This window comes from Escherichia sp. MOD1-EC4550, assembly GCF_963876935.1.
In the GTDB taxonomy this organism is placed as follows: Bacteria; Pseudomonadota; Gammaproteobacteria; order Enterobacterales; family Enterobacteriaceae; genus Escherichia; species Escherichia coli_F.
Genome location: NZ_CAWNSE010000015.1, coordinates 173,014 through 228,438 on the forward strand (window position 1 = coordinate 173,014; position 55,425 = coordinate 228,438).

Here is a 55,425-nt window from a genome sequence, read left to right on the forward strand (position 1 = left end):
GCGATGAGCGTGTCTGCAGCTACCTTGCATTCAGTGGCGTTTGTGGACGGACCTGTGGTTGCTATGATAACTTAATAAAAACGGCATCGAGACGCTATTCATGGAAGACTCAATGAGACATCATCTCCTCGACCACTTCTTCGCTACTCAACTGATAGGGATAATACGTTGGCCAGTTTTCCATTTCATTCAATAAAGATTGCTGTGAATCATTACCCATAAAAATGTGAAAATGAGATGATTTTCGTGGTGCAATTATATGATCGCTAAATTGTATATATTTAGGGGCTTTGCTTTCAGGATCTTTACATTCGAATAAGTAACGAACGCCTTTCTTGCCTGATTTATAGGTGAGTATTTTGTAGCCATCGTAATCATATTTACAGGATGTAGTTTCGTTATTTCTATGGAATTCAATAATGCCGTCCTCAATACCAATCATTTCGATATCTGTCGCGTAGCCTTTCTGATAATAATCTTTAACTTCTGCGAATGTTTTGGTTTTATCTGCATTCGCTTTCTTTTGAAAAACGGGGTCAAGCTTGCCATTTTGCAGTAAAGGATAAACGGATTGCCAGACTCCATCCCAGTCACTGAGCGTTCGGTTTTGTACATTGGCATCATCAAAAACACCGTTAGCCGCTTTTTGTTCGACCTCTGTTAGGGGTTTACCGTGTGAGTGATGACCATGCGAAAAGGCAGGACCGCTAACAATAAATACACCTAAAGCAATAGCCATTTTATGAAGACGAATCGTCAAAACAGTTTCCTCCAGAGTTATTTTATATGATATGTAATGTTATATTGTAACACATAACAAAATGCAACAACTCTTGGGAGGCGAATGCATAGTGTACCCAGCTGTGTTTTCTATCTTATTGAAATAAATTAAATTAGTTCGATGATTTGAGGTTGATGACAAACGAAACAAAACCTGATGCAATCTGCGTAGGCCGGATAAGGCGCATCCGGCAGGGATAACGCGTACTTTATCGGCAATATGAAGTTATAGAGATAATTTGTTGTGAACCTGCTTGCGTAGCCGGTTGAAAAGGGAAAGCAACTTCTTATACCGTAAGGCTAAAAGCAGTACAGCCAGCCCAGCGTAGATGAGTGGCTGCGGTGAAATAATCTTCACTGACCACAGATAATGTATTGGGGCCAGAATCGCGACAAGATAGACGAAGTTATGCAACTGTTGCCAGTGTTTACCGAGTTTTCGTTGCATCGCCTGGGTTGAAGTGGACGCTAAAGCAAGCAAAACTACCCAGCTAATAATACCTAACGTTAAATAAGGTCGGGTAATTAACTCCTTACCTAATAACGCCAGATTATTCACGCCCAGCTCCAGCAATGCGTAACTGGTTAAATGCAGTGTCGCCCAGGCAAAGCACCATAAGCCTAACAGGCGGCGAGTGCGTATCAATAACGGCTGCTTTGCGTAACGTGCCAGAGGTGTAACTAACAAGGTCGCCAGCAAAAATTTCAGTGCAGTGCGTCCGGTAAAATGCTGAATATCTTTCACCGGATCGGCTCCTAGTCCACCGTGATTGATCGCCCATGCAAGCCAGAGCAACGGCAACAATCCGGCAAGATGCAGGCAAACTTTTAGCCATGTCACCTGTTTTGCTGTCAGACGCATTTAGAAATTCTCCCGCAAATTCAGGCCACGATACAGCGATGCCACCTGGTCGGCGTAACCATTAAACAGTAGCGTTGGCTGGCGCTGTACATCGAGGATGCCGCCTGAACCAATAAATCGCTCAGTAGCCTGTGACCAGCGGGGGTGATCAACATGCGGATTAACGTTGGCGTAAAAACCGTATTCATCAGGCGCTGCCATATTCCAGGTGGTTGGCGGACGCTCGCGGGTCAGCTTAATACTGACGATCGATTTAATCCCTTTAAAGCCATATTTCCACGGCACAATCAGTCGCACCGGCGCGCCATTTTGTGGCGGTAACGCCTTGCCATAAACACCTACGGTCATCAGTGTGAGCGGATGCATTGCTTCGTCAAGACGTAATCCCTCGACATAAGGATATTTAAGCCCGCCGCCAATAAAGCGATCCTGCTGGCCTGGCATCTGTTCCGGCGCATAAATCGTTTCGAAAGCAACATACTTTGCATTGCTGGTGGGTTCTGCAAGCGCCAGCAATTTATGCAACGGAAAACCAATCCACGGCACCACCATCGACCACGCTTCCACGCAGCGCATACGATAAATACGCTCTTCCAGCGGAAAGCGACGAGTTAAATCATCGTGATCGAGTGTTAATGGTTTTGCCACTTCGCCACTGATTTTCAGTGTCCATGGATCGGTTTTCAGGCTACCAGCATTAGCGGCGGGATCGGCTTTATCTAGCCCGAATTCATAGAAGTTGTTATAGCCGGAAACTTTATCTTCTGGCGTCAGCGGTAGGTTATTTTGCCAGGCGGCAGGCTTGCTGAACTCCAGCGGTTTCCCTGCGGGGGCGGGCGGACGATCGTTCCCTTTAAACCAGCTAAGCAGATCAGCATGTGCGGCGTGAGGCAAAGAAAGTGCAGCTGCGCTGATGCCCAGTGCTTTTAACACCTGCCGACGCTGCATAAAGAATACCGACTCGGCAGTAATATCAGATTCTTTTAAAAATTGATTCTTTTTCATAAGCCATCACACTGTTTTGTCGTTAACCAGTAAGAGATTGTTAATCTGTCAGGGAGTCTCCTCCCTAACAGTAGCAGAGATCTGCTTTTACATATTTACGCATTAACTGCCACGATAGGTTGAATACCCATATTGGCTAAGTAACAAAGGTACATGATAATGCTCGTTCACTTTATTAATTTGAAACTCAACAGGGATCTCAGGGAAGAAACTTTCAAGATTTTGTTTCTTAAAATATTCTCCAGTTTTAAATACAACACGGTAATCGCCCGTGGTTGCAGTTTGCTCGGGCCACAGTGCCTTGATTCGTCCATCCTTATCTGTTTTGGCGGTATTAAGTTGTAACCAGCCGTTATCCGCTTTCTTTTCCAGAGTGACTGTCACGTCGGCAGCGGGTTTTCCTGTTTGCTGGTTCAAAATGTGCACGCTAAGAATGTTTTGTTGTGCGGCATAAACCAAAGAAGGTAATGAAAATGCAGCCGTTGCAACCGAGAGTAGTAAATAACGCTTTAACATGTTTATATCCTTGTCATGTGAATGAGTTTTGAGGATAGCGAAAAAACGTCTGTGATAACCTTACAGAAGCATTACAATTTTGTAATGAACCAGGCTGTTTCTATAACATATGATTTATGGCATATTATTTTCATGAAGATTCTACTTATTGAAGATAATCAAAGGACCCAGGAATGGGTAACGCAGGGGCTTTCAGAAGCAGGTTATGTCATTGATGCGGTTTCTGATGGCAGAGATGGGCTTTATCTTGCGCTGAAGGATGATTATGCATTGATCATTCTGGATATTATGCTTCCGGGTATGGATGGCTGGCAGATCTTACAAACGTTACGAACGGCAAAGCAAACCCCCGTTATTTGCCTTACAGCAAGGGATTCTGTCGATGACAGAGTCAGAGGGCTGGACAGTGGGGCAAATGATTATCTGGTAAAACCTTTTTCATTTTCTGAGTTGCTGGCGAGGGTTCGGGCACAATTAAGGCAACATCATGCTCTGAATTCAACATTAGAAATCAGCGGATTAAGAATGGACTCTGTCAGCCAAAGTGTGAGCAGGGACAATATCAGTATTACACTGACGCGCAAGGAGTTTCAGTTACTTTGGCTACTGGTCTCCAGAGCTGGCGAAATTATACCCAGAACGGTTATTGCGAGTGAAATTTGGGGAATCAATTTCGATAGTGATACTAATACGGTGGATGTCGCCATTCGCAGGCTCCGCGCAAAAGTTGATGATCCTTTTCCTGAAAAGCTAATCGCTACAATCCGGGGAATGGGGTATTCATTTGTAGCGGTAAAAAAATAATGAAAAGATTATCTATAACCGTCCGTTTAACCTTGCTTTTTATATTGCTACTGTCTGTCGCTGGCGCTGGAATTGTCTGGACTCTCTATAATGGCCTGGCAAGTGAGTTGAAATGGCGCGATGATACAACACTCATTAACCGGACTGCACAGATCAAGCAGTTACTAATTGATGGGGTAAATCCAGATACTTTACCTGTCTATTTTAACCGGATGATGGATGTTAGTCAGGATATCTTGATCATTCATGGTGATGGCATCAATAAAATTGTTAACCGGACGAATGTCAGTGATGATATGTTAAATAACATACCTACGACTGAGGCAATCAGTGCAGCTGGCATTTACAGAAGCATTATTAATGACACAGAGATAGATGCTTTACGAATTAACATTGATGAAATTTCGCCATCATTAACGGTTACTGTGGCTAAATTGGCTTCAGCCAGACATAACATGCTTGAACAGTATAAAATTAATAGCATTATAATTTGCATCGTCGCCATTATACTGTGCTCAGTATTAAGTCCGCTGTTAATCAGAACGGGATTACGAGAGATCAAAAAGTTGAGTGGGGTAACGGAAGCATTAAATTATAACGACACCCGAGAGCCTGTTGAGGTTATCGCACTACCGAGTGAATTAAAACCTCTTGGTCAGGCGTTGAATAAAATGCACCATGCTTTAGTAAAAGATTTTGAGCGCCTTAGCCAATTTGCTGACGATCTCGCTCATGAACTTAGAACGCCAATTAATGCATTACTGGGTCAGAATCAGGTTACGCTCAGTCAAACCCGAAGTATCAGTAAATATCAAAAAACAATTGCCGGAAACATTGAAGAGCTGGAAAATATTTCGCGGTTAACCGAGAATATACTGTTTCTTGCCAGAGCAGATAAAAACAATGTGTTGGTAAAACTGGATTCGCTCTCTCTTAACAAGGAAATTGGGAATTTGTTAGACTATCTGGAATACCTTTCAGAAGAGAAACAGATTCGTTTTCAGGTCGAGTGCAATCAGCAAATCTTTGCGGATGAAATTTTACTTCAACGAATGTTATCGAATCTTATTGTTAACGCCATTCGATATTCACCAGAAAAATCGTGCATTCATATAACCAGTTTTCTTGATGCCAACGGCTCTCTTAATATTGATATCGCCAGCCCTGGATCGAAAATTAATGAGCCGGAAAAACTCTTCCGTAGATTTTGGCGGGGAGATAATTCGCGTCATTCTGCAGGTCAGGGGCTTGGCCTTTCTTTAGTCAAAGCAATTGCCGAATTGCATGGGGGAAGTGCTACGTATCACTATTTAAATCAACATAATGTGTTCCGTATTACGTTACCGCAAAGAAATTAACCTATGGCTTCAGTACGCCACAGGTTAACCGTGAAAAAACGCAGCCACGTCGTGAGTACTCACGTGGCTGCGATTGATTATGCGCTTATATTACAATGTAACAGGGATTAACCCACGTAAGCTGCCAGCATTTCCTGTGCTGCCAGTTTACCCAACGCATTCGCTGCGAAAGGACTGTCGCCGGTGAGCAGTTTACGGTCTTTATGAACTCGCCCGGTGATGTCGTCATTAATAATGTTCATGCCCATTTTCTTCAGCTCTTCGCCGAAGTACCAGGTGAGATGACCCGGCATATAGCCAATATCTGGCGTTTGTTTGTCTGCGGCGTCTGGGAATGCGCAAATGGAATAACCGTTCAGTGGGTTATCGCCGTGGCGAAGCGCCAGAAATGCCGCTGGGCCGTGGCAAAGGGAGATAACAAAACGGTCATTTTTGATTGCCCACTGTAAAGCGGCAGCTACGTCCTGGCTTTCTGGTAAACCAATAAGTGCGCCATGACCACCAGGAACAAAGATTGCTGCATATTCGCTGTCAGCATTGAGGCTGGCGACAATATCCGCGAGTTTCTTCGGATTGCGGAACAACGATTTATGCTGCTCAAAGAACGGCATTACCTTTTCATCTTTGTGTGGCATAGCCCAGTATTCAAACTTGGTCATCAGGCCGGAAATGGTCGCCACTTCGAATTCGAAACCTGCAGCATGGAGATGATACAACGGCAGCAACGTTTCAATCGGATGGTTACCGGTTGAGAACAATTTGCCGTTGTCGGTCGGCAAATAACGTTCGTCCGCGGCGATCACCAGAATTTTGTGTTTACCGCGATACGGTTTTGGATAGTCCACGCCATCAAGATCAGAGACAGGACTGGTATATTGGCTAAGCGAATATTCTGAAGGGAAGAATGCATTATCTTCAGCAGTATCGACCTGCGGATCTTTACTTTTTTGAACAGTCATAGTGTATTCCTTGTTGTTGCTTAGTTAGGTTAGTCACTATATTTGCGACTGAGCTGGTCGCTATTTTTAACCAGGCTGGAAAATTGAGTCAATATATCGAAAGCGGTAGGCGACGAGGGAAAATATGTAATGATGATGCTGCACTGATGTTGAATGTTTCTCACGCCAAATTTTCCTTTTTGAGTCATGTGGTCACAAGTGACTTCAATGATTTTAGACCATTATCAGAGATCTGGGACGACGATGAGAGATTTAGTGCTATGGAATATTGCTATTCTGTTGAATATTTATATCCCGAACTGCTGTAGAAAAGGCTTTTTTCATGCACTATTTTTGCAAATATTTTTATATGGGAGGTGGTTTTGTTGCGGATTAATTCATAAAGAAATGCATTTGGGGTGGCTGGAAGAGTCGCTGGTAGATGTTATTGTGCCAGGAGGGGCAGGGTAAGGTGCTGTATCGATATGTTTGGCAATTGCGTGTGCCGTAGATGGAGATGAAATGATCTTACCCAGTAATAGTGGACACTCGGCTAAGTGAGTAAACTCTCAGTCAGAGGTGACTCACATGACAAAATCTGTATCAACCAGCAAAAAAGCACGTAAACAACATTCGCCTGAATTTCGCAGTGAAGCCCTGAAACTTGCTGAACGCATCGGTGTGCTGCCGCAGCCCGTGAACTCAGCCTGTATGAATCACAGCTCTACAACTGGCGCAGTAAACAGCAACATCAGCAGACTTCTTCTGAACGTGAGCTGGAGATGCCCACCGGGGTTGCACGTCTCAAACGGCAGCTGGCAGAGCGGGATGAAGAGCTGGCCATCCTCCAAAAGGCCGCGACATACTTCGCGAAGCACCTGAAATGAAGTATGTCTTTATTGAAAAACATCAGGCGGAGTTCAGCATCAAAGCAATGTGCCGTGTGCTCCGGGTGGCCCGCAGCGGCTGGTATACATGGTGTCAGCGGCGTACAAGGATAAGCAAGCGTCAGCAGTTCCGCCATCAGGTGTTTGCGCTGCTAATGTCATACTCACAGACCAGCCTTGAACGATGACCATGACGTTACAGGACTGAGAATTGGGTAACGTTGAGCAGCCAGAAGAAGTCTGTCAGTCCTATCAGGTAAATATTTCAGCAGATCAAAACCTTCAGTGTGAAGTTGTGGATGTATCCGGCACGGCGTGTTTCGGCCTCATTCTTGAGATCGACCGGGGTGTACCGACGCTGCATATTCACGCAGCTCATAACGGACTGGTACTAATACCGGATTCACCAAGCCATGGATATGAAAATGCCCCAGTAGATCGTTTTTCGTATAACAGCCCGTCCCTGTGGGTGCCAGGGGTGTAACAAGGTATTAAACCCAGCGGCATAGAAGCCAAGGGTAATTAAACAAACAACTAAATAGCTCAGGGGATTACTGATGAGCGATTTTTGATAGTTCCGTTCAGATATATAAGGTGTAATTGTGCCAGAGATCATCTCAGGCACAATTTATTAGCCCAGGACGTTAATTTAAGTCGCTGCACTGGTAACTTGGGTGTTGACAGTTAGGGCTAAGATATTCAGCGATGGTGTTAAATTCGGATTGTTGTGTATAAATTAATAGTTCATCGTGAGGAATAGCGAGGTTACTATGGTTAGTGTGACGAGTAATATATATCCAAATAAAACAGAGAATGATAATAGCCAGTTACAAAATCAGAATCTAAGGGAGAGTATCGAAAAAAGCCTCGAGAGTAATATTTCTAAGTTAAATGCGATGGAACAAAGTGGCCTGCTCGATAATTATAGGGCAAGGTCTCACGATGACAGTTTTCGTGAAGTTTTTCGCAGTTTATTATTATACATTTTAGATTCTTTTCATATCTATCGACATGATATTAGTGATAAATTGGTTCCTTATTTTCATGTTACGCCTGAATCGGAGAATGCGAATTATAAGACATGGATTGCCGTTACAGGCATGGATAGTTATACAAAAATTGAGCAGACCGGAAGTAATAAATTTAAAGTCACTGATATGTATCGTGAGCTCAATAACAAAAAAAAATGTTTTGATCGAAAGAGTAGGGAACAGGATTTTAGTGGTCGAAATGTAAAAGAGTTTATAAGGTTATTATCAGATCACGATCAATTTGAAAAACATCAACTCTCAGAATTAACAGTTGCTGCAAATGCTCTTAAGCTGGAAGTTGCTAAAAATAACTATAACATGTCCTCCTGTACTGATAAGCAAACCGAATGCCGAATGATCGAGCTTCTAAAGGAACAAAAAGATTTAATTCCAGAACAGTATTTACATCAATCAGGTATGGAAAACCTTACGCTTGGAGAGGCGGAATTTAGCTCACTCCTTGCAGATGCAAAAAGACAAGTTCTGGAGGGAAGTTCATTTGTTTTATGTTGTGGTGAAAAAATAAACAGCACTATAAGAGACTTACTTAGCGAAAAATTTCATGCTAACGAATCTTTCACTCGCTCTGGATCTCTTTCTCATGATGTTTATGAGAAAATATTCGAGGAATTTATTTTCAAATCTGATGAATGTCATCTGGTGAGAGAGTCTTTAGAGCAGGATCGTATAACGCCAGAAAAAAGAGAAGAAATTATTTCTTGTTTATCCAGTCCTACCGGGATTGGAAATTTGTTTTATGCTTGTTCACAAGCATTTCATGTTGCTAATGATAACGCTGCACATGATGTGCGTAGCGCCGCTCTAGCTGTTAGCGATAAATTAATTGATTGTCCGAGTTTTGTTGCTTTGAATGGTAGACATAACCATCTTCATGCCGATTTCTCAGCAAACGGATTCACACAAACCCTTTACGTTTTAAGAGCAGTCGTAAATAGCGAGAATAACAACTTTGATATTGCTAATTATATCTATACCACTAAAGGCGAAAGTATCATCCCTAACAACGCTGAAGATGATAATCGGTCAAGGGATAATGATATCCGCAATATAAAGAGAAATTTCTCTGGCAATATTACGATTGCAACTTACAAATAATTCGCTTTTTTCAGTAATACGCGCAAAACGCTTACCTCTCAGGTAAGCGTTTTGACGATAAACCCAACATCATTAGGCCAATACATACCCCATATCTACTTGAACAACATCGCGCTTATCGTTAAGGTATGCGCGTTTTTATCCGCCAGGATCCAATCATGATCAGCGTTGCCCTTACATACCCTTACCCACAAGTTTTCTGGGATATTTCTATGTCATTAATTGACAACATTAATCGTGTTAATCCTGACCATATTGCTTTTGGGCCTGGTGGCGAATCATTTTTTCTTGCCAGATATCCTCCAGGTCTCGCCAACATTACTGTTGCTGTTTTTATATCAGGAGGATTTTTCGGAGGTGCTGTATTTTCAACAAGAAGCCAGAGGTATTTCCACTCATCTCCGGGGGGAATAAATTTGCTAGATATTTCTGGCATAGTTTTATACAATGAGGTTATATACATGATTCGCCAGGCTATTATTAAATATAGCGCGAGACTGTTCCGGGTTCTTTCAAACGTTTCAAGCTGTAATGTCTCAACCTGACATCCACTTTTTAATACTTAAAAAAAACTTCAATTTGCCAGCGTTGTAAATACCACTGAATAAGTTGTGCTGGTTCCGTTAAATCTTCAACAGGAATATTACTCATTAACTACCAGATAAGAGGTTGGGTCCCTTTCGGTGGGTTTCTTTCTTTTGCAAGCAAAACTGTTACGGTTACCGGAACACAACGAAGCTTTCCTCTACGTCCGGTGGGGGGATGCAGTGTCAGTCTGGCCAGGCGCAATTCCTGTGTCACTGTTCTGGCTGGCTGCCCCCGCCCATCTGGTATAGCGAATTGAACCAGTTGCTGCGGTGTAATCTCCATGATTCTTTCGTGCAACAACCTATTATCCCGTTTTCCATTGATATTCAGCGTGGCTCTGTTATTAAATTTCATTCTGACAAGCCAGTCAGCTTTTATTCCGGGAGTCTGTTCTGTGTGTTCAAACAGATCATAAAAATCGCCTTCGCGCTCAGAAATTGACAATACATGGGTAGCAGGGCATTGGCGGGCCAGTTCTGTTGCTTTATTATATCCTTCAACCCAACGCCAGGTTTCTTTTTCACTGACATGTTTTTATGAAGTAAATCATTGCAGATTTCTTATCGGGTATTTTTACTGGTCTTTAATTCATCCCTGAACCACTGATAGTCATCATAAACCCCAAGGCAAACACCTGACTCACTGATGACGAGTTGAGGATGAAGAAATAAGTTTCTTTCATCTTTATATTTTTTAGGACCAACTCCCTGTTTTTCATTCAGACCAGAATAATTAAGTTCAATTGTATCCTGTAAAACTAAAACTCTTTTAAACTGCTGAGCTCTTTCAATGATGTTTTCTTTGTGAGGAGCCATGATTTTATTAGGCTGTGTCCCGTAATAGTTTGAGCTATAGTAACGGTCTGTTTCCACAACATATTGAACCATAGCTCGCTACGACCTCCCCGATGAAGCATGGACCATCATCAAGCCCTTGTTGCCCCCTGAACCTGCCACACGACGGGCCGGGCGCCCATGTGCAGAGCATCGTAAAATCATCAACGGCATGTTCTGGGTATTGTGTTCCGGCGCACCATGGCGCGATTTACCCGAACGATTTGGGCCATGGAAAACCGTTTATAACCGCTTTAACAGGTAGTCAAAGTCAGGCGTGATTAACATCATTTTCAACAGATTGCTTTCACTACTTGATGCGAACGGCTTTGTTGACTGGTCTGCCACAGCGCTGGATGGCAGTAATATCCGGGCACTAAAATGCGCCGCCGGAGCTCAAAAAAACATCCCGATATCGACGGAGATAATGGGCTGGGTCGCTCTCGAGGCGGTTTGGGCACCAAAATCCATCTGGCAACAGACGGAAGCGGCCTCCCGTTAAATATCGTGCTAAGCCCCGGGCAGTCTCATGAAAGCCAGTTCGCGCAACGACTTCTGGACGGCATTGGCGTTCATCGTCAGAACGGTTGCATGAAACGCCGTGGTCATGTTGTGCTGGCCGCCAAAGCGTACTCCGGACTCACATTGCGCAACGAGCTGAAAAATAAAGGCATAAAGGCAGTCATCCCCCGAAAATCAAATGAAAAAATGGCATCGGATGGACGAGCACGGCTTGATCGCGATGCATATCGCAATCGCAACGTCGTTGAACGGTGCTTTGGTCGCCTGAAAGAATACCGCCGCATCGCTACGCGTTACGACAAAACGGCGAGAAATTATCTGGCGATGGTGAAACTGGGCTGCATCCGACTCTTTTATCAACGGTTGCGTAATTAAGGGACACAGCCTAGTGTTATGTTTTACAGTAACACGCCGCGGCGCGTTGGCTGATTAGAACTGGTAGACTAAGCCCACAGCAACGATATCATCGGTAGCGATGCCGTTTGCTTCGTAGAAGTCATCATCGTTGTCCAGCAGGTTAATTTTGTAATCAACATAGGTGGACATATTTTTGTTGAAGTAGTAGGTCGCACCGACTTCAACGTATTTAACCAGATCTTTGTTAGTGTAACGCGGGTCGCCGTTGCCGTCATGAGCCCAGCCGCCTAAATCCTTCCCTTTAGATTGCAAGTAAGCGATGGACGGGCGCAGACCGAAGTCGAACTGATACTGAGCAACAACTTCAAAGTTTTGGGTTTTGTTAGCGATGGCATTAGCATCACCGTAACCAGTCATGTTACGGGTTTCAGCATACATAGCTGCTAAGTAAACGTTATTAGCGTCGTATTTAGCACCAACGGTCCATGCTTCTGCTGTTTCACCGCCAGCAGTTATATCATTTCTATCACCGGCACGGGTATTATGGAAATCAGGCTTTGTTTGCTCATCAGTACGGTCAGAATTGGAGTAAGCAGCACCGAAACTTAACCCGAAGTCAAAGTTATAGGAGGTTGACATACCATAACCGTCACCATTCTCTTTAGAAAGTTTACGACCATCGCCGCTACCGGAGCCTTCCTGACCAAAGAGGAAACCGTCCCCGGAACCTTCATTATTACCCTGATATTGTAAAGCAAAGTTCAAGCCATCAACCTGACCAAAGAAGCCATTATTACGGTAGGTTGCAACACCGTTGGTTCGACCGTTCATGTAGTTGTCGGCACCCGCGTAGGTATCGCCACCAAATTCTGGCAGCATATCGGTCCATGCTTCGATGTCATATACGACACCGTAGTTACGACCATAATCGAAAGTACCATTCTGACCAAAACCTAAACCTGCGAATGCCAGACGGGTAGCTGAGTTATCTCCATCGCCTTCTGTGCCATTTGCTTGAAGGTTGTATTCCCACTGACCATAGCCAGTGAACTGGTCAGCGATTTGTGTTTCGCCTTTGAAACCGATACGGGCATATGACATATCGCCATCAGCGCCCGAGTTGTCAGAGAAGTAGTGCAGACCTACTACTTTTCCGTACAAATCCAGTTTATTGCCATCTTTATTATAGACTTCAGCCGCATTTGCTGCGCCAGCAACTAATAACGCCGGGACCAGCATTGCCAGAACTTTTCTTTTCATTATGTATTCCCTTGTGATTATAATCTTCATGAATATATCAATAAGTGCCGTTATCCAAAAAAAAGCACATTTGGATACTATTCTATGAAGTTCATTTTATTTTAAGGATTACATGTAACAAATGTATTTAAAAGATTTCAAAATGTTTCCAATCTATTTAATATAATTCAGAATTATGAATTCTAGATATATACATTCATGATAATTATGAATATATATCAATATGTTATGAGTTGATTGGAAAGATAGGAAGTGTCAATGATTGTTGTGCCAGACGGCCTATGTGATCGCGCGCACATTAATGAAGGCATAAAAAAAGCCGGCATCATGCCGGCCCAAAAAATATAAACAAGACGATAAAAGGCTAATAACGGGGTTATCATGACACAGAAATCTAAAAAGGTATAATTGTATTCAGTGCTAATGTATTGTTTGGGTGAATTAATAAAACCATTATCCAAGATAAAAATAAATCTTTATTGCTGTTTTTCCGGTAATTATTGCCGTTGCGCAAAAATTATCTATTTGCTCAAAAAATGATTGAGTCTTGACTGACTCATCCAATGTGGAAAAATGTGACTTTTATCACATAATAGTACTAAGTCTGAATTTTCCGGGTTATCTCAAAATGGAATACGGTTCGACAAAGATGGAAGAGAGACTCTCTCGCAGCCCTGGCGGCAAATTGGCTTTGTGGGCTTTCTATACATGGTGTGGCTATTTCGTCTGGGCAATGGCGCGATACATCTGGGTGATGAGCCGGATCCCCGATGCCCCCGTGTCGGGATTTGAAAGTGATTTAGGATCTACTGCGGGGAAGTGGTTAGGAGCATTGGTCGGATTTCTGTTTATGGCCCTGGTTGGTGCCTTGCTAGGCGGCATTGCCTGGTACACCCGACCTCGTCCCGCACGTAGCAGACGCTATGAATAAAAACTGCTAAGGTTGCGACTCTTTGGCAACGGAGCGCGTATGGACTTACAACACTGGCAGGCACAGTTCGAAAACTGGTTGAAAAACCATCATCAACATCAGGACGCGGCACATGACCTGTGTCATTTTCGCCGCGTCTGGGCTACGGCACAGAAACTGGCGGCAGATGACGACGTTGATATGCTGGTGATTTTAACCGCCTGTTATTTTCACGATATCGTGAGCCTGGCGAAAAATCATCCGCAACGGCAGCGTTCTTCAATACTGGCAGCAGAAGAGACGCGTCGCCTGCTGCGTGAAGAATTCGCGCAATTTCCAGCGGAAAAAATCGAGGCTGTTTGCCATGCCATTGCCGCACACAGTTTTAGCGCGCAAATCGCCCCTTTAACGGCGGAAGCTAAAATCGTTCAGGATGCGGATCGGCTGGAAGCTCTGGGGGCGATTGGCCTGGCGCGTGTGTTTGCCGTTTCGGGGGCGTTGGGCGTGGCATTGTTTGATGGCGAAGATCCGTTCGCGCAGCATCGCCCACTTGATGATAAACGTTACGCACTGGATCATTTTCAGACTAAGTTGCTGAAGCTACCGCACACCATGCAAACCACAAAAGGCAAACAACTGGCGCAGTACAACGCGCAATTTTTAGTCGAGTTTATGGCGAAGCTCAGTGCTGAGCTGGCGGGGGAGAATGAAGGTATCGATCACAAGGTGATTGATACGTTTTCACCGGTTGGCTGAGCACGTGGCCCTAAATGATGGTAATTATGTTAACCTGTCGGCCATCTCAGATGGCCGGTTAAATCTATGCAGGAAAATATATCAGTAACCGATTCATACAGCACCGGGAATGCCGCACAGGCAATGCTGGAGCAACTGCTGCAAATTTATGATGTCAAAACGCTGGTGGCGCATCTTAATGGTGTGGGTGAGAATCACTGGAGCGCGGCAATTTTAAAACGTGCGCTGGCGAATGACTCAGCATGGCACCGTTTAAGTGAGAAAGAGTTCGCCCATCTGCAAACGTTGTTACCCATTCCACCGGCACATCATCCGCATTATGCGTTTCGCTTTATCGATCTATTTGCCGGGATTGGTGGTATTCGTCGCGGTTTTGAATCGATTGGTGGGCAGTGCGTGTTTACCAGCGAATGGAACAAACATGCGGTACGCACTTATAAAGCCAACTATTATTGCGACCCGGCGGCGCATCACTTTAATGAAGATATTCGCGACATCACTCTCAGCCACAAAGAGGGTATAGGTGATGACGCGGCGGCGGAACATATCCGTCAACATATTCCTGAGCACGATGTTTTACTGGCCGGTTTTCCTTGTCAGCCGTTTTCTCTGGCTGGCGTATCGAAAAAGAACTCACTCGGACGAGCGCACGGTTTTGCCTGTGATACCCAGGGCACGCTGTTCTTCGATGTGGTGCGTATTATCGACGCGCGTCGCCCGGCGATTTTTGTGCTCGAAAACGTCAAAAACCTGAAAAGCCACGACCAGGGGAAAACGTTCCGTATCATCATGCAGACGTTGGACGAACTGGGCTATGACGTGGCAGACGCAGAAGATAATGGCCCGGACGATCCGAAAATCATTGACGGTAAACATTTCCTTCCGCAGCACCGTGAACGCATCGTGCTGGTGGGTTTTCGTCGCGACCTGAATCTGAAAGCCGATTTTACCCTGCGTGAGATCAGCAAATGTTTCCCTGCACAGCGAGTGACACTGGCGCAGTTGCTGGACCCGATGGTTGAGGCGAAATATATCCTGACGCCGGTTCTGTGGAAGTACCTCTATCGTTATGCGAAAAAACATCAGGCGCGCGGTAACGGCTTCGGTTATGGAATGGTTTATCCGAACAATCCGCAAAGCGTCACGCGTACGCTTTCTGCTCGTTATTACAAAGATGGCGCGGAAATTTTAATTGATCGCGGCTGGGATATAGCCACGGGTGAGAAAGACTTTGACGATCCGCAGAACCAGCAACACCGCCCACGTCGGTTAACGCCTCGTGAATGTGCGCGCTTAATGGGCTTTGAAGTACCAGGAGAAGCGAAATTTCGCATTCCGGTTTCGGACACTCAGGCCTATCGCCAGTTCGGTAACTCGGTGGTCGTGCCGGTCTTTGCCGCGGTGGCAAAACTGCTTGAGCCAAAAATCAAACAGGCAGTGGCGTTGCGTCAGCAGGAAGCAAAACATGGCCGACGTTCACGATAAGGCTACACGCAGCAAAAATATGCGCGCAATTGCCACGCGCGATACGGCGATTGAGAAGCGCCTCGCCAGTTTGTTAACCGGGCAGGGACTGGCGTTTCGCGTTCAGGACGCCAGTTTGCCCGGACGCCCGGATTTTGTTCTTGATGAATATCGCTGCGTGATATTTGCCCACGGCTGCTTCTGGCACCATCATCACTGCTATCTGTTTAAAGTGCCTGCGACTCGAACCGAGTTCTGGCTGGAGAAGATAGGTAAAAATGTTGAGCGCGATCGCCGCGATATCAGTCGCTTGCAGGCGCTTGGCTGGCGCGTACTGATTGTCTGGGAGTGTGCGTTACGTGGGCGCGAGAAGCTGACGGATGAAGCGCTTAGCGAGCGTCTGGAAGAGTGGATCTGCGGCGAAGGTGCCAGCGCGCAGATCGACACGCAGGGGATTCATTTACTCGCTTGATGCGTCCTGAATAACTGGCGCAACTACGGGTTTTGCTGGGAAGAGATATTTTCCCAACGTGACCAGTACCACCGCGAAGACAATCACGCCCAGCGCCAGCCATTCAATCTTCGACAGCGTTTCGCCGCCCAGTCCTGTACCCAGCAAGACCGCGACCACCGGGTTAACGTAGGCGTAGCTGGTGGCGAGAGCTGGACTGACATTACGGATTAAATACATATAAGCGTTGATGGCGATAATCGAACCAAACAGCGCCAGATAACCGACTGCAAGGAAGCCTGAAAGGGAAGGGATCGTCGTCAGTTTTTCACCCGCAATCATCGACGCGATCATTAACACCACGCCTGCCGCCAGCATCTCAATCGCACCCGCCATCATTCCTACAGGCAAGGTAATGCGCGAACCGTAAACCGAGCCAAACGCCCAGCTAATCGAGCCGATTAAAATCAGAATCGCGCCCCACGGATTGCCGCTTAAATTACCCCCGCTATTAAGCATGATGATTCCGGCAAGCCCAATGGCGATACCCACCCATTCCAGTTTGCGCGTTTTAATGCCAAACAGGCGGCTGAAGCACAGGGTAAAGAGGGGCACGGTTGCAACCACTACGGCGGCGATGCCGGAAGGAACATTTTGATGTTCGGCAACCGTTACCATGCCATTACCGACAGCCAGCAATAACAGGCCAATCAGCGCGGCATTGAGCAGCGGACATAGCGGGGGGAGTTTGTGTCCGCGCAGTAGCAAAAATGCCAGCAATAAAATACCGGCTGCCAGGAATCGAACGCCCGCCATCATTAACGGAGGCCAGCTTTCCACGCCAATCCGAATGACAAAATAGGTTGAGCCCCAAATGATATACAACGCAAACAGCGCGCCAAAAAGCGGTAACAACTGGCGGAAACGCATAATCCCTCACGGTGAAAATAAAAAGGTGGTTCATAGTAAACGTGAAAATCATTCTGCTGGCGAGAGATATAATTGCACTTGATTGTTAAAAAAATGTTGACCTATGAAGCAAGTATCAGAGCTGCCGTTTTTGCTTCATACTTACTCCCTTCAACAATAAAAATGAGAGGGAATGCTTTTGGCCGGGAGTAGTTTACTGACGTTGCTCGATGATATCGCCACACTGCTGGACGATATCTCCGTGATGGGCAAACTGGCGGCGAAGAAAACCGCCGGTGTACTAGGGGATGATTTATCGCTCAATGCACAACAAGTTTCAGGTGTGCGTGCCAACCGGGAACTTCCCGTGGTCTGGGGAGTGGCGAAAGGATCGCTGATCAATAAAGTGATTCTGGTACCGCTGGCGCTGATCATCAGTGCATTTATCCCGTGGGCGATTACGCCTTTGTTGATGATTGGCGGCGCGTTTCTCTGCTTTGAAGGGGTAGAGAAAGTGCTGCATATGCTGGAGGCGCGTAAACACAAAGAAGATCCGGCGCAGAGTCAGCAGCGTCTGGAGAAGCTGGCGGCGCAGGATCCGCTGAAGTTTGAAAAGGACAAAATAAAAGGGGCGATTCGTACTGATTTTATTTTGTCTGCGGAAATCGTCGCCATCACGCTGGGGATTGTGGCAGAAGCGCCGTTGCTTAATCAGGTGCTGGTGCTTTCAGGCATCGCACTGGTAGTGACCGTGGGCGTCTACGGGCTGGTAGGGGTTATTGTTAAGATTGATGACCTGGGGTATTGGCTGGCGGAAAAATCCAGCGCGCTGATGCAGGCATTGGGTAAAGGGTTATTGATTATCGCGCCCTGGCTGATGAAAGCGTTATCGATTGTCGGCACGTTGGCGATGTTCCTCGTCGGTGGCGGGATTGTGGTTCATGGTATTGCGCCGCTACATCACGCCATTGAACATTTCGCCGGGCAGCAAAGTGCAGTGGTGGCGATGATATTACCGACTGTTTTAAATCTGATACTTGGTTTTATCATCGGCGGCATTGTGGTACTTGGAGTGAAAGCGGTAGCGAAAATGCGCGGTCAGGCACATTAATACTCGCACTGGCTATTATGCAAAATTCGCCATCTTCAACTAAGGTGAACAAGTTTCACTCGAAAAAAGGAGGCGAGTATGAGCTTTATGATTAGTGAGGAAGTTACGGTTAAAGAGGGCGGCCCGCGGATGATTGTCACCGGCTATTCCAGCGGTATGGTTGAGTGTCGTTGGTATGACGGTTATGGGGTCAAGCGGGAAGCTTTTCATGAAACCGAGCTTGTTCCGGGGGAGGGGAGTCGTCCTGCGGAAGAAGTTTGAAAGAGTATCATTAACATCAGGCCGGATCACATCCGGCCTGATGTGCCAATGCCTGCAATGAATGATTGTCGCGTCTTGTTATGTCACCATTATAAAATTATGACTGTTTTGCGGTACGCTATCGCCAGGTTATGCCAGAATCATAAAAAAGCAGGTTGGGAGTCGTCAGGGTGCAGCACGAGACAAAAATGGAAAACCAGAGCTGGTTGAAAAAACTTGCGCGCCGCCTGGGGCCTGGTCATGTCGTTAATCTCTGCTTTATCGTAGTGCTGCTTTTTTCCACCTTGCTCACCTGGCGTGAAGTGGTGGTTCTGGAAGATGCCTATATCTCCAGCCAGCGTAATCATCTGGAAAACGTAGCTAACGCGCTCGATAAGCATCTGCAGTATAACGTCGACAAACTGATCTTTTTGCGTAATGGCATGCGCGAAGCTCTCGTAGCGCCACTGGATTTTACCTCTTTGCGTAATGCCGTAACGGAGTTCGAACAGCGTCGCGACGATCACGCCTGGCAAATCGAACTCAACCGACGACGCACCCTGCCAGTCAATGGCGTTTCGGATGCATTAGTCAGCGAGGGAAATCTCCTGTCTCGCGAAAATGAAAGCCTCGACAATGAAGTTACTGCTGCGTTGGAGGTTGGTTACTTGCTACGACTGGCGCACAATTCCTCGTCGATGGTCGAACAAGCTATGTATGTCTCGCGTGCCGGATTTTACGTTTCGACGCAGCCGACCTTGTTTACGCGCAATGTACCAACGCGTTATTACGGCTATGTCACCCAACCCTGGTTTATCGGTCATTCTCAACGAGAAAATCGTCAACGCGCGGTACGTTGGTTCACCTCGCAGTCAGAACACGCCAGCAATACTGAACCTCAGGTTACCGTCAGTGTTCCGGTAGACAGTAATAACTACTGGTATGGCGTGCTGGGGATGAATATTCCTGTACGTACCATGCAACAATTTCTACAAAACGCCATCGATAAAAACCTCGACGGTGAGTATCAGCTCTATGACAGTAAGCTGAGATTATTGACCTCTTCCAATCCTGACCATTCAACAGGGAATATTTTTGATCCTCGTGAACTGGCCTTGCTGGCGCAGGCAATGGAACATGACACGCGGGGCGGCATTCGTATGAACAGTCGCTATGTTAGCTGGGAACGGCTGGATCACTTTGACGGTGTGCTGGTGCGCGTCCATACGCTAAGCGAAGGGGTGCGCGGCGATTTCGGCAGCATCAGCATTGCATTAACCCTGCTGTGGGCGCTCTTTACCTCCATGTTACTCATCTCCTGGTATGTGATTCGCCGGATGGTCAGCAACATGTATGTTCTGCAAAGCTCGTTGCAGTGGCAGGCGTGGCACGACACCTTAACCCATTTATATAACCGTGGCGCCCTGTTCGAAAAAGCCCGTCAGCTTGCTAAATTGTGTCAGACACACCAACATCCTTTTTCTGTCATTCAGGTCGACCTTAACCATTTTAAAGCGATTAATGACCGCTTTGGTCATCAGGCGGGCGACCGCGTGCTTTCTCATGCTGCCGGGTTAATTAGCAGTTCCTTGCGTGCTCTGGATGTTGCCGGGCGGGTCGGTGGCGAGGAATTTTGTGTGATTCTGCCAGGGGCGAATCTGGCGCAGGCCGCGGAAGTTGCAGAACGTATTCGCCTGAAGTTAAATGAAAAAGAGATGTTGATCGCCAAGAGTACGACGATACGCATTAGTGCCTCGCTGGGGGTAAGCAGCAGCGAGGAAACAGGTGATTATGATTTTGAACAACTCCAGTCACTGGCTGACCGTCGGCTTTATCTCGCTAAACAGGCAGGGCGCAATCGGGTGTTCGCGAGCGACAACGCTTAACGGGCAGAGAGAAAATGGTCCAGGCCTTCACGCCAGCCTTCCGGTCCTTCTCGCTGCGTTCGCCAGACGCGGGCCGGATCCTCATGATGCAGATGCACCCCTTGACGATTTAGCCCTTTCACAATCACCGCGTAATCCATTACCTCCAGTAAGGGCGCATCGTTTGGCCCATCGCCCAGACCAAGCGTGGTTGGTCGTTTGCCTAACGATTGTTGATAGGTCGCGATGATCCAGTTTGCGGCCTGATCTTTTCCGGCAGAGGCATCCAGTACGTGCCAGAAGCGCGCCCCCTGCATAAACTGCAAGCCCAGCTCGTTCAGACGGGCGGTAAATTGCGCCATCCGCTCGTCACTGTCGCGCCAGATAAGCGTTACAGATGCCTCATGTAACTGCGTCAGTGCCGCCTGGCTACGGCTTAATCCCGTCCATTCGGCGATGGTTTCATCGTCGACGTCATCAAAAGTTGTGAATTTAAAATGCTCTTTCTCACGCAGCGTATTTAATACCTGGCTGATTTCGCCATGGCTAATACCTGAGATGATGCGTGGAAAACCGTCTATATCCTGCCATTGCTCAGCAAGCTGGATCACTGCGCCATTTTCGGCAATCAGCGGTAAACCTTGTAGCCCCAACGTTTTTTGCAAGTACAGCATTTCCGCCGAGGTTTTACTGCTACACAGAATGACAGGAACATTTGCTTGCCGTAAACGGGTGAGCCAGGAGGCGGCCGGTTGCCAGTCATAACTATGACTGTCCAGCAGGGTGCCATCAAGATCGCTAAAAACCAGTAGTGGTTGTTGAATTGAAAGCATGGTTGCGCAGTACTCCCCTTACCAGGATGATTCTCAAAACAGCACAAATTATCAAAGATGATTTTTTCGGGAGCGATCCCGTTGACGCCAGAGCCACCAAGGGGTGACGCGCGTCACATTTCTATTCATAAGTAGCGTTAATCATTCATATCACGAATATTTTCTTGTCAGCGAAAAAAATTGCGGATAAGGTGATGAACACATCAGATTTCCTGGTGTAACGAATTTTTTAAGTGCTTCTTGCTTAAGCAAGTTTAATCCCGACCCCCTCAGGGTCGGGATTTTTTTATTGTGCATTCAACGATTCACTTCAGAGACGCTGAAGTCATGAATATCCAGTTCGAAGGCATCCGCCAATTCACGCCATGTATGATATTCACGTCCATCGACACTAACGTGTTCAGGATCGTGCTGGCTGCGATGAACTTCGCTTTCGCTAATTTCATTGATCGCCGCCAGCAGGGCATCGACATCGACACTGACCTCACGTTTTGCGGTATCGCTGTACTCTTTTGCGGTTTTCATCATCTTTCCTCGCAACCGTTACTCTGTTGTTGCCACCAGTCGTTAAGTCCGCCTGGCATCTCTTAAGTATAGACCGTCGAGAAAATCAGCACTCGCGCGCGCCTGGCGCTGCCAGAAAAACGAAATTGTTCTACACTGGCACAAAGCCACAGGAGGAAAACGATGAAGGTGAATGATCGGGTAACAGTCAAAACGGATGGCGGTCCGCGTCGTCCTGGCGTGGTACTGGCAGTTGAGGAGTTTAGTGAAGGCACAATGTACCTGGTTTCGCTGGAAGACTACCCGCTCGGCATCTGGTTCTTTAATGAAGCAGGGCATCAGGACGGTATCTTTGTGGAGAAAGCAGAGTAATCTAATTCAGCCTGACTGGTGGGAAACCACCAGTCAGAATGTGTTAGCGCATGTTGACAAAAATACCATTAGTCACATTATCCGTCAGTCGGACGACATGGTAGATAACCTGTTTATTATGCGTTTTGATCTTACGTTTAATATTACCTTTATGCGATGAAACGGTCTTGGCTTTGATATTCATTTGGTCGGAGATTTGAATGGTTCCCTGACCTGCCATCCACATTCGCAACATACTCGATTCGGTTCGGCTCAATGATAACGTCGGCATATTTAAAAACGAGGTTATCGTTGTCTCTTTTTTCAGAATATCGCCAAGGATATCGTCGAGAGATTCCGGTTTAATCGATTTAGAACTGATCAATAAATTTTTTCTGACCAATAGATATTCATCAAAATGAACATTGGCAATTGCCATAAAAACGATAAATAACGTATTGGGATGTTGATTAATGATGAGCTTGATACGCTGACTGTTAGAAGCATCGTGGATGAAACAGTCCTCATTAATAAACACCACTGAAGGGCGCTGTGAATCACAAGCTATGGCAAGGTCATCAACGGTTTCAATGTCGTTGATTTCTCTTTTTTTAACCCCTCTGCTCAACAGATACCCGGTTAAACCTAGTCGGGTGTAACTACATAAATCCATAATAATCGTTGACATGGCATACCCTCACTCAATGCGTAACGATAATTCCCCTTACCTGAATATTTCATCATGACTAAACGGAACAACATGGGTCACCTAATGCGCCACTCTCGCGATTTTTCAGGCGGACTTACTATCCCGTAAAGTGTTGTATAATTTGCCTGGAATTGTCTTAAAGTAAAGTAAATGTTGCGATATGTGAGTGAGGTTAAAACAAATATTTCGCCACAGGAGTATCCTGGAAGATGTTCGTGGGTATTATTTTTCAGATAATCCTTAGGATAACAAGATAAACATTAGGGAATCATATTACAGGTAATTCGCTGATAATATCTGCCAGCAAATTAAAAATTTCACTGAATAAATGTTCGCAAAAAGGCGCAATTAAAGGCATTAATGCCGCCATTAATGAGATACCGACAGTCAGAGTTAATGGAAATCCAATAACAAAAATGGATAATTGCGGGGCCATACGATTCAGTAAACCTAATGCCAGATTCAGTGTCAGCAGCAGAGTAATGAGTGGTAACGCCAGCATCAGTCCATTGAGGAAAATCAAACTCCCTGCTTTGGTGAGTGCCAGAAACGCATTGCTATTCAGCGGCTCGCCACCAATAGGCAGGGTGTGAAAGGTATCCACCAGCAGTGAAATCAGCCATAAATGACCGTTAAATGTCAGGAACAGCAGTAACGCCAGCATATCCATGATGCGTGCTAAAACGGGCATATTGAGATGGCTGCCCGGATCGACAAACGTCGCAAATGACAGCCCCATTTGCAGACCGATAATTTCGCCAGCCGTTCGTACAGCGGCAAAGGCAAACTGCATGGTAAAACCAAGCGCAATGCCGATCAGGATCTGCTGCACGGCCAGCCACAGAGCAAAGAACGAAAAAACAGGAACATCGTTGGCAGGTAATGATGGGGCAATGGCGAACGTGATCATCATTGCCAGACCCAGTTTTACCCGTTTCGGCACGCTGCGTTCGCTCAGAATTGGCGCGGTAGAAATAAGCGCCAGCACGCGTAGTAACGGCCAGAAGTACAGACTTAGCCAGGAAAGCCATTGATCGCTTGTCACCTGCAACATTGTACGGGCTACCCGATGATATACGGCAGGTTAGTGAACAAGGTGCGGACGTAATCCAGCAACAGATTGAGCATCCACGGTCCAGCAATAATAATGGCGATAAATACGGCGATGATTTTCGGAATAAACGACAGCGTCATTTCATTAATCTGCGTGGCGGCCTGCAAAATACTGATGATAAGGCCCGTGACCAACGCCACCAGCAACAGCGGGGCAGCCAGCGCCAGCGCGACTTTCATCGCTTCAGTCCCCATCATCATGACCGATTCAGGTGTCATTTTGCCTCTCTAGCTGTAAAAGCTCTGCGCCAGCGAACCGACCAGCAATTGCCAGCCATCCACCAGTACAAACAGCATCAGTTTAAAGGGCAGAGCAATGGTGGCCGGGGGCACCATCATCATCCCCAATGCCATCAGTACGCTGGCAATCACGAGGTCGATAATCAAAAAAGGAATGAAAATCGTGAAGCCTATCTGAAATGCGGTTTTCAGCTCGCTGGTCACGTAGGCCGGGAGCAAAATGCGCATTGGCACGGCTTCAGGTCCCTGCAACGGGCCGGTATTCGCCAGTCTGGCAAACAACCCTAAATCTGCCTCGCGGGTCTGACGCAGCATAAACTCACGCAGCGGCTGCGCCCCTTTTTCCAGCGCCTCCTGCATTGAGATTTTCTCTTCGCTGAACGGCTGGTATGCATCGACATAAATTTTGTCGATCACCGGCGACATTATAAAAAAGGTCAAAAACAGTGCCAGCCCAAGCAATACCTGGTTGGGTGGTGCGGAGGGCGTGCCCAGCGCGTTTCGCAATAATCCAAAAACAATGATGATACGGGTGAAACTGGTCATCATCAGTAAAATCGCTGGAATAAACGTCAACGAGGTAATGAACACCAGCGTCTGCACCGGGAGGGACCAACTTTGTCCACCGCCAGGCAGCGGCTGACTGGTGATACCCGGCAGTTGTGCGAAGGCGAGGGGGGTAACCAGCCAGAGAAGAACAGGTGCGACAGACAACAAACGACGCATCAGGATCTCCCGCTACGCTTAAGCAAGTTTTTCATGACCGACTGAAAATCGGTCTGCGGTATCTCTTCCGTTGGCGCAGAAGGGGGAAGTTTATGCAGCAGATTGATTTGCCCTGCGGTAACGCCGAGCACCAGGCGTGCATCTTCCACATCGACCACCACGACCCTTTCACGGGCGCCCAGCGAAGCACTGGCGCTAATTTTCAGACCGTTAACGCCAGTTCGTTTGGGGGCAAATCCCAGCCGTTTTACCAGCCAGGCAGCAGCGAGGATCAGGGCAATAATGGCGATCAGTGCGCCGCTCACCTGCAGCAGCGGTGCAGCAGAAACCGGCGCGGACGGTTGCACAGTAGCGTGGTTATTCATCGCTAACGGCTCAGGCGGCGCATTCGCTCAGACGGAGTAATGATATCGGTGATCCGCACGCCATATTTATCGGCAACGACCACCACTTCGCCCTGGGCGATTAAATAACCGTTGATCAGAATATCCAGCGGTTCGCCTGCCAGGCCGTCCAGCGCTACGACTGACCCTTGTGTCAGGCGCAACAGCTCTTTGATGGTCATCCGCGTGCGGCCCAGTTCGACGGTCAGTTTAACCGGAATATCCATAATCAGGTCGATATCCTGCAACGTTCCGCTGACATCACCGCCGCCAAATTGCTGGAATACCGCGTCTGCAGCGCTTTTACTGCTGGTTGATTTTTGTTCGCTCAACGCTTCAGCCCACAGATCGTCCATTGCGCCGTTGTTATCATCGGCCGGATTATTCAAGTCACTCATTTGGGCTGTTCCTCGTTCAGAGAATTCAAAATCGGGTTAATCAAATGTTCAATCCGTAACGCATACTGGCCGTTGAGGGTGCCGTACTGGCTGGTCAGCACCGGAACGCCGTCAACATGGGCGATGATGCGATCGGGTTTTTCTATCGGCAGGACGTCGCCGGGTTTCAGTTTTAAAATTTGCGACAGACGCAGCGATATATCGGCAAAGTTAGCGACCAGCTCCAGCTGTGAGTGCTGCACCTGACGCACCAGGTTATCGCGCCAGTTCTGATCTTCATTTCGTGAGTTTTCCAGCGGCGGGTTAACCAACAATTCCCGTAGCGGCTCGATCATGCTGAATGGCAGACAGATATTAAATTCGCCGGTCAGGTTGCCAATCTCCACATGGAACGGTGTGTTAACCACGATGTCGTTCGGCGAGGTGGTGATATTGGTAAATTTCACCTGCATTTCCGAACGCACGTACTCGACATCCAGCGGATTAATTGCCTTCCAGGCGTCGCTATAGCCTTCCAGCGCCAGCTTCAACATACGGTTGATGACGCGCTGTTCAGTATGGGTAAACTCGCGACCTTCCACTTTGGTTGGGAAGCGTCCATCGCCGCCAAACAGGTTATCCACGGCGATAAACACCAGACTCGGCGAGAACACCACCAGCCCTGTGCCGCGTAGCGGTTTCAGGTGGATTAGGTTCAGGTTGGTCGGCACCGGCAGGTTGCGGGCAAATTCATGGTACGGCTGAATGCGGATGGCCCCGACGGTAATGTCCGGGCTACGGCGCAATAGGTTGAACAGCCCCATACGGAAATGGCGGGCAAAACGCTCATTAATGATTTCCAGCGCCTGCAAACGTTCGCGTACAACCCGTCGTTGGGTATTCGGATCGTACGGACGAATGTCACTATCGCTGTTAACACTGGCCGTCGGTTCGTCTTTGACTTCGCTGTCACCATTCAACAGCGCATCAATTTCAGCTTGAGAAAGAATACTATCGCCCATGTCGTTATCGCAGAATAAAAGCGGTATACAGCACGTCGGTGACATCCTGTTTCGGTTGCCCGGCAACAAGCGGGGTGGAAAGTGTGGCTTTAATCTCAGCAATCAGGCTTTTCTTGCCTTTTTCTGTCGCCAGTACGGCAGCATCCTGACGCGAAAACAGTAACAGCAAACGGCTACGGACTTCCGGCAAATACTCACTTAGCCGCGAGCGGGTAGCTTCATCTTTTAGCCGCAGAGTTATGCCGATATAAAGTACGCGATCCGCATCACCCAAATTGACCGTAAAGGTATCCAGCGCATAGAAGACCGGGGAGGGCACGACGCGCTGCTGCGCTTTGTCGTCAGCGGCAACCTGATGCGAATGCCAGTAGCTGTAACCTGCGCTGGCACAGGCCGCGAGGGTAATGAATACCAGAATCGGGATCCAAAGCGATCGCTTGCTTTTCTTGCTTATCGCGTAATCAGTCATGTGTTGCGGTCTTCCTGTGTCGCTACTGCTTATCGGCTAATTATCCTGCGTCTTGAACGCAACAAAGCGGGGAAAAGACGCGGATTACGGTGCTACCTCTGACGTTAGGCGAAAATATCAACGCCACTGTTGCCTGTTACGCGCCCTTGTAAAGAGACGGGAACGGGTAGCGTATCGTCGTCTTCACCCGCCAGAGGTTCATGATTTGCTGTGCGCTGGCTTTGCTGATGCTGTGAAGCGGCCTGTTGCTGACCACTAAAGCTTTCGCCACTGATGTTGCTTTGCCCTAACTGAATGCCACTTTCTGCCAGCTGCGTACGCAGTACCGGTAGCGCAGCTTCCAGCGCGGCGCGTACGTGCTGATGCGGTGACACCATCTGGATTTGCGCCTGGCTATCATCCACTTTGAGGGAGATTTGTACTTCACCTAAATCCTGCGGGTGCAGACGCAACTCTGCACTTTGTTGCCCCTGGCGGGTAAACAGCGAAATATGCTGGCTTAATGATTGTTGCCATTCGTGAGAACCCAGCGGCGCACTCAAAACAGGTGCTGCGACGGTGGGCATCGGCTGTGTCTGGTGCGGAGTGATGAGCGGGCTGACGGCAGCGGTCACCGGCGAAGGTGTGCTGATGACTTCCGCTTTACTCTGGGCATCTGCTACCAGCGGTGTTACTGGCTGAGCTTGCGCGTCAGGGGCGTCATCAGGCTGTGCGGTTGTGAATTGCGCCGTAGTCAGTTTTGTGTAGAGAGTTGGTTTCTCTGTCGGTAACACGGTTGACGGCGCATCAGCCACTTTGGGCGTATTGTCAAAACCCGGCAACATCGCAAAAAGGGCGCTCAGGCTTGCGGTGACGTCTTCATTAAGCTCATCTGCTTTTTCGTCTTTTGTCGTATTTTTGTCAGCCACCGCAGCCAACGTCATCGTCTGAGCGGTGGTTAACGGTGTTGATGTGGATTGTTCGTCGTTGATGACAGGCGGTATTTCATCCTCAGGGATCAGTAAATCCGCTTGTTGCACATCGGAAAGAATATCGCTAACCAGCGGCTCACCTTTTGTTGTGGGTTTATCTGTTGCCACCAGCAACTGAGGGGCCGCTTTGTCGGTTGTTGTTTCACCTGCTATTGCTCCACTCAACAATGCGAGAAAATCTTGTGCAGCATCGCTGGCTTTACCGCCGGGCAATATGGCGGTGTCAACGTCAGCGGTAATCACGGGCGCTAAGCGAATCATTCGGGTTTCCTCATGGTGGCACGTTGGGCGAACTCATCCATCTTTTTCTGATCGAGACGGTTTTCTGCAAGCAGTGCCGCCGTGGATTGCCGTTCCTGCAGTGTCTGCCAGGCCTGCAAACGTTGTTTCTTTTCTCGCCAGCTGTTCAGGGCAATGTCTACTTTCTGCGTCCACTGATTAAGTTGCTGGCGATGCTGAGTAATGGCTTTTTCCAGCGTCTGGATAAACTGCTGATAGTTGATCCAGCGGTTACTGGTCATCCCGGCACTCATATCGCTGTTGAGGTTATTGCGATATTCATTCTGATAATCGATCAGCATTTTGAGTTGTTCCTCTGCCTGCTGGCATCCGCGACGCATTTCACCCAGCAGGCGCGCGGCATCTTCTACCTCTTTTTCTGCCAGATCTTTCAGGGTCGCCAGCGCGCCATGTTCTGCCATCTGCCGTTATCTCCTGCGTTTTCACACTGTCGGGAATATGCGCTCCAGCCCCTGGAGAGACTCTTCCCAGTCCGCGCGTTCAAAAATGCCTTGTTGCAAATAGCCCTCCAGCTGCGGCCACAGAGCGATGGCTTTATCGAGCATTGGATCGCTGCCTTTGGCATACGCGCCGACGCTAACCAGATCGCGGTTACGCTGAAAACTCGACAACAGCTGTTTGAAGGTGCGCACTCGCGCGTAATGTTGCTCGCTGATCAACGCCGTCATTGCACGGCTGATCGACGCTTCAATATCAATCGCCGGATAGTGTCCGGCTTCCGCCAGACGACGAGAAAGTACAATGTGACCGTCGAGGATCGCCCGTGCGGAGTCGGCAATCGGGTCCTGCTGGTCATCGCCTTCGGTGAGCACGGTATAAAACGCCGTAATTGAGCCGCCGCCGCTGATACCGTTACCGGCACGCTCGACCAGCGCCGGTAATTTGGCGAATACCGACGGTGGATAACCTTTGGTGGCAGGCGGTTCGCCAATTGCCAGCGCAATCTCACGTTGGGCCATCGCGTAGCGGGTGAGGGAGTCCATAATCAGCAACACATGCTGACCACGATCGCGAAAATCTTCGGCAATGCGCGTGGCATAGGCGGCACCTTGCATTCGCAGGAGCGGAGAAACATCCGCTGGAGCGGCAATCACCACGGAGCGTGCACGCCCTTCGGCACCGAGGATATTCTCAATAAAATCTTTTACTTCGCGCCCACGTTCACCAATCAAACCCACGACAATGACATCGGCGCGGGTGTAACGTGCCATCATCCCCAGCAGCACACTTTTACCGACACCAGAACCAGCAAATAGCCCCATACGCTGCCCGCGCCCAACGGTAAGCAGGGCATTGATTGGGCGCACGCCCGTGTCCAGCACATGTTCAATCGGTGTACGTTGCAAAGGGTTAAAAGGCGGGGTGATCAGCGCACCTGTTTCGGTCGTATCGGGGGAGGGAAGGCCATCAAGCGGTTTACCGCTGCCATCCAGAACGCGACCTAATAACGCCGGACCGAGTGGCAACTGCTTGCCGCTTTGCAGCCCTTCAGCCGAAATGTGTTTGGCATAAACGCGCGCGCCGGGCAGGACACCTTCCACTTCTTCCAGCGGCATTAAAAACAGCCGTTGACCGTTAAAGCCAACCACTTCGCTTTCTACTTCATGCGTTTCCGACCCGTTCTGGCGCTCAATCACACAGGTTGCGCCGAGCGGCAATTGTAATCCGGTAGCCTCCAGCACCAGCCCGGTGGCGCGGGTTAATCGCCCGTAGCGACGTACCGCAGGCAACTGCGCCATTTTGGCTTCGAAGTTATCCAGCGTGGTTAGCCAGCGAGTCAGGCGCGTGGTCATTACACCACTCCTGGTGCTGCCAGACGGCAGAGTTCTTGCCAGCGAGTAGCGACGCTGGCATCGAGATCGCCTTCATCGGCGGAGACTTTGCAGCCGCCTGGATGGAGCGTGGGATCGCCCCGCAAGCGCCAGCCATGCAAACTTAAGGTTGCGCCCAGCATATCATCAACACGTTGCAGATCATCCGGGTGCACGCGCAGTTGCGGTTTGCCGCTGAATAACGGTTCTTGCTGCAATAACTGTTGGATCTGTTTGATCAGCGCCGAGTTGTCCACCGTTGGCGTTTGACCGATGACCTGGCGCGCCGCCTCCAGCGCCATCTGCATCAGGCGCGAAGCAATCACACTATCAAGTGCATCAAGGGTAGTTTGAAATTCGCTGACCAGTTGCTGCATCCGGGCATGAATTGGCGCTTGCTGGGATTTTGCCTGTGCCAGCCCTTGTTCCAGCCCCTGGGCCAGACCTTCCTGATAGCCTTGCTCATGGCCTTGTTGGCGACCTTCGGCAATCCCCGCCTGATAACCTTGCTCATGGGCCTGCATTTGCAGTTGTGCCAGTTGCTGCTCAAGGCTGGGTTCAGTCTCTTCAATGATGGTTTCTTCTGGCTCGGCCATTGGCACAAACTCTGCCTGTGATGGCGCGAGATCGTCTGGCGTCCAGGTTTTCCACGGCAAATTATCAGACATAGGTATCCTCGCCGCTACCAATCACCATCTCGCCAGTTTCGGCAAGGCGGCGCACAATCAGCAGAATCGCTTTCTGTTCGTTTTCCACCTGCGACAGACGCACCGGACCACGGTTGGCGAGATCGTCGCGCAGAATATCGGCGGCACGCTGCGACATATTGCGCAGGAACTTCTCGCGCAGTGGTTGCTCGGCCCCTTTCAGCGCGATCAGCAACGATTCGGAATCCACTTCCTGCAACAGACGCTGGATGCTGCGATCGTCGACATCCACCAGATTTTCGAACAGGAACATCTCGTCGATAATTTTTTGCGCCAGTTCGCCGTCGAATTCACGCACGGCAGAAATAACCGCTTCTTCCTGCTGAGTTTTCATCAGGTTGATAATTTCGGCTGCTGTTCTCACGCCGCCCATTTTGCTGCGCTTGAGATTCTGACCGTCGAGCAGACCATTCAGTACTTCGGTCAGTTCCGCCAGCGCGGCTGGCTGCACGCCGCCAAAGGTGGCGATACGCAACATCACGTCGTGGCGCAGACGTTCATCGAACAACGCCAGAATATCGGCGGCTTGCGCACGCTTCAGATGCACCAGAATGGTGGCGATAATCTGCGGATGCTCATCGCGAATCAGATCGGCGGCGCTCTGCGGCTCCATAAAGTTGAGCGTTTCAATACCGCTGGCGGTATCGCGGGTTTCGAGAATATCTTCCAGTAGGCTGGCGGCACGTTCTTCACCGAGGGCTTTGACCAGCACCGAACGCAGATAATCGTTGGCGTTGATATTCAGTGCGGCAAACTGTTCAGCTTCTTGCTCAAACTCCGCCAGCACATCGGTTAGCTGCTTGTTGGAGATCTGCGTGACGTTCGCCATTGCTGCACTCAGGGTTTGCACTTCGCGCTGGGAGAGGTGCTTGAACACCTCTGCCGCCCGGTCTTCGCCAATGGTCATCAGCAGGATGACGCTTTTATCGGTGCCTGTCAGGTTACTCATGATCGTTATTTATCCACTGGCGAATGACCAGCGCCACCACGCGCGGATCGTTATCAGACATTTCACGGATACGCTGGCTCATGACCTCTGCCCCCAGACGTTGGTTCGCGCGTCGTTGTTGGAGTTGTTCATCTTTGCTCAGGCGGACTTCCACCGCATCTTCCACTTCCTCGCGGGCCTGCGCCTGTTGCTGCACAGCTTTCATCGCCTCAGCGCGACGAGTTAGCTGTGGACGTACCGCTTTACGCCACAGTAGCCACGCCACCAGCAGTACCAGCAACCAGCGTCCGGCGCTCAGCAACTGATCGATAAATACCTGTTGTTGCCAGAACGGCAGTTCTCCACCGCTTTCGTCGCTGCTATTGAACGGCGAGTTAACGACATTGAGTGAGTCACCGCGTTTTTCAGAAAAGCCCATCGCCTCGCGGGTCAGATCTTCAATTTGCTTCATCTGTTCGTTGCTGAGAGGCAACGGTTTGCCATCTGGCAAGGTTTTGTAATTCACCACTACCGCGACTGACAGACGTTGCACATCGCCCACGTTCATTTTGGTATGACGAATGGTGCGATCGACCTCGTAGTTACTGGTTTCATTACGCTGTGTGCTACGCGGCCCATTATTGCTGGTAGTACTTGCCTGCTGCTGGCGATTATTTTGATTTGCCGGAGGCGTGCTGATCGGCGCGTTATTTGCGGGTGCTGGTTGATTCGACAACGCACCCGGTACGCCGCCTGGATAACCGGAACCGCTTTGCTCGCTCTCATTAAGCTGGCGTGAGCGGAGCGCCGCCTGAGATTTATCACCGTTAGGGCGATACTGCTCTTCGGTTTGCTCCTTACTGGCGAAGTCCAGTTGCGCCGTAACCTGGGCGTGAATATTGCCGTTGCCGACAATAGGCGACAGGATCGCTTCAATACGCCGCTGAATTCGGCCTTCGACATCACTGGCATATTTCAACTGAGCATCATTAAGATCGCGCCCGCTGGTGTTGGATTGGGTTAACAGATGTCCGCCCTGATCCACCAACGTGACGTTCCCCGGAGGCAGACCAGCCACCGCGCTGGAAACCAGATGCACAATGGCGCTAATTTGCCCTTCATCGAGTGCGCGGCCGGGTAACAGATTTACCGTCACTGATGCAGAAGGGGATTTTTGTTCACGGACGAATAAAGACGGTTTTGGCATTGCCAGATGTACGCGCGCCCCTTTTACCGGGCCGATAGTTTCGATGGTACGAGAAAGCTCGCCTTCCAGCGCCCGCTGATAATTCACCTGTTCGCTGAACTGGCTGATACCAAACTTTTCCTGATCGAGCAGTTCGAAACCGACCGCGCCGCCTTTGGGCAAACCTTGTTGCGCCAGGCGCAGGCGCAGTTCGTGAACTTTATCTGCCGGAACTTCAATCGCGCCGCTGGCTTCGCTGAAGCGGTAAGGAATATTCATTTGCGTCAGTTGGCTGACAATTGCGCCACCATCCTGATCGGAAAGATTGCTGAATAATGTGCGGTAGTCGGGGGCTTTCGCCCACAGGATCAGTGCGACCATGACCGCCACTGCCGCGGAACCGGCAACAATCAATGGAATTTTCGGATTCGCACGCAGGCGATTAAGCCACTCAAGAGATTTTGTCTGGGCTGCAGTCGCATTCATCGCGCACCTCGTGGCTGATTATGGACGGCGTTATTGGCAAAGTGGAACAAGACTCACTCCCGGGTCAGCAAACTCGAAAAATTGACGCTCTCATTATTTGTGCTTTCGTTTTTTTCTATCCGCCAATAAACCCGTTTTTTTGTTGCTATTTAGCGCCTTTGTCTTATTGACTTACTGGTAGGCTTTGCTACCAGAAATTATCCGGGAGATGAAAATGTCAGCGATACAGGGGATTGAAGGGGTTATTAGCCAGTTACAGGCTACGGCGATGAGTGCGCGTGCGCAGGAATCACTGCCGCAACCGACCATTAGTTTTGCCGGGCAGCTGCACGCCGCGCTCGATCGCATAAGCGATACACAAACCGCCGCCCGCACGCAGGCAGAAAAATTCACCCTCGGCGAACCCGGCGTGGCGTTAAACGATGTGATGACCGATATGCAAAAAGCCTCAGTTTCAATGCAAATGGGGATTCAGGTGCGTAATAAGTTGGTGGCGGCGTATCAGGAAGTGATGAGCATGCAGGTGTAGGTTGTGTAACCTGTTGTTGATTACATCCGATCTCACCGCGTGGGGCATGGATGGGGCAAACACACTCAATTTCTGGTTTAAAATGGAAACCTGATTCTGAAAGTTTTCTGCCATCCACGATCTGTAAACGCGATAACCCCCCTGAACATCAGAGTGTCTCCTTTAACACGCATCACCAGGTCGGTTGTTGTTACGACCACAGACGCAATAGTAACGTTTGGATAATTTAATCTTTGTTGATGTTTTTATTCATATTCCGGGCTAGGGAAATAATCAGGCGTGATTGTGTCACTGGAATAGAGGTTTCTTGTGGCGTATGTGGAAGGGGCGTCTAGAGACAAGGCGTTTCCGGCTGGTGATAAATAAAGGCGCAGCACGTCGAATGCAAGAATGTGCTGCGTCTGGCTCATGGCAATTCATTATTTTCGCATAGCGTCAATGACAAAAATCGACTGAGTGGATCAAGTTGATAATCAGCAAACGGTTCGCAATCAACGAAACCATGCTTCAAATAAAGTTGATGGCAGGCCGTAAATCCAGCCTGTGTACCCGTTTCTAAGCTCAGGCGATGAAGGCATCTGTCATGGGCGACCTGCAAAATGTGGCGTAAAATCAGACTGGCGACACCCCGACGTAAATAATTTGGCGCGGTACGCATTGATTTCAGTTCGCCATGTTTATCATCCAGCAACTTCAGCGCACCAATTCCTGCGAGTTGTTCGCCTTCCCATACTGACCAGAATGTCACTGTCGGGTTACGTAATTTTTGCACATCTAAAGCATGACTGCTTTCGGGGGGAGACTGCTGCAGCATGCCGGAAATATGGTAAGCCACTAATGCTTGCACTGCTGGATGGGTGAGATCATCTGTTTTAATCGTGAACATGACGATTCCGTATTGGTGTTATTTTTGCAATATGCCAACAGGTAATGAAATCTTTGTCTAATAGAGATTTCTTATGACGCAGTATTGTTGAACAATAATCTCCAGGCTTATCAAACAGGGTGAATTATCTTCGCGCCCTGGTTTTTGACATTACCCACCGCGCGCGATACCGGGTGCCAGGTGAACTGGTTTGCTGGAACACAGCCACTGGCAGCAATTTCAGAGGCTTCTTTACCGCTAATCTCTTGCCGCATCCATTCCCGCGCAGCTTCTGGCGACAGTACCAGCGGGCGGCGGTCATGAATATCCACCAGCCCCTGGTCTGCCGCTGCAGTGACAATCAAAAATCCTTCGGCCTCGTCACCGCGCTCAAACGGTGTGCTACCTATCGCGGCTATAAAAACAGGTTGTCCATCAGCGCGATAGATAAAATAAGGCTGTTTTTTGTCGCCTTCTTTTTTCCACTCAAACCAGCCATCGGCAAAACAGATTGCCCGACCATGTTGCCAGAGCGGTTTAAACATGCGACTGGTTGCGGCAGTTTCTACGCGGGCGTTAATCAGCGGCGGTTTATCCCACCATCCGGGAGCATATCCCCAGAAAACCGGATCGAGATGAAGGTGTTCATCACGTTCACTGAGCAGAAGAACTTTGGTTCCCGGTGCGACGTTGTAGCTGCCAATGGGCTCGGGATCGTAGGGAATATCGCGTTCTATATCTTCCGCGAGAAGTGCAAGGTAATCTTCACGCGTTTGGGATTGGGCAAAGCGTCCACACATAGAAACCTCCTGAGATCACCCTGAAAAGAATAGGAGAGGAGGCGGGTAAAATCTATGTGATACAGAGGTAACGATGTTCCCGCTGTGGGACACAGCGGGAAGGAGGGATTACTTCTGAATTAAATAACGAATGGTCGGCCCGTCTTGCTGAATATCCAGCACCGTATAGCCGTGATTACGCGCATCCAGTGGAATATTATTGATCGACTGCGGACAGTCGCTCACCACTTCCAGGATCTCACCTTTTTTTAACTGCGGCATCGCCTCAAGGGTTGCAACTGCCGGATAAGGGCAGGGTTCACCCACCATATCAAGGCGGTAATCAGGAACGATATTTTTCATGCGATCTCCTTAGCTGTCTGCGGTGCCGCACGGCGGAAGAAGCGTTTTTCCCAGCCGATAATCAACATCAGCGCAGCAAACAGCAGCAAATATGTCACCAGCAGGCCACCCATCGGGCCAAAGGTTTTCAGTAGGTTGATTTTGTCCCAGTCGGTGGCCAGCGCCGGAGCGAAATCATCCCAGTAATACGCCAGAATCGTTGAGCCGATCACATTGCCCAGACCGACCCACCAGTAGTGCACCTGGCCTTCTACCGCGCGGTACATCCAGCCGGTTTCGCAGCCGCCTGCCAGCACGATGCCAAAACCAAACAGTAAACCACCGATTACCGCGTTCGGCCCCGCCCACATGATTTTGGGTTCAACGCCTAACTGGACGTAACTGAAGATCCCGATGGCACTTACCGCCATACCGATAATGATTGCTTTCGCCATGTGGGTACGTCCGGTGATCCACATATCGCGGAACGCCGAAGTAAAGCAGATTTGCGCACGTTCAATCAGTAAACCAAAGCCGACGCCAAACAGCATTGCCAGCCCCAGTTTTGGTTGGTTCATCGCCGTCAGCAGCGCCCAGCCCAGCATGCCGAAAAAGACCAGCATCCCGAGACGAAAACGACGCCGCGCCTGATCCGGTTTTTGCGTCAGCGGTGAGGCGGCAGAAACTTTCTGCATTTTCACGGGAATACGGAAGATGGGCAGCAGGGTAAAGCGCGCGCCAAACCATGAACCAATGGCAGTGGCGATGGCAAAGAACCAGGCATGCAGCGAGAACTGAGGAATGCCGGTAAAGAACGCCGCCAGGTTACAGCCCATTGCCAGACGCGCGCCAAAACCGGCGATAATGCCGCCAATGATGGCCTGCATAATGCGGATACGGCTGCGCGGCATGCGCAGTTTGACATTGTTGGCCCACAGCGCTGCAGCAAAGCAGCCGCCAAACATACCGAGGATCATCATGCCGTCGATGCGGGTTAATGGCGATCCTTCCAGATGAATAATTTTAAAATAACCCCACTCTTCAGCATGGACGCCAAACAGCTGCAAAAGCTGACCGCCCCAACGGGTAAATTCACCCGTGACTGCCCAAAAGGTGCCAGTGATGCCAAAATAGTAAGTGGAGAGAATACCCGCCGCGATGACCGCGGGGATGGGCGCCCAGAATTTAATCAACCAGGCGTGTTTGAATTGCTGCCATGACATGAATGTAGCCTCTGAACTCAGAAGGTTTGAAACAAGAGTCGCGAATCATACATCAAACAAATTTATTTTCGGGGTAATAATTCACAAAAATAATAGTTAGATCAAATTTCTCTCTGAACCTGGAAAGGCTGGCGACATCAGGGCTTTAATGCCACAATCCTCTTTTCTTCTCATGCAGGACGAATGATGAAAAAACTCGCAATTGCAGGCGCGCTCATGTTGCTGGCGGGCTGTGCCGAAGTCGAAAACTATAACAATGTCGTTAAAACCCCCGCGCCGGACTGGCTGGCGGGCTACTGGCAGACCAAAGGGCCGCAAAGTGCGCTGGTCAGTCCGGAAGCGATAGGCAGCCTGATTGTCACTAAAGAGGGCGATACCCTGGATTGCCGTCAGTGGCAGCGGGTGATTGCTGTGCCGGGTAAGTTGACATTGATGTCTGATGATCTCACTAACGTTACCGTAAAACGTGAGCTGTACGAGGTTGAGCGTGAAGGTAACACCATTGAGTACGATGGAATGACGATGGAGCGTGTGGATCGCCCGACGGCAGAGTGTGCCGCTGCGCTGGATAAAGCGCCGTTACCGACGCCATTGCCGTAATGAAATCTCCCCGGCTTGCCGCCGGGGATGAATTTAAATCACCTCTTCGATAACCCACACGCTGACGCTGCCGCCGTTGCAAAAGAAGGTCGCTTCGCCGTTTTCGTCGGTTACTACACTTTCTTGCCGGTTCCCCAGAAAATCACGCCAGGTTTTATTGCCGTAATTCTCTCCTAAATGAATGGTTTTTTCGCCATCATCTCCGTTCGACATGACCACCACGCAGCCGGGATATTCGTCGGTGCCACTGCGGCTAAAGGCAATGCAGTTCGGATGGTCGAAAAATAACGTCTGTACACCGTGGGCGAAACGCTGACGGGCGAGAATTAACTCATCAAGCTGTTCGATTATTGGCATATCTATCGGATAGGTTTGCCCGTCACCGCCGACATCTTCGTAATGCGCGCCATAGAGGTCAGGATAGAACACCGAAGGAACGCCATTTTCCCGCAACAAAATTAAGGCATACGCCAGCGGTTTAAACCACGGTTCGACCGGCGCTTCGAGGGCTTGCAACGGTTGGGTGTCGTGGTTGGCAACGAGGGTTACGGCGTGAAAAGGATCGGCTTCCACCAGCGTCCCAGTGAAAATCTGCGTCATGTCGTAGCCGCGTCCCATGCGCGATGCTTCATGGAATTTCATCTGCAGCGGCGCATCGAACAGCATGGTTTTGCCTTCCACCTGATCAATATACGTTTGCAGCTTATCAACTTCATGCGACCAGTACTCCGCCACAATAAACAGCGGCTTTGGCGCAACTTCTTGTACGTGTTCGATCCACTCTTTATAAAACCACGCCGGAATATGTTTGACCGCATCAAGACGAAAACCGTCGCATTGCGTTTGTTCCATCACCCAGCGCGCCCAGTATTTAATCTCTTCCGTCACGGCATGATTGCGGAAATCGATATTCTCACCCATCAGGTAATCGAAATTACCGAGTTCATCATCAACCTGATCGTTCCAGCCTTCGCCGGTGTAGTCGTTAACAATTTTAAAAATGCCATCTTCATCAGGATTTTCGATATGGTCGATACCGCTAAAACATTTGAAATCCCAGATAAACTGCGAGTATTGCCCGGCACGGGCGGGGAAGGTGTAACGCGTCCAGCCTTCGCATTCAATGATTTCTTCATCAATTTGCGTACGGTCGTCAGCATTAACGCGCTGCACGCGAATAGCTTCTTTTTCATCCGCGCCCATTTTGTGATTGACTACCACGTCCAGCAGCACCGCAATGTCATTACGTTTCAGAGCGTCAATGGCGGCCAGCAGTTGTGCTTTATCGCCATATTTAGTAGGGATGCTGCCTTTCTGATCAAACTCGCCTAAATCAAATAAATCATAGGAGTCGTAGCCGACCGAATACCCGCCCGATGCGCCTTTATAGGCGGGCGGCAACCAGACCATATTGATACCAATATCATTAAAACCGTCGGCGCGCTCGGCCAGTTCAGGCCAGAGCTTACCGCCTTCCGGGTAATACCAGTGAAAACATTGTAACAGCGTGGGATTACGCATTCTTCGACTCCATTCAAGGGGAACATTAGAAGCGTAGCCGTAATCGGATTATTCGCGAGCCATCGGCTCGTTAAGATTCAAAAGAGGTTATCCTGCGGAGCCAGCACAAAGCCGCCCTGATCGCCATAGGCACTTAACACCGATTTTTGCACCGATGACTGACCGACCAGTTTCGCCAGTTCATCCATCCGAATCTGCAATAACTGCTTTACCCTGCTTTCGTTGTCGAGAATCAGGCGCAGCATCGGGCGGAGTTGCTCCTGCATCGTGGTGGACGGATCAATCTCTTCAGTCAGATGTGCAATCTCCTGCACCGCATTCACATACGCCATTTCGCTGGCGATGAGTTCGTCCCATTGTTCTTCCGTTGCCAGGCGTAACATGAGCTGGCTTTTTTCGACGAGTTGTTGCCAGGCGAAATACAAATGCGGTGCATGGTTCATCAGACTGGGTCCTGAATCAAAGAAGGGGAGAGTAACGACTCTTTCCAGGCATCGGCAATATTACGCATTAATGCTTCCACTTCTTCGACTGCGGAGACATCGTTGCGTAAATTGGCTTGCAGCAAGCGCCTGACCATATAGCTATAAAGAGCAATCAAGTTTTGGGTTAGTTCGTCTTTGCTCTCTTCATCAAGACTCACCCGCAGCCCGTTCTCAATGATGTTGATCGCTTTTGACAAAGAGACGCCTTTGCCTTGCTGATTGTTGTCCTGCATAAACAGGCGCGCTCTAACCAGTGCGCTCAGCACTCCATCAAATAGCATGGTGACCAGCTGTTGCTGGCTGGCGCTCATTACGGCGCTTTCGACGCCAATTTGTGCATAGGCCTGGGTGCCTTTTGCCGCGTACATGACCTGTCTCCCGATGAATATTGATTACTTGGAATTACTGTTGTTTTCGAACTGCTGCGTTAAGTAGCTGCTGGTGCTGTTTAACGAGGTCATTAAAACGTCCAGTTGGGTAAATTGTTCTTTGTAGCGAGCGACCTGCGCATCAATGCGATCGCTGGCGGCGTTGTAGTCTTTAGTTAACTTATTCAGGGTCTTACTAACGCCATCGGTAGCGGCTTTAATAATGCCCGTTGTCGAAAGCCAACTGGTCAGGTTGCTGCCGATGGTGGTCGTGATGCCGGTTTTTTTACCATCGCCAACAATCAATGCACCTACGCCGCTGGCATCTTTTTTCAATGCAGCGGTGAGTTTGTCGGCATCCAGTTCCAGTTTGCCATCGCTGGGATCGGTCGTGATACCAATCTGCGCCAACGTTTTATAGTTGGAAGAACTAACGGTATTACTCAGCATCGATTTCAACTGCGTCTGAATCGTCCGCAACGTGGAGTCGCCGAGCAGTGCGCCATTGCTAGAACTCTGGCTATCAGCTCCCGCATCTACGGCGGTGTATTTGGTCAGGCTGCTGAAGGTATCTATTAGCGAGTTATAGGCATTCACCCAGTCTTTAATCGCCGTTTGCGCTTTGGAGGTGTCCTGAGTGATGGTTAGCGTCTGGTTGCCCGTGGTGACATCGTTCAGGTTCAGGGTGATGTTTTCCAGCGCGTCGCTGATAGTGTTGCTGCTGTTCTCGATGGCGACGTTGTTGACCGTCAGCTGCGCATTCTGGGCGGCGACCGAGACCTCCATACCGTTGCTGCTGGCACTGGCGTCATAGCCCATAAAACTTTGTAGCGCATCATCACCGCTGACCGAGAGTGTCATCGCATTATCAAGGCCGGTGTCATTTGATGTGACTGACAGACGATATTCACCGTTACCCACGTTAATGATGCTTGCGCTTACGCCTGCTTTTGCGTTGTTGATGGCATCACGGATCCCGCTTAACGATGAGTTAGCCGCGCTGATATCAATGGTAATCGGATCTTTGTCGCCGCCTTGTTGAATGGTGAGTTTGCTGTCGCTAGTGGCGATCGCCGTTTTCGTATCGTCTCTGGTGGTGCGCGTGGTCAGGGTTTGCGCCTGCGCCAGATGGCTGACGCTGATGGTGTATTTCCCGGCGATGGCGTTACCCGCGGTGGTGGCACTGAACGCGGTGGTGCTGCTGGTAGTGCTGGTGGCGGAAAAAAGATCGGCTTTAGACAATGCAGTATTGGCGGTCTGGAAAGTCGTCAACGCGCTTTTCAGCGTACCGTAGGCGCTAAGTTTAGCGGTAAACGACGATTGCTGATTTGAAATAGGGGTTAGCGTCGCTTTTTGCGCGGCGGTGAGGCTATCGAGGATTGAACTTAAATCCAGACCTGACCCGACTCCCAGCGATGAAATACTTGCCATGCGATTTCCTTTTATCTTTCGACACGTAAAACGAATACCGGGGTTATCGGCCTGAATTGCGCAAAGTTTACGTTTAATTGTTTTTTTTAATAGCGGGAATAAGGGGCAGAGAAAAGAGTATTTCGGCGACTAACAAAAAATGGCTGTTTGTGAAAAAAATTCTAAAGGTTGTTTTACGACAGACGATAACAGGGTTGACGGCGATTGAGCCGACGGGTGGAAACCCAATACGTAATCAACGACTTGCAATATAGGATAACGAATCATGGCACAAGTCATTAATACCAACAGCCTCTCGCTGATCACTCAAAATAATATCAACAAGAACCAGTCTGCGCTGTCGAGTTCTATCGAGCGTCTGTCTTCTGGCTTGCGTATTAACAGCGCGAAGGATGACGCCGCAGGTCAGGCGATTGCTAACCGTTTTACTTCTAACATTAAAGGCCTGACTCAGGCCGCACGTAACGCTAACGACGGTATCTCCGTTGCGCAGACCACTGAAGGCGCGCTGTCCGAAATCAACAACAACTTACAGCGTATTCGTGAACTGACGGTTCAGGCCACTACAGGGACTAACTCCGATTCTGACCTGGACTCCATCCAGGACGAAATCAAATCCCGTCTCGACGAAATTGACCGCGTATCCGGCCAGACCCAGTTCAACGGCGTGAACGTACTGGCAAAAGACGGTTCGATGAAAATTCAGGTTGGTGCGAATGACGGCCAGACTATCACTATTGATCTGAAGAAAATTGACTCTGATACGCTGGGGCTGAATGGGTTTAACGTTAACGGCAAAGGTACTATTGCGAACAAAGCTGCTACAGTCAGCGATCTGACCGCTGCTGGTGCAACGGGAACAGGTCCTTATGCTGTGACCACAAACAATACAGCTCTCAGCGCTAGCGATGCACTGTCTCGCCTGAAAACCGGAGATACAGTTACTACTACTGGCTCGAGTGCTGCGACCTATACTTATGATGCGGCTAAAGGGAACTTCACCACTCAAGCAACAGTTGCAGATGGTGATGTTGTTAACTTTGCAAATACTCTGAAACCAGCGGCTGGCACTACTGCATCAGGTGTTTATACTCGTAGTACTGGTGATGTGAAGTTTGATGTAGATGCTAATGGCGATGTGACCATCGGTGGTAAAGCCGCGTACCTGGACGCCACTGGTAACCTATCTACAAACAACGCCGGCATTGCATCTTCAGCGAAATTGTCCGATCTGTTTGCTAGCGGTAGTACTTTAGCGACAACTGGTTCTATCCAGCTGTCTGGCACAACTTATAACTTTGGTGCTGCGGCAACTTCTGGCGTTACCTACACCAAAACGGTAAGTGCTGATACTGTTCTGAGCACAGTACAGAGTGCTGCAACGGCTAACACAGCAGTTACTGGTGCGACAATTAAGTATAATACAGGTATTCAGTCTGCAACTGCGTCTTTCGGTGGTGCGAATACTAATGGTGCTGGTAATTCGAATGACACCTATACTGATGCAGACAAAGAGCTCACCACAACCGCATCTTACACTATCAACTACAACGTCGATAAGGATACCGGTACAGTAACTGTAGCTTCAAATGGCGCAGGTGCAACTGGTAAATTTGCAGCTACTGTTGGGGCACAGGCTTATGTTAACTCTACAGGTAAACTGACCACTGAAACCACCAGTGCAGGCACTGCAACCAAAGATCCTCTGGCTGCCCTGGACGACGCTATCAGCTCCATCGACAAATTCCGTTCATCCCTGGGTGCTATCCAGAACCGTCTGGATTCTGCGGTGACTAACCTGAACAACACCACTACCAACCTGTCTGAAGCGCAGTCCCGTATTCAGGACGCCGACTATGCGACCGAAGTGTCCAACATGTCGAAAGCGCAGATCATCCAGCAGGCCGGTAACTCCGTGCTGGCAAAAGCTAACCAGGTACCGCAGCAGGTTCTGTCTCTGCTGCAGGGTTAATCGTCGTAACCTGATTAACTGAGACTGACGGCAACGCCAAATTGCCTGATGCGCTGCGCTTATCAGGCCTACAAGGTGAATTGCAATTTATTGAATTTGCACATTTTTGTAGGCCGGATAAGGCGTTTACGCCGCATCCGGCAACATGAATGGTAATTTGCCAGCAACGTGCTTCCCCGCCACCGGCGGGGTTTTTTCTGTCCGCAATTTACCGGTAACCCCCAAATAACCCCTCATTTCACCCACTAATCGTCCGATTAAAAACCCTGCAGAAACGGATAATCATGCCGATAACTCATATAACGCAGGGCTGTTTATCGTGAATTCACTCTATACCGCTGAAGGTGTAATGGATAAACACTCGCTGTGGCAGCGTTATGTCCCGCTGGTGCGTCACGAAGCATTGCGCCTGCAGGTTCGACTGCCCGCGAGCGTGGAACTTGACGATCTGCTACAGGCGGGCGGCATTGGGTTACTTAATGCCGTCGAACGCTATGACGCCCTACAAGGAACGGCATTTACAACTTACGCAGTGCAGCGTATCCGTGGCGCTATGCTGGATGAACTTCGCAGCCGTGACTGGGTGCCGCGCAGCGTGCGACGCAACGCGCGTGAAGTGGCACAGGCAATAGGGCAACTGGAGCAGGAACTTGGCCGCAACGCCACGGAAACTGAGGTAGCGGAACGTTTAGGGATCGATATTGCCGACTATCGCCAAATGTTGCTCGACACCAATAACAGCCAGCTCTTCTCCTACGATGAGTGGCGCGAAGAGCACGGCGATAGCATTGAACTGGTTACTGATGATCATCAGCGAGAAAACCCGCTACAACAACTGCTGGACAGTAATCTGCGCCAGCGGGTGATGGAAGCTATCGAAACGTTGCCGGAGCGCGAAAAACTGGTATTAACCCTCTATTATCAGGAAGAGCTGAATCTTAAAGAGATTGGCGCGGTGCTGGAGGTCGGGGAATCGCGGGTCAGTCAGTTACACAGCCAGGCCATTAAACGGTTACGCACTAAACTGGGTAAGTTATAACGTCAGTAAATGCCGCACTTTAATTTTGACTACCAGGAGTTCTTAATGATGGTGCAGCACCTGAAAAGACGGCCATTAAGCCGCTATCTTAAAGACTTTAAACACAGCCAGACCCATTGCGCGCATTGCCGTAAATTACTCGACCGCATTACCCTCGTTCGCGACGGCAAAATAGTGAATAAAATCGAGATTTCCCGCCTGGACATGCTGCTTGATGAAAATGGCTGGCAAGTGGAACAAAAATCATGGGCGGCATTGTGCCGATTCTGCGGTGATTTACATTGCAAAACGCAGAGTGATTTTTTCGATATTATCGGCTTTAAGCAATTTCTTTTTGAGCAAACTGAAATGAGCCCAGGTACGGTGCGTGAATATGTCGTTCGTCTGCGCCGTTTGGGTAATCATCTACACGAGCAAAATATTTCCCTCGAACAGCTGCAGGACGGTTTCCTTGATGAAATCCTCGCCCCGTGGCTGCCCACTACCAGCACCAACAATTACCGCATTGCGTTACGGAAGTATCAACACTATCAGCGTCAAACGTGTACCGGACTTGTGCAGAAATCCTCCAGCCTGCCTGCTTCTGATATATATTAAATAAGAATAAGATGTAGCGGAGTTGTTTTTGTGTTTACAAACAATGGCTCTACACTGCAAACAGACATAACAACATTCGGGGTGAATATGAAATTAGCACATCTGGGACGTCAGGCATTGATGGGTGTGATGGCCGTGGCGCTGGTTGCGGGCATGAGCGTTAAAAGTTTTGCAGATGAAGGTCTGCTTAATAAAGTCAAAGAGCGCGGCACGCTGCTGGTAGGGCTGGAAGGAACTTATCCGCCGTTCAGTTTTCAGGGGGATGACGGCAAATTAACCGGTTTTGAAGTGGAATTCGCCCAACAGCTGGCAAAACATCTTGGCGTTGAGGCGTCACTAAAACCGACCAAATGGGACGGTATGCTGGCGTCGCTGGACTCTAAACGCATTGATGTGGTGATTAACCAGGTCACCATTTCTGACGAGCGCAAGAAAAAATACGATTTCTCTACCCCGTACACCATTTCCGGTATTCAGGCGCTGGTGAAAAAAGGTAACGAAGGCAGCATTAAAACGGCTGATGATCTGAAAGGCAAAAAAGTGGGTGTCGGTCTGGGCACCAACTATGAAGAGTGGCTGCGCCAAAATGTTCAGGGCGTCGATGTGCGTACCTATGATGATGACCCGACCAAATATCAGGATCTGCGCGTAGGCCGTATTGATGCGATCCTCGTTGACCGTCTGGCTGCGCTGGATCTGGTGAAGAAAACCAACGATACGCTGGCAGTAACCGGTGAAGCATTCTCCCGTCAGGAGTCTGGCGTAGCGCTGCGTAAAGGAAATGAAGACCTGCTGAAAGCGGTGAATGATGCAATTGCGGAAATGCAAAAAGATGGCACTCTGCAAGCCCTTTCTGAAAAATGGTTTGGTGCTGATGTGACCAAATAATCAGCATAATGACAAAAAAGGGCGCTTTCACTAGCGCCTTTTTTATTTACGCGTTTTCAGCGTGCATAATAAGAAAATCACAACAACACACATCGGAGGCTGTTATGCCACTGCATAATTTAACCCGTTTTCCACGGCTGGAATTTATCGGCGCGCCAACGCCGCTCGAATATCTGCCACGCTTTTCTGATTATCTTGGACGGGAAATTTTCATCAAACGGGATGACGTCACCCCCATGGCAATGGGCGGCAATAAATTACGTAAGCTGGAATTTCTTGCGGCAGATGCTCTGCGCGAAGGTGCCGATACGCTGATTACTGCCGGGGCGATCCAGTCTAACCATGTGCGCCAGACTGCCGCAGTCGCTGCGAAACTCGGTCTGCACTGCGTGGCGCTGCTGGAAAATCCTATTGGCACAACCGCAGAAAACTATTTAACCAACGGCAATCGTTTGTTGCTGGATCTGTTCAATACCCAGATTGAAATGTGCGACGCACTGACCGATCCCAATGCCCAACTGGAAGAGCTGGCGACGCGAGTCGAAGCACAAGGCTTTCGCCCGTATGTCATTCCGGTTGGCGGTTCTAATGCTTTGGGTGCGCTGGGTTATGTGGAGAGTGCGCTGGAAATCGCGCAACAGTGTGAAGGGGCGGTTAATATTTCGTCGGTGGTGGTCGCGTCGGGCAGTGCCGGAACTCACGCCGGACTGGCTGTTGGGCTGGAACACCTGATGCCTGAAAGCGAACTGATTGGCGTGACCGTGTCGCGTTCCGTTGCCGATCAATTGCCGAAAGTGGTTAACCTCCAACAGGCGATTGCGAAAGAACTGGAGCTGACCGCATCAGCGGAAATTTTACTCTGGGATGACTATTTTGCACCTGGCTACGGCGTGCCGAACGACGAAGGCATGGAAGCAGTGAAATTGCTGGCGCGGCTGGAAGGCATTCTGCTTGATCCTGTGTATACCGGAAAAGCGATGGCGGGGCTGATTGACGGTATCAGTCAGAAACGCTTCAAAGATGAAGGGCCGATTCTGTTTATTCATACCGGCGGCGCGCCTGCGCTGTTCGCCTATCATCCCCACGTTTAGCTCCGGAAACGCTCATGCAAGAAAGTATACAACTGGTTATTGATTCCTTGCCGTTCCTGCTGAAAGGGGCTGGGTATACGCTGCAACTCAGTATCGGCGGCATGTTTTTTGGCTTACTGCTAGGGTTTATTCTCGCGCTGATGCGCCTTTCGCCAATCTGGCCCGTGCGCTGGCTGGCGCGTTTTTATATCTCTATTTTTCGTGGTACGCCACTCATCGCACAACTGTTTATGATCTATTACGGCTTGCCGCAGTTTGGCATCGAACTAGATCCCATTCCGTCAGCAATGATTGGTCTGTCGCTAAACACTGCCGCCTATGCTGCCGAAACGCTGCGCGCCGCCATTTCTTCTATTGATAAAGGTCAGTGGGAAGCTGCTGCCAGTATTGGTATGACGCCGTGGCAGACCATGCGTCGCGCGATTTTGCCACAGGCGGCGCGAGTGGCGTTGCCGCCGCTGTCGAACAGCTTTATCAGCCTGGTAAAAGATACGTCGCTGGCCGCGACAATCCAGGTGCCGGAGCTGTTCCGTCAGGCGCAGTTGATTACCTCGCGTACGCTGGAGGTGTTCACCATGTATCTGGCGGCTTCGCTCATCTACTGGATCATGGCGACAGTGTTATCGACGTTGCAGAACCATTTTGAGAATCAACTTAATCGCCAGGAGAGAGAACCAAAATGAGTGCCATTGAAGTTAAGAACCTGGTGAAAAAATTCCACGGTCAGACGGTGCTGCACGGTATCGACCTTGAGGTGAAGCCTGGCGAAGTAGTGGCAATTATCGGTCCGAGTGGTTCCGGCAAAACCACGTTGCTACGCAGCATAAATCTGCTGGAACAACCGGAAGCGGGAACCATTACCGTTGGCGATATCACCATTGATACTGCACGTTCATTAAGTCAGCAAAAATCGCTGATTCGCCAGTTGCGTCAGCACGTCGGGTTTGTCTTCCAGAACTTTAATTTGTTTCCGCATCGTACGGTGCTGGAAAACATTATTGAAGGGCCGGTGATCGTCAAAGGCGAACCGAAAGAAGAGGCCACGGCGCGCGCTCGCGAGCTGTTGGCGAAAGTTGGGCTGGCAGGTAAAGAAACCAGCTATCCACGTCGTTTGTCTGGCGGTCAACAGCAGCGTGTCGCGATTGCGCGAGCGCTGGCTATGCGTCCTGAGGTGATTTTGTTTGACGAGCCAACGTCGGCGCTGGATCCAGAGCTGGTGGGCGAAGTCCTGAACACCATCCGTCAGCTGGCGCAGGAAAAGCGCACGATGGTGATTGTGACGCACGAAATGAGCTTTGCCCGGGATGTTGCGGACCGGGCGATCTTTATGGACCAGGGGCGGATAGTCGAGCAGGGGGCCGCAAAAGCGTTATTTGCCGATCCTCAGCTGCCTCGCACTAGCCAGTTCCTCGAGAAGTTTCTGCTGCAATAATAAGAAAAAATCAGCCCCGACGATTTACCAGTCGGGGCGGGACGCCACTTCAAACGTGATAAAACTGCTTAACAAATCAGCATAACTTATTAATAACATAAGAGAATGCGATGGCTTGCAAAAGTAATTCATTGCCTGAATAATATAAATTATATATAAATCTTATTTATGTGATAGTTTGAATTATCATTATAAATGATACTCACTCTCAGGGGCGTTGCGGTTTACTATGCAGGATACGGATTTTTTCAGCTGGCGTCGCACGATGCTGTTGCGTTTTCAGAGGATGGAGGCCGCAGAAGAGGTCTACCATGAAATAGAGCTTCAGGCTCAGCAGCTGGAGTACGATTACTATTCGTTATGTGTTCGCCACCCGGTACCATTCACGCGACCTAAAGTAGCTTTCTACACCAATTACCCTGAGTCGTGGGTGAGTTATTATCAGGCAAAAAACTTTCTCGCCATTGATCCTGTGCTGAACCCTGAAAACTTTAGTCAGGGCCATTTAATGTGGAATGATGACTTATTCAGCGAAGCACAGCCATTATGGGAAGCCGCGCGCGCACATGGTTTACGCCGCGGTGTCACTCAGTATTTAATGCTGCCAAATCGGGCGCTGGGCTTTTTGTCCTTTTCCCGTTGCAGCACGCGCGAAATACCCATTCTTAGTGATGAACTGCAATTAAAAATGCAGTTACTGGTGCGCGAAAGTCTGATGGCTCTGATGCGTTTAAATGATGAAATAGTGATGACGCCAGAGATGAATTTCAGCAAGCGCGAAAAAGAAATTCTGAAATGGACGGCGGAAGGGAAGACATCAGCAGAGATAGCGATGATTTTGTCAATCTCTGAGAATACGGTCAATTTCCATCAGAAAAACATGCAGAAAAAAATCAATGCACCGAATAAGACCCAGGTTGCCTGTTACGCGGCCGCTACTGGCTTAATTTGATCGCTTTTCTTTCTGCGTGCCAGATGCAAAAACCGGCTGAAAGGCATGCTCTCAGCCGGTTTTATATTACTGACGGTAGGCTTGTTTAATTTGCTTAACCGTTTTGGAAAATACTGCAGCCTGGGTTTCGTCTTCGATCAGCGCAAGCTGTTTTTCCATCTTTAACATCACGCGGCCCGCGTCAGCTTGTCCCATCGCCTGCAGCATCAGCGTCAGCATCGCTTTCAGGCAGGAGACTTCATTTGCCAGTTCTTGATTATTCTCGGCAGTAGAAAAATCAGGCGTACTCATTTATTTTCCTCGTCATGTTGCAATGAAAATTTGCGGTGAAAAATGTTAAGGCGGCGGAGTATACCATAAGCTTTGCTAAAAATAGCAGTGGTTGTTTTTTGAGCGTGCCGTCAACGGTGCTATTAAATGCGTTAATATAATGACCAATAAATATTTTTATCATGAATGTTTTTTGCCCGTATTGTTCGGGTTAATTAATGTTACATATTCAGCGGGCTGATTTTCATTTTTGCTGAATAAAGGTAATTTTTGTCACATTTCGTCGCAGGGCTTACTGTGAAACGATCCGGTAAGCCGTTGGTGACGGGCGTGACCATAACTGTGGACAATCGAATTGACAAAAACGAGAGAAAAATCGAATACCCACCATTTTTAACGTTTCAAAGTTGCAATAAAAACCGCTAATATACGAATGACTAACTATCAGTAGCGTTATCCCTATTTCTGGAGATATTCCTTTGATCAACGTTCTACTTGTTGATGACCACGAACTGGTGCGCGCAGGGATACGACGCATTCTGGAAGATATAAAGGGTATAAAAGTCGTCGGTGAGGCATCGTGCGGTGAAGACGCCGTTAAGTGGTGCCGGGCAAATGCCGTTGACGTGGTGCTAATGGACATGAGTATGCCGGGCATTGGCGGTCTTGAGGCGACGCGTAAAATCGCGCGTTCTACAGCTGATGTAAAAATCATCATGCTTACGGTCCATACAGAAAACCCTTTACCAGCGAAAGTCATGCAGGCCGGTGCTGCGGGCTACCTCAGCAAAGGCGCGGCTCCGCAGGAAGTCGTGAGTGCGATTCGTTCTGTCTATTCTGGGCAGCGTTACATTGCTTCTGACATCGCTCAACAAATGGCGTTAAGCCAGATCGAACCAGAAAAAACAGAAAGCCCATTTGCCAGTTTGTCTGAACGTGAATTGCAGATTATGCTGATGATCACCAAGGGCCAGAAGGTCAATGAGATCTCAGAACAGCTCAATCTCAGTCCGAAAACGGTGAACAGCTACCGCTATCGTATGTTCAGTAAACTAAACATTCATGGCGATGTTGAGCTGACTCACCTGGCAATTCGCCATGGTCTGTGTAATGCGGAGACATTATCAAGTCAGTGAGTGATCAGTTTGACGCAAAAGCGTTTTTAAAAACCGTAACCAGCCAGCCAGGCGTTTATCGCATGTACGATGCTGGTGGTACGGTTATCTATGTCGGCAAAGCGAAAGACCTGAAAAAACGGCTTTCCAGCTATTTCCGTAGCAACCTCGCTTCGCGCAAAACCGAAGCGCTGGTCGCCCAGATCCAGCAAATTGATGTAACGGTTACTCATACAGAAACCGAAGCGCTGTTGCTGGAACACAACTACATCAAACTCTATCAGCCGCGTTACAACGTTTTGCTACGCGATGATAAATCTTATCCTTTTATCTTCCTGAGTGGCGATACCCACCCGCGTCTGGCGATGCATCGTGGTGCGAAGCATGCCAAAGGTGAATATTTCGGCCCGTTCCCGAATGGCTATGCCGTACGTGAAACACTGGCGTTACTGCAAAAGATATTCCCCATTCGCCAGTGCGAAAATAGTGTTTATCGCAATCGCTCGCGTCCGTGTCTGCAATATCAGATAGGGCGCTGTCTGGGACCGTGCGTTGAAGGACTGGTGAGTGAAGAAGAATACGCTCAGCAGGTCGAGTATGTGCGCCTGTTTTTGTCTGGCAAAGATGATCAGGTGCTTACGCAACTCATTAGCCGTATGGAAACTGCCAGCCAGAATCTGGAGTTTGAAGAAGCGGCACGTATTCGCGACCAAATTCAGGCGGTGCGACGCGTCACCGAAAAACAGTTTGTGTCCAATACCGGCGACGACCTTGACGTTATTGGTGTGGCGTTCGATGCGGGCATGGCTTGTGTCCACGTATTGTTCATTCGTCAGGGTAAAGTGCTCGGCAGCCGCAGCTATTTCCCGAAAGTGCCGGGCGGTACGGAACTGAGCGAGGTGGTGGAAACCTTCGTAGGTCAGTTCTATTTACAAGGCAGCCAGATGCGCACCTTACCGGGTGAGATCCTGCTCGATTTTAATCTTAGCGATAAAACGCTGCTCGCCGATTCCCTTTCAGAACTGGCGGGACGCAAGATTAATGTTCAAACCAAACCTCGCGGCGATCGGGCGCGTTATCTGAAACTCGCGCGCACCAATGCGGCGACGGCCTTAACCAGCAAACTTTCGCAGCAATCTACCGTTCACCAGCGACTGACCGCGCTTGCCAGCGTGTTAAAATTGCCGGAAGTGAAGCGGATGGAGTGCTTTGACATCAGCCATACCATGGGTGAACAAACCGTCGCCTCCTGTGTGGTATTTGATGCTAACGGCCCGCTGCGTGCGGAGTATCGGCGCTATAACATTACTGGCATTACGCCGGGCGATGATTATGCGGCGATGAATCAGGTGCTGCGTCGGCGTTATGGTAAAGCCATCGACGACAGTAAGATCCCGGATGTGATTCTTATCGACGGCGGTAAAGGCCAGCTTGCGCAGGCGAAAAATGTCTTCGCCGAACTGGATGTCTCATGGGATAAAAATCATCCGCTGCTACTTGGCGTTGCCAAAGGAGCAGATAGGAAGGCTGGGCTGGAAACGCTGTTCTTTGAGCCGGAAGGTGAGGGATTCAGTTTGCCGCCAGATTCTCCCGCGCTGCATGTTATCCAGCATATTCGCGATGAATCACACGATCACGCGATTGGCGGGCACCGCAAAAAACGGGCGAAGGTTAAAAATACCAGTTCCCTTGAAACCATCGAAGGCGTTGGGCCAAAACGTCGGCAAATGTTGTTGAAATATATGGGCGGTTTGCAAGGTTTACGTAACGCCAGCGTCGAGGAAATTGCAAAAGTGCCGGGTATTTCGCAAGGTCTGGCAGAAAAGATCTTCTGGTCGTTGAAACATTGATGTCTCTGTAGCAACATAGGGGTAATCTTACTGACAACAGATAGTTACCCGTCATTATGCAATTTAATATCCCTACGTTGCTTACACTGTTCCGTGTCATCCTTATCCCATTCTTTGTATTGGTCTTTTATCTACCTGTCACCTGGTCGCCGTTTGCCGCCGCGCTCATTTTCTGCGTCGCGGCGGTGACTGACTGGTTCGATGGTTTTCTGGCACGCCGCTGGAACCAGAGTACCCGGTTTGGTGCTTTCCTTGACCCTGTAGCAGATAAAGTTCTCGTGGCTATCGCCATGGTGCTGGTAACCGAGCATTATCACAGCTGGTGGGTGACATTACCGGCGGCAACGATGATCGCCCGTGAAATTATTATTTCTGCCCTGCGCGAATGGATGGCAGAGTTGGGTAAACGCAGTAGCGTGGCTGTCTCCTGGATTGGGAAAGTGAAAACCACTGCCCAGATGGTAGCGCTGGCCTGGCTGCTGTGGCGTCCGAACATTTGGGTTGAGTACGCCGGTATTGCACTTTTCTTTGTGGCTGCGGTACTGACTCTGTGGTCAATGTTGCAATATTTGAGCGCTGCGCGTGCAGATTTGCTTGATCAGTGATCGTTTCGGCGCAATTTTCAGCAAACGATCAAAAGTGGTGAAAAATATCGTTGACTCATCGCGCCAGGTAAGTAGAATGCAACGCATCGAACGGCGGCACTGATTGCCAGACGATAATAAAATCAAGTGATTAACTGATTGCTTGATGAATGCGGGAATAGCTCAGTTGGTAGAGCACGACCTTGCCAAGGTCGGGGTCGCGAGTTCGAGTCTCGTTTCCCGCTCCAGTTTAAAAGGCATCGGCGTCAAGCGGATGTCTGGCTGAAAGGCCTGAAGAATTTGGCGCGTTAACAAAGCGGTTATGTAGCGGATTGCAAATCCGTCTAGTCCGGTTCGACTCCGGAACGCGCCTCCACTTTCTTCCCGAGCCCGGATGGTGGAATCGGTAGACACAAGGGATTTAAAATCCCTCGGCGTTCGCGCTGTGCGGGTTCAAGTCCCGCTCCGGGTACCATGGGAAAGATAAGAATAAAATCAAAGCAATAAGCAGTGTCGTGAAACCACCTTCGGGTGGTTTTTTTGTACCTGCAACTTGTCGTTACACCCTCCTTAATTTTTAATCACCGGCAAAGCCACTCAAAAAGTATCTCTGATACGGACCGACATGTAAGATAGGTGTTGGCGAGTTGAGATCCACAAGGAAAAGCGTATGAAAACGGGACCGTTAAACGAAAGTGAGTTGGAATGGCTGGACGATATTCTGACCAAATACAACACTGACCACGCCATTCTTGATGTGGCGGAGCTGGACGGTTTATTGACGGCGGTGTTGAGTTCTCCGCAAGAGATTGAACCGGCACAGTGGCTGGTTGCCGTATGGGGTGGGGCTGACTATGTGCCACGCTGGGCGTCAGAGAAAGAGATGACGCGCTTTATGAACCTGGCTTTTCAGCATATGGCCGATACCGCAGAGCGTCTGAACGAATTCCCGGAGCAGTTTGAGCCGTTATTCGGCTTGCGAGAAGTCGATGGCAGCGAGCTGACGATTGTTGAGGAGTGGTGCTTTGGCTATATGCGGGGCGTGGCACTTTCTGACTGGTCAACGTTGCCCGATTCGTTAAAACCGGCGCTGGAGGCGATTGCGCTGCACGGTACTGAGGAAAACTTCGAGCGGGTAGAGAAGATGTCGCCAGAAGCGTTTGAAGAGAGCGTAGATGCCATTCGACTGGCGGCGCTTGATTTACATGCATACTGGATGGCGCATCCGCAGGAAAAAGCTGTTCAGCAACCGATCAAAGCAGAAGAGAAACCGGGTCGTAACGATCCTTGTCCGTGCGGCAGTGGTAAGAAATTTAAGCAGTGCTGCCTGCATTAAGAGGTCAAATTGGGTGTCAGCGTTAATTCTGGCACCCAATAAGATCTAATCATCCCACTTCTGGTAACAAGCCTGCCGCAATCAAAAATTGCACGCCAATCACAGCAATACCACAGAGAAACACCACCACCAGCGCCGGACGACCACCTTTCACCCGGTAACCCGCCTGAGGATTGTGCTTTCTGCTTTGCCAGGTCAACAGCGAAGGGATAATCAATGCCAGTACCGCCAGCGCCACACCGGCGTAACCCAGCGCCATTACAAATCCTCGTGGATAAAACAGTGCAAACGCTAACGGCGGCAGAAAGGTAATTGCACCAGTTTGCAATCGTCCACCAACGGTATTTGAACGCTGAAACAAATCTGCCAGATAATCAAATAAACCTAACGCAACGCCGAGGAATGACGTGGCGAGGGCTAAATCAGCAAATAAATGCACCGCCAGCTCAACATGCGGAGAGGCCACCATTTCGCGTA

At 49.2% G+C, this 55,425-nt stretch carries 64 protein-coding genes, 3 tRNA genes and 2 pseudogenes (1 of these 69 only partly in view); 31 read left to right on the forward strand and 38 right to left on the reverse strand.

Translation table 11 applies throughout. The features are described 5' to 3' along the window. Positions 1–109 precede the first annotated feature (109 nt). The 4 genes from zinT to hiuH form a co-directional block, all read right to left on the reverse strand. On the reverse strand, positions 110–760 hold the full coding sequence (gene zinT / locus AACU19_RS12455; protein WP_105278965.1) for a metal-binding protein ZinT: 651 nt from the start codon (positions 758–760) through the stop codon (positions 110–112). Positions 761–1,006: 246 nt separating this feature from the next. Beyond that, positions 1,007–1,642, reverse strand: coding sequence for a protein-methionine-sulfoxide reductase heme-binding subunit MsrQ (gene msrQ, locus AACU19_RS12460; RefSeq protein WP_105278966.1), 636 nt, complete (start codon positions 1,640–1,642; stop codon positions 1,007–1,009). Beyond that, a complete protein-coding gene (gene msrP / locus AACU19_RS12465; RefSeq protein WP_032303279.1) occupies positions 1,643–2,647 on the reverse strand; it encodes a protein-methionine-sulfoxide reductase catalytic subunit MsrP in 1,005 nt (334 codons plus the stop codon). A gap of 102 nt (positions 2,648–2,749) precedes the next feature. Next, positions 2,750–3,163 carry a hydroxyisourate hydrolase gene (gene hiuH / locus AACU19_RS12470; RefSeq protein ID WP_000920116.1) on the reverse strand — a complete coding sequence of 138 codons (414 nt, stop codon included), beginning with the start codon at positions 3,161–3,163 and terminating at the stop codon, positions 2,750–2,752. Positions 3,164–3,295: 132 nt separating this feature from the next. On the opposite strand from hiuH, the gene hprR reads away from it, so the two are divergent. Beyond that, positions 3,296–3,967, forward strand: a complete 672-nt coding sequence (gene hprR / locus AACU19_RS12475; protein WP_024201522.1) for a response regulator transcription factor HprR — start codon at positions 3,296–3,298, stop codon at positions 3,965–3,967. Then, positions 3,967–5,325 carry a two-component system sensor histidine kinase HprS gene (hprS, locus tag AACU19_RS12480; protein ID WP_105278967.1) on the forward strand — a complete coding sequence of 453 codons (1,359 nt, stop codon included), beginning with the start codon at positions 3,967–3,969 and terminating at the stop codon, positions 5,323–5,325. Before hprR ends, hprS begins: the two co-directional genes overlap by 1 nt. A gap of 107 nt (positions 5,326–5,432) precedes the next feature. Here hprS and hchA read toward each other — a convergent pair whose 3' ends face one another. Further along, entirely contained in the window at positions 5,433–6,284 is an 852-nt protein-coding gene (gene hchA, locus AACU19_RS12485) for a glyoxalase III HchA (protein ID WP_105278968.1), read from the reverse strand. Positions 6,285–6,851: 567 nt separating this feature from the next. Between hchA and AACU19_RS12490 the strand changes: the two are divergent. The 3 genes and pseudogenes from AACU19_RS12490 to AACU19_RS12500 all read left to right on the forward strand — a co-directional run. Continuing rightward, a pseudogene (locus AACU19_RS12490) lies at positions 6,852–7,284 on the forward strand (transposase); the annotation flags it as partial. 77 nt (positions 7,285–7,361) lie between these two features. Further along, a complete protein-coding gene (locus tag AACU19_RS12495) occupies positions 7,362–7,634 on the forward strand; it encodes a hypothetical protein (protein WP_105278969.1) in 273 nt (90 codons plus the stop codon). A 286-nt stretch (positions 7,635–7,920) separates the two neighbouring features. After that, positions 7,921–9,297, forward strand: coding sequence for a hypothetical protein (locus AACU19_RS12500; RefSeq protein WP_105278970.1), 1,377 nt, complete (start codon positions 7,921–7,923; stop codon positions 9,295–9,297). A 184-nt stretch (positions 9,298–9,481) separates the two neighbouring features. Here the strand turns inward: AACU19_RS12500 and AACU19_RS23735 are convergent, their stop codons facing one another. Together AACU19_RS23735 and AACU19_RS12510 are read right to left on the reverse strand one after the other, a co-directional pair. Further along, on the reverse strand, positions 9,482–9,760 hold the full coding sequence (locus AACU19_RS23735) for an IS4 family transposase (RefSeq protein ID WP_105278971.1): 279 nt from the start codon (positions 9,758–9,760) through the stop codon (positions 9,482–9,484). Positions 9,761–10,445: 685 nt separating this feature from the next. Then, positions 10,446–10,757: a hypothetical protein gene (locus tag AACU19_RS12510; protein WP_157945120.1), complete on the reverse strand. Its 312-nt coding sequence runs from the start codon at positions 10,755–10,757 to the stop codon at positions 10,446–10,448. A gap of 13 nt (positions 10,758–10,770) precedes the next feature. On the opposite strand from AACU19_RS12510, the pseudogene AACU19_RS12515 reads away from it, so the two are divergent. Then, a pseudogene (locus tag AACU19_RS12515) lies at positions 10,771–11,615 on the forward strand (IS5 family transposase). Positions 11,616–11,669: 54 nt separating this feature from the next. On the opposite strand, the gene ompC reads toward AACU19_RS12515, so the two are convergent. Continuing rightward, complete coding sequence (ompC, locus tag AACU19_RS12520) at positions 11,670–12,857, reverse strand: porin OmpC (RefSeq protein WP_105278972.1); 1,188 nt, start codon at positions 12,855–12,857, stop codon at positions 11,670–11,672. A 649-nt stretch (positions 12,858–13,506) separates the two neighbouring features. Here ompC and drpB point away from each other — a divergent pair. The 4 genes from drpB (at position 13,507) to vsr (ending at position 16,459) form a co-directional block, all read left to right on the forward strand. Then, positions 13,507–13,788 carry a cell division protein DrpB gene (gene drpB, locus AACU19_RS12525; protein WP_243040254.1) on the forward strand — a complete coding sequence of 94 codons (282 nt, stop codon included), beginning with the start codon at positions 13,507–13,509 and terminating at the stop codon, positions 13,786–13,788. Between the two features lie 39 nt (positions 13,789–13,827). Then, positions 13,828–14,523 (forward strand): phosphohydrolase, encoded by a 696-nt coding sequence (locus tag AACU19_RS12530; RefSeq protein ID WP_039020693.1) that lies wholly within the window; start codon positions 13,828–13,830, stop codon positions 14,521–14,523. A gap of 66 nt (positions 14,524–14,589) precedes the next feature. Then, complete coding sequence (gene dcm, locus AACU19_RS12535) at positions 14,590–16,008, forward strand: DNA-cytosine methyltransferase (RefSeq protein WP_105278973.1); 1,419 nt, start codon at positions 14,590–14,592, stop codon at positions 16,006–16,008. Next, on the forward strand, positions 15,989–16,459 hold the full coding sequence (gene vsr / locus AACU19_RS12540) for a VSPR family DNA mismatch endonuclease (protein WP_000785990.1): 471 nt from the start codon (positions 15,989–15,991) through the stop codon (positions 16,457–16,459). The genes dcm and vsr overlap by 20 nt, the downstream gene beginning before the upstream one ends. On the opposite strand, the gene yedA is transcribed toward vsr, so the two are convergent. After that, a complete protein-coding gene (yedA, locus tag AACU19_RS12545; protein ID WP_105278974.1) occupies positions 16,448–17,368 on the reverse strand; it encodes a drug/metabolite exporter YedA in 921 nt (306 codons plus the stop codon). The two genes, vsr and yedA, sit on opposite strands and share 12 nt — an antisense overlap. A 172-nt stretch (positions 17,369–17,540) precedes the next feature. Here yedA and AACU19_RS12550 point away from each other — a divergent pair, with 172 nt between their 5' ends. From AACU19_RS12550 to dgcQ, 3 genes are all read left to right on the forward strand, one after another. Then, complete coding sequence (locus AACU19_RS12550; protein WP_000922683.1) at positions 17,541–18,458, forward strand: DUF808 domain-containing protein; 918 nt, start codon at positions 17,541–17,543, stop codon at positions 18,456–18,458. 78 nt (positions 18,459–18,536) lie between these two features. Next, complete coding sequence (locus AACU19_RS12555) at positions 18,537–18,719, forward strand: YodC family protein (protein WP_000009244.1); 183 nt, start codon at positions 18,537–18,539, stop codon at positions 18,717–18,719. 170 nt (positions 18,720–18,889) lie between these two features. Continuing rightward, positions 18,890–20,584 (forward strand): cellulose biosynthesis regulator diguanylate cyclase DgcQ, encoded by a 1,695-nt coding sequence (gene dgcQ / locus AACU19_RS12560; protein WP_105278975.1) that lies wholly within the window; start codon positions 18,890–18,892, stop codon positions 20,582–20,584. Here dgcQ and AACU19_RS12565 read toward each other — a convergent pair. Further along, positions 20,581–21,396, reverse strand: coding sequence for a mannosyl-3-phosphoglycerate phosphatase-related protein (locus AACU19_RS12565; RefSeq protein ID WP_105278976.1), 816 nt, complete (start codon positions 21,394–21,396; stop codon positions 20,581–20,583). The genes dgcQ and AACU19_RS12565 overlap by 4 nt on opposite strands. A 297-nt stretch (positions 21,397–21,693) precedes the next feature. After that, positions 21,694–21,921: a peroxide/acid resistance protein YodD gene (gene yodD / locus AACU19_RS12570; protein ID WP_001353131.1), complete on the reverse strand. Its 228-nt coding sequence runs from the start codon at positions 21,919–21,921 to the stop codon at positions 21,694–21,696. A gap of 162 nt (positions 21,922–22,083) precedes the next feature. On the opposite strand from yodD, the gene dsrB reads away from it, so the two are divergent. After that, positions 22,084–22,272: a protein DsrB gene (gene dsrB / locus AACU19_RS12575; RefSeq protein WP_000867217.1), complete on the forward strand. Its 189-nt coding sequence runs from the start codon at positions 22,084–22,086 to the stop codon at positions 22,270–22,272. A gap of 43 nt (positions 22,273–22,315) precedes the next feature. Here dsrB and rcsA read toward each other — a convergent pair whose 3' ends face one another. From rcsA to fliF, 14 genes are all read right to left on the reverse strand, one after another. Continuing rightward, complete coding sequence (rcsA, locus tag AACU19_RS12580) at positions 22,316–22,939, reverse strand: transcriptional regulator RcsA (protein ID WP_000104001.1); 624 nt, start codon at positions 22,937–22,939, stop codon at positions 22,316–22,318. A 289-nt stretch (positions 22,940–23,228) separates the two neighbouring features. Then, positions 23,229–24,014 (reverse strand): flagellar biosynthetic protein FliR, encoded by a 786-nt coding sequence (gene fliR / locus AACU19_RS12585; RefSeq protein WP_000942317.1) that lies wholly within the window; start codon positions 24,012–24,014, stop codon positions 23,229–23,231. A gap of 8 nt (positions 24,015–24,022) precedes the next feature. Beyond that, positions 24,023–24,292 (reverse strand): flagellar biosynthesis protein FliQ, encoded by a 270-nt coding sequence (fliQ, locus tag AACU19_RS12590; protein ID WP_000187358.1) that lies wholly within the window; start codon positions 24,290–24,292, stop codon positions 24,023–24,025. A gap of 9 nt (positions 24,293–24,301) precedes the next feature. Next, positions 24,302–25,039: a flagellar type III secretion system pore protein FliP gene (fliP, locus tag AACU19_RS12595; RefSeq protein WP_001253450.1), complete on the reverse strand. Its 738-nt coding sequence runs from the start codon at positions 25,037–25,039 to the stop codon at positions 24,302–24,304. Further along, a complete protein-coding gene (gene fliO / locus AACU19_RS12600) occupies positions 25,039–25,404 on the reverse strand; it encodes a flagellar biosynthetic protein FliO (protein WP_001059107.1) in 366 nt (121 codons plus the stop codon). Before fliO ends, fliP begins: the two co-directional genes overlap by 1 nt. Positions 25,405–25,406: 2 nt before the next feature. Continuing rightward, positions 25,407–25,820, reverse strand: coding sequence for a flagellar motor switch protein FliN (gene fliN / locus AACU19_RS12605; RefSeq protein WP_001281692.1), 414 nt, complete (start codon positions 25,818–25,820; stop codon positions 25,407–25,409). Further along, the gene (gene fliM / locus AACU19_RS12610; RefSeq protein ID WP_024212254.1) at positions 25,817–26,821 is read right to left on the reverse strand and encodes a flagellar motor switch protein FliM; all 1,005 of its coding nucleotides are present in this window, start codon (positions 26,819–26,821) and stop codon (positions 25,817–25,819) included. The genes fliN and fliM overlap by 4 nt, the downstream gene beginning before the upstream one ends. A 4-nt stretch (positions 26,822–26,825) precedes the next feature. Next, positions 26,826–27,290: a flagellar basal body-associated protein FliL gene (fliL, locus tag AACU19_RS12615; RefSeq protein ID WP_072645584.1), complete on the reverse strand. Its 465-nt coding sequence runs from the start codon at positions 27,288–27,290 to the stop codon at positions 26,826–26,828. A 104-nt stretch (positions 27,291–27,394) separates the two neighbouring features. After that, positions 27,395–28,522, reverse strand: a complete 1,128-nt coding sequence (locus tag AACU19_RS12620) for a flagellar hook-length control protein FliK (RefSeq protein WP_105278977.1) — start codon at positions 28,520–28,522, stop codon at positions 27,395–27,397. Next, a complete protein-coding gene (gene fliJ / locus AACU19_RS12625) occupies positions 28,519–28,962 on the reverse strand; it encodes a flagellar export protein FliJ (RefSeq protein WP_000807585.1) in 444 nt (147 codons plus the stop codon). Before fliJ ends, AACU19_RS12620 begins: the two co-directional genes overlap by 4 nt. Before the next feature lie 21 nt (positions 28,963–28,983). Further along, entirely contained in the window at positions 28,984–30,354 is a 1,371-nt protein-coding gene (fliI, locus tag AACU19_RS12630) for a flagellar protein export ATPase FliI (protein WP_000213273.1), read from the reverse strand. Beyond that, on the reverse strand, positions 30,354–31,040 hold the full coding sequence (gene fliH / locus AACU19_RS12635; RefSeq protein WP_105278978.1) for a flagellar assembly protein FliH: 687 nt from the start codon (positions 31,038–31,040) through the stop codon (positions 30,354–30,356). The genes fliI and fliH overlap by 1 nt, the downstream gene beginning before the upstream one ends. Continuing rightward, positions 31,033–32,028 carry a flagellar motor switch protein FliG gene (gene fliG, locus AACU19_RS12640; RefSeq protein WP_105278979.1) on the reverse strand — a complete coding sequence of 332 codons (996 nt, stop codon included), beginning with the start codon at positions 32,026–32,028 and terminating at the stop codon, positions 31,033–31,035. The genes fliH and fliG overlap by 8 nt, the downstream gene beginning before the upstream one ends. Next, complete coding sequence (gene fliF / locus AACU19_RS12645; RefSeq protein WP_000994441.1) at positions 32,021–33,679, reverse strand: flagellar basal-body MS-ring/collar protein FliF; 1,659 nt, start codon at positions 33,677–33,679, stop codon at positions 32,021–32,023. The genes fliG and fliF overlap by 8 nt, the downstream gene beginning before the upstream one ends. A 214-nt stretch (positions 33,680–33,893) precedes the next feature. Here fliF and fliE point away from each other — a divergent pair, with 214 nt between their 5' ends. Further along, entirely contained in the window at positions 33,894–34,208 is a 315-nt protein-coding gene (fliE, locus tag AACU19_RS12650) for a flagellar hook-basal body complex protein FliE (RefSeq protein ID WP_001274299.1), read from the forward strand. 331 nt (positions 34,209–34,539) lie between these two features. Here fliE and AACU19_RS23740 read toward each other — a convergent pair whose 3' ends face one another. The 5 genes from AACU19_RS23740 to yedE all read right to left on the reverse strand — a co-directional run bounded on the left by AACU19_RS23740 (position 34,540) and on the right by yedE (position 37,417). Beyond that, positions 34,540–34,596, reverse strand: a complete 57-nt coding sequence (locus AACU19_RS23740; RefSeq protein WP_108990983.1) for a cyclic lactone autoinducer peptide — start codon at positions 34,594–34,596, stop codon at positions 34,540–34,542. An 18-nt stretch (positions 34,597–34,614) separates the two neighbouring features. Then, positions 34,615–35,094 carry a GNAT family N-acetyltransferase gene (locus AACU19_RS12655; protein ID WP_038339401.1) on the reverse strand — a complete coding sequence of 160 codons (480 nt, stop codon included), beginning with the start codon at positions 35,092–35,094 and terminating at the stop codon, positions 34,615–34,617. A 110-nt stretch (positions 35,095–35,204) separates the two neighbouring features. After that, positions 35,205–35,873, reverse strand: a complete 669-nt coding sequence (locus AACU19_RS12660) for an SOS response-associated peptidase (protein WP_105278980.1) — start codon at positions 35,871–35,873, stop codon at positions 35,205–35,207. 108 nt (positions 35,874–35,981) lie between these two features. Beyond that, a complete protein-coding gene (yedF, locus tag AACU19_RS12665; RefSeq protein WP_000790504.1) occupies positions 35,982–36,215 on the reverse strand; it encodes a sulfurtransferase-like selenium metabolism protein YedF in 234 nt (77 codons plus the stop codon). After that, a complete protein-coding gene (gene yedE / locus AACU19_RS12670) occupies positions 36,212–37,417 on the reverse strand; it encodes a selenium metabolism membrane protein YedE/FdhT (RefSeq protein ID WP_000118897.1) in 1,206 nt (401 codons plus the stop codon). The genes yedF and yedE overlap by 4 nt, the downstream gene beginning before the upstream one ends. 186 nt (positions 37,418–37,603) lie before the next feature. Between yedE and yedD the strand changes: the two genes are divergently transcribed. Next, entirely contained in the window at positions 37,604–38,017 is a 414-nt protein-coding gene (gene yedD, locus AACU19_RS12675) for a lipoprotein YedD (RefSeq protein WP_001354738.1), read from the forward strand. Positions 38,018–38,050: 33 nt separating this feature from the next. Here yedD and amyA read toward each other — a convergent pair whose 3' ends face one another. From amyA to fliD, 4 genes are all read right to left on the reverse strand, one after another. Then, positions 38,051–39,538, reverse strand: coding sequence for an alpha-amylase (amyA, locus tag AACU19_RS12680; RefSeq protein WP_096983777.1), 1,488 nt, complete (start codon positions 39,536–39,538; stop codon positions 38,051–38,053). Positions 39,539–39,615: 77 nt separating this feature from the next. Further along, entirely contained in the window at positions 39,616–39,981 is a 366-nt protein-coding gene (fliT, locus tag AACU19_RS12685; RefSeq protein ID WP_001015026.1) for a flagella biosynthesis regulatory protein FliT, read from the reverse strand. After that, complete coding sequence (gene fliS / locus AACU19_RS12690; protein WP_000270663.1) at positions 39,981–40,391, reverse strand: flagellar export chaperone FliS; 411 nt, start codon at positions 40,389–40,391, stop codon at positions 39,981–39,983. Before fliS ends, fliT begins: the two co-directional genes overlap by 1 nt. A 24-nt stretch (positions 40,392–40,415) precedes the next feature. After that, positions 40,416–41,822 (reverse strand): flagellar filament capping protein FliD, encoded by a 1,407-nt coding sequence (gene fliD / locus AACU19_RS12695; protein WP_000146759.1) that lies wholly within the window; start codon positions 41,820–41,822, stop codon positions 40,416–40,418. A 265-nt stretch (positions 41,823–42,087) separates the two neighbouring features. Between fliD and AACU19_RS12700 the strand changes: the two genes are divergently transcribed. The 8 genes from AACU19_RS12700 (at position 42,088) to sdiA (ending at position 49,793) form a co-directional block, all read left to right on the forward strand. Continuing rightward, positions 42,088–43,794, forward strand: a complete 1,707-nt coding sequence (locus tag AACU19_RS12700) for a FliC/FljB family flagellin (RefSeq protein WP_000079725.1) — start codon at positions 42,088–42,090, stop codon at positions 43,792–43,794. 319 nt (positions 43,795–44,113) lie between these two features. Further along, positions 44,114–44,833, forward strand: coding sequence for an RNA polymerase sigma factor FliA (fliA, locus tag AACU19_RS12705; RefSeq protein WP_001087467.1), 720 nt, complete (start codon positions 44,114–44,116; stop codon positions 44,831–44,833). Positions 44,834–44,878: 45 nt separating this feature from the next. After that, positions 44,879–45,430 carry a flagella biosynthesis regulatory protein FliZ gene (fliZ, locus tag AACU19_RS12710; RefSeq protein WP_001445638.1) on the forward strand — a complete coding sequence of 184 codons (552 nt, stop codon included), beginning with the start codon at positions 44,879–44,881 and terminating at the stop codon, positions 45,428–45,430. Between the two features lie 87 nt (positions 45,431–45,517). Further along, positions 45,518–46,318 carry a cystine ABC transporter substrate-binding protein gene (tcyJ, locus tag AACU19_RS12715; protein ID WP_001353139.1) on the forward strand — a complete coding sequence of 267 codons (801 nt, stop codon included), beginning with the start codon at positions 45,518–45,520 and terminating at the stop codon, positions 46,316–46,318. Positions 46,319–46,422: 104 nt separating this feature from the next. Next, positions 46,423–47,409, forward strand: coding sequence for a D-cysteine desulfhydrase (gene dcyD, locus AACU19_RS12720; RefSeq protein WP_001128215.1), 987 nt, complete (start codon positions 46,423–46,425; stop codon positions 47,407–47,409). 14 nt (positions 47,410–47,423) lie between these two features. Continuing rightward, positions 47,424–48,092, forward strand: coding sequence for a cystine ABC transporter permease (gene tcyL / locus AACU19_RS12725; RefSeq protein ID WP_001158220.1), 669 nt, complete (start codon positions 47,424–47,426; stop codon positions 48,090–48,092). Beyond that, positions 48,089–48,841 carry an L-cystine ABC transporter ATP-binding protein TcyN gene (gene tcyN / locus AACU19_RS12730; protein WP_105278981.1) on the forward strand — a complete coding sequence of 251 codons (753 nt, stop codon included), beginning with the start codon at positions 48,089–48,091 and terminating at the stop codon, positions 48,839–48,841. The genes tcyL and tcyN overlap by 4 nt, the downstream gene beginning before the upstream one ends. 229 nt (positions 48,842–49,070) lie before the next feature. Further along, on the forward strand, positions 49,071–49,793 hold the full coding sequence (gene sdiA, locus AACU19_RS12735; protein ID WP_001154281.1) for a transcriptional regulator SdiA: 723 nt from the start codon (positions 49,071–49,073) through the stop codon (positions 49,791–49,793). A gap of 66 nt (positions 49,794–49,859) precedes the next feature. Here sdiA and yecF read toward each other — a convergent pair whose 3' ends face one another. From yecF to AACU19_RS12750, 3 genes are read right to left on the reverse strand one after another with little or no spacing between them, the layout of a single operon-like run. Then, positions 49,860–50,084, reverse strand: coding sequence for a DUF2594 family protein YecF (gene yecF / locus AACU19_RS12740; RefSeq protein ID WP_000106474.1), 225 nt, complete (start codon positions 50,082–50,084; stop codon positions 49,860–49,862). Beyond that, positions 50,071–50,247: a protein YecU gene (gene yecU / locus AACU19_RS12745; RefSeq protein WP_001302050.1), complete on the reverse strand. Its 177-nt coding sequence runs from the start codon at positions 50,245–50,247 to the stop codon at positions 50,071–50,073. Before yecU ends, yecF begins: the two co-directional genes overlap by 14 nt. A 37-nt stretch (positions 50,248–50,284) precedes the next feature. Beyond that, positions 50,285–50,401, reverse strand: coding sequence for a hypothetical protein (locus tag AACU19_RS12750; protein ID WP_001302039.1), 117 nt, complete (start codon positions 50,399–50,401; stop codon positions 50,285–50,287). 141 nt (positions 50,402–50,542) lie between these two features. On the opposite strand from AACU19_RS12750, the gene uvrY reads away from it, so the two are divergent. The 7 genes from uvrY (at position 50,543) to yecA (ending at position 54,948) form a co-directional block, all read left to right on the forward strand. Continuing rightward, a complete protein-coding gene (gene uvrY / locus AACU19_RS12755; RefSeq protein ID WP_000611328.1) occupies positions 50,543–51,199 on the forward strand; it encodes a UvrY/SirA/GacA family response regulator transcription factor in 657 nt (218 codons plus the stop codon). Next, positions 51,196–53,028 carry an excinuclease ABC subunit UvrC gene (gene uvrC, locus AACU19_RS12760; RefSeq protein ID WP_001283421.1) on the forward strand — a complete coding sequence of 611 codons (1,833 nt, stop codon included), beginning with the start codon at positions 51,196–51,198 and terminating at the stop codon, positions 53,026–53,028. Before uvrY ends, uvrC begins: the two co-directional genes overlap by 4 nt. Before the next feature lie 56 nt (positions 53,029–53,084). After that, the gene (gene pgsA, locus AACU19_RS12765) at positions 53,085–53,633 is read left to right on the forward strand and encodes a CDP-diacylglycerol--glycerol-3-phosphate 3-phosphatidyltransferase (protein ID WP_001160187.1); all 549 of its coding nucleotides are present in this window, start codon (positions 53,085–53,087) and stop codon (positions 53,631–53,633) included. A gap of 151 nt (positions 53,634–53,784) precedes the next feature. Beyond that, positions 53,785–53,860, forward strand: a tRNA-Gly gene (locus tag AACU19_RS12770). A gap of 54 nt (positions 53,861–53,914) precedes the next feature. Continuing rightward, positions 53,915–53,988: transfer RNA gene (locus tag AACU19_RS12775), tRNA-Cys, on the forward strand. A gap of 12 nt (positions 53,989–54,000) precedes the next feature. Beyond that, positions 54,001–54,087, forward strand: a tRNA-Leu gene (locus AACU19_RS12780). A 195-nt stretch (positions 54,088–54,282) separates the two neighbouring features. Beyond that, entirely contained in the window at positions 54,283–54,948 is a 666-nt protein-coding gene (gene yecA / locus AACU19_RS12785; RefSeq protein WP_000847882.1) for a UPF0149 family protein YecA, read from the forward strand. A 49-nt stretch (positions 54,949–54,997) separates the two neighbouring features. Here yecA and tyrP read toward each other — a convergent pair whose 3' ends face one another. Further along, positions 54,998–55,425, reverse strand: the 3' portion of a protein-coding gene (tyrP, locus tag AACU19_RS12790) for a tyrosine transporter TyrP (RefSeq protein WP_000797564.1). It continues 784 nt past the right edge of the window; the window shows 428 of its 1,212 coding nt (coding positions 785–1,212); the start codon falls outside the window, past its right edge; it ends in the stop codon at positions 54,998–55,000.

Excerpts from the sequence above, each read along its gene's own strand:
- AACU19_RS23735 (WP_105278971.1), bottom strand. The coding sequence starts at position 9,760 with ATGTATATAACCTCATTGTATAAAACTATGCCAGAAATATCTAGCAAA.
- fliS (WP_000270663.1), bottom strand. The coding sequence starts at position 40,391 with ATGTACGCGGCAAAAGGCACCCAGGCCTATGCACAAATTGGCGTCGAA.
- fliN (WP_001281692.1), bottom strand. The coding sequence starts at position 25,820 with ATGAGTGACTTGAATAATCCGGCCGATGATAACAACGGCGCAATGGAC.
- sdiA (WP_001154281.1), top strand. The coding sequence starts at position 49,071 with ATGCAGGATACGGATTTTTTCAGCTGGCGTCGCACGATGCTGTTGCGT.
- yecA (WP_000847882.1), top strand. The coding sequence starts at position 54,283 with ATGAAAACGGGACCGTTAAACGAAAGTGAGTTGGAATGGCTGGACGAT.
- AACU19_RS12550 (WP_000922683.1), top strand. The coding sequence starts at position 17,541 with ATGCTTTTGGCCGGGAGTAGTTTACTGACGTTGCTCGATGATATCGCC.
- yecU (WP_001302050.1), bottom strand. The coding sequence starts at position 50,247 with ATGATAAAAATATTTATTGGTCATTATATTAACGCATTTAATAGCACC.
- fliP (WP_001253450.1), bottom strand. The coding sequence starts at position 25,039 with ATGCGTCGTTTGTTGTCTGTCGCACCTGTTCTTCTCTGGCTGGTTACC.
- fliG (WP_105278979.1), bottom strand. The coding sequence starts at position 32,028 with ATGAGTAACCTGACAGGCACCGATAAAAGCGTCATCCTGCTGATGACC.
- fliM (WP_024212254.1), bottom strand. The coding sequence starts at position 26,821 with ATGGGCGATAGTATTCTTTCTCAAGCTGAAATTGATGCGCTGTTGAAT.
- dcyD (WP_001128215.1), top strand. The coding sequence starts at position 46,423 with ATGCCACTGCATAATTTAACCCGTTTTCCACGGCTGGAATTTATCGGC.
- fliI (WP_000213273.1), bottom strand. The coding sequence starts at position 30,354 with ATGACCACGCGCCTGACTCGCTGGCTAACCACGCTGGATAACTTCGAA.
- fliJ (WP_000807585.1), bottom strand. The coding sequence starts at position 28,962 with ATGGCAGAACATGGCGCGCTGGCGACCCTGAAAGATCTGGCAGAAAAA.
- fliO (WP_001059107.1), bottom strand. The coding sequence starts at position 25,404 with ATGAATAACCACGCTACTGTGCAACCGTCCGCGCCGGTTTCTGCTGCA.
- yedA (WP_105278974.1), bottom strand. The coding sequence starts at position 17,368 with ATGCGTTTCCGCCAGTTGTTACCGCTTTTTGGCGCGCTGTTTGCGTTG.
- AACU19_RS12660 (WP_105278980.1), bottom strand. The coding sequence starts at position 35,873 with ATGTGTGGACGCTTTGCCCAATCCCAAACGCGTGAAGATTACCTTGCA.
- hprS (WP_105278967.1), top strand. The coding sequence starts at position 3,967 with ATGAAAAGATTATCTATAACCGTCCGTTTAACCTTGCTTTTTATATTG.
- AACU19_RS12555 (WP_000009244.1), top strand. The coding sequence starts at position 18,537 with ATGAGCTTTATGATTAGTGAGGAAGTTACGGTTAAAGAGGGCGGCCCG.
- fliQ (WP_000187358.1), bottom strand. The coding sequence starts at position 24,292 with ATGACACCTGAATCGGTCATGATGATGGGGACTGAAGCGATGAAAGTC.
- fliL (WP_072645584.1), bottom strand. The coding sequence starts at position 27,290 with ATGACTGATTACGCGATAAGCAAGAAAAGCAAGCGATCGCTTTGGATC.
- AACU19_RS12500 (WP_105278970.1), top strand. The coding sequence starts at position 7,921 with ATGGTTAGTGTGACGAGTAATATATATCCAAATAAAACAGAGAATGAT.
- yedE (WP_000118897.1), bottom strand. The coding sequence starts at position 37,417 with ATGTCATGGCAGCAATTCAAACACGCCTGGTTGATTAAATTCTGGGCG.
- rcsA (WP_000104001.1), bottom strand. The coding sequence starts at position 22,939 with ATGTCAACGATTATTATGGATTTATGTAGTTACACCCGACTAGGTTTA.
- dsrB (WP_000867217.1), top strand. The coding sequence starts at position 22,084 with ATGAAGGTGAATGATCGGGTAACAGTCAAAACGGATGGCGGTCCGCGT.
- AACU19_RS12700 (WP_000079725.1), top strand. The coding sequence starts at position 42,088 with ATGGCACAAGTCATTAATACCAACAGCCTCTCGCTGATCACTCAAAAT.
- tcyJ (WP_001353139.1), top strand. The coding sequence starts at position 45,518 with ATGAAATTAGCACATCTGGGACGTCAGGCATTGATGGGTGTGATGGCC.
- yodD (WP_001353131.1), bottom strand. The coding sequence starts at position 21,921 with ATGAAAACCGCAAAAGAGTACAGCGATACCGCAAAACGTGAGGTCAGT.
- AACU19_RS12530 (WP_039020693.1), top strand. The coding sequence starts at position 13,828 with ATGGACTTACAACACTGGCAGGCACAGTTCGAAAACTGGTTGAAAAAC.
- vsr (WP_000785990.1), top strand. The coding sequence starts at position 15,989 with ATGGCCGACGTTCACGATAAGGCTACACGCAGCAAAAATATGCGCGCA.
- msrP (WP_032303279.1), bottom strand. The coding sequence starts at position 2,647 with ATGAAAAAGAATCAATTTTTAAAAGAATCTGATATTACTGCCGAGTCG.
- ompC (WP_105278972.1), bottom strand. The coding sequence starts at position 12,857 with ATGAAAAGAAAAGTTCTGGCAATGCTGGTCCCGGCGTTATTAGTTGCT.
- fliD (WP_000146759.1), bottom strand. The coding sequence starts at position 41,822 with ATGGCAAGTATTTCATCGCTGGGAGTCGGGTCAGGTCTGGATTTAAGT.
- AACU19_RS12750 (WP_001302039.1), bottom strand. The coding sequence starts at position 50,401 with ATGGTCACGCCCGTCACCAACGGCTTACCGGATCGTTTCACAGTAAGC.
- pgsA (WP_001160187.1), top strand. The coding sequence starts at position 53,085 with ATGCAATTTAATATCCCTACGTTGCTTACACTGTTCCGTGTCATCCTT.
- yecF (WP_000106474.1), bottom strand. The coding sequence starts at position 50,084 with ATGAGTACGCCTGATTTTTCTACTGCCGAGAATAATCAAGAACTGGCA.
- AACU19_RS12565 (WP_105278976.1), bottom strand. The coding sequence starts at position 21,396 with ATGCTTTCAATTCAACAACCACTACTGGTTTTTAGCGATCTTGATGGC.
- fliH (WP_105278978.1), bottom strand. The coding sequence starts at position 31,040 with ATGTCTGATAATTTGCCGTGGAAAACCTGGACGCCAGACGATCTCGCG.
- msrQ (WP_105278966.1), bottom strand. The coding sequence starts at position 1,642 with ATGCGTCTGACAGCAAAACAGGTGACATGGCTAAAAGTTTGCCTGCAT.
- hprR (WP_024201522.1), top strand. The coding sequence starts at position 3,296 with ATGAAGATTCTACTTATTGAAGATAATCAAAGGACCCAGGAATGGGTA.
- hchA (WP_105278968.1), bottom strand. The coding sequence starts at position 6,284 with ATGACTGTTCAAAAAAGTAAAGATCCGCAGGTCGATACTGCTGAAGAT.
- tcyL (WP_001158220.1), top strand. The coding sequence starts at position 47,424 with ATGCAAGAAAGTATACAACTGGTTATTGATTCCTTGCCGTTCCTGCTG.
- fliE (WP_001274299.1), top strand. The coding sequence starts at position 33,894 with ATGTCAGCGATACAGGGGATTGAAGGGGTTATTAGCCAGTTACAGGCT.
- fliT (WP_001015026.1), bottom strand. The coding sequence starts at position 39,981 with ATGAACCATGCACCGCATTTGTATTTCGCCTGGCAACAACTCGTCGAA.
- fliF (WP_000994441.1), bottom strand. The coding sequence starts at position 33,679 with ATGAATGCGACTGCAGCCCAGACAAAATCTCTTGAGTGGCTTAATCGC.
- fliZ (WP_001445638.1), top strand. The coding sequence starts at position 44,879 with ATGATGGTGCAGCACCTGAAAAGACGGCCATTAAGCCGCTATCTTAAA.
- fliR (WP_000942317.1), bottom strand. The coding sequence starts at position 24,014 with ATGTTGCAGGTGACAAGCGATCAATGGCTTTCCTGGCTAAGTCTGTAC.
- dcm (WP_105278973.1), top strand. The coding sequence starts at position 14,590 with ATGCAGGAAAATATATCAGTAACCGATTCATACAGCACCGGGAATGCC.
- AACU19_RS12655 (WP_038339401.1), bottom strand. The coding sequence starts at position 35,094 with ATGTTCACGATTAAAACAGATGATCTCACCCATCCAGCAGTGCAAGCA.
- tcyN (WP_105278981.1), top strand. The coding sequence starts at position 48,089 with ATGAGTGCCATTGAAGTTAAGAACCTGGTGAAAAAATTCCACGGTCAG.
- AACU19_RS12620 (WP_105278977.1), bottom strand. The coding sequence starts at position 28,522 with ATGATTCGCTTAGCGCCCGTGATTACCGCTGACGTTGACACCGCCATA.
- drpB (WP_243040254.1), top strand. The coding sequence starts at position 13,507 with ATGGAAGAGAGACTCTCTCGCAGCCCTGGCGGCAAATTGGCTTTGTGG.
- amyA (WP_096983777.1), bottom strand. The coding sequence starts at position 39,538 with ATGCGTAATCCCACGCTGTTACAATGTTTTCACTGGTATTACCCGGAA.
- yedD (WP_001354738.1), top strand. The coding sequence starts at position 37,604 with ATGAAAAAACTCGCAATTGCAGGCGCGCTCATGTTGCTGGCGGGCTGT.
- hiuH (WP_000920116.1), bottom strand. The coding sequence starts at position 3,163 with ATGTTAAAGCGTTATTTACTACTCTCGGTTGCAACGGCTGCATTTTCA.
- yedF (WP_000790504.1), bottom strand. The coding sequence starts at position 36,215 with ATGAAAAATATCGTTCCTGATTACCGCCTTGATATGGTGGGTGAACCC.